The 51,610-nt window shown below is 65.6% G+C and carries 48 protein-coding genes and 1 tRNA gene; 24 read left to right on the forward strand and 25 right to left on the reverse strand.

What is annotated here, in order from left to right; all coding sequences use genetic code 11:
* The 12 genes from KF785_15535 to maf all read left to right on the forward strand — a co-directional run.
* Positions 1-545, forward strand: a 545-nt coding sequence (locus KF785_15535) for an HD-GYP domain-containing protein (protein MBX3148175.1), incomplete at its 5' end; no start/stop codon positions are given.
* 39 nt (positions 546-584) lie between these two features.
* Positions 585-1,952: a phosphoglucosamine mutase gene (glmM, locus tag KF785_15540; GenBank protein MBX3148176.1), complete on the forward strand. Its 1,368-nt coding sequence runs from the start codon at positions 585-587 to the stop codon at positions 1,950-1,952.
* Between the two features lie 2 nt (positions 1,953-1,954).
* The gene (gene glmS / locus KF785_15545; protein MBX3148177.1) at positions 1,955-3,781 is read left to right on the forward strand and encodes a glutamine--fructose-6-phosphate transaminase (isomerizing); all 1,827 of its coding nucleotides are present in this window, start codon (positions 1,955-1,957) and stop codon (positions 3,779-3,781) included.
* Positions 3,782-3,934: 153 nt separating this feature from the next.
* Positions 3,935-4,507, forward strand: a complete 573-nt coding sequence (locus tag KF785_15550; GenBank protein MBX3148178.1) for a hypothetical protein — start codon at positions 3,935-3,937, stop codon at positions 4,505-4,507.
* 137 nt (positions 4,508-4,644) lie between these two features.
* The gene (locus KF785_15555) at positions 4,645-5,520 is read left to right on the forward strand and encodes a hypothetical protein (protein ID MBX3148179.1); all 876 of its coding nucleotides are present in this window, start codon (positions 4,645-4,647) and stop codon (positions 5,518-5,520) included.
* Complete coding sequence (locus KF785_15560; GenBank protein MBX3148180.1) at positions 5,507-6,415, forward strand: hypothetical protein; 909 nt, start codon at positions 5,507-5,509, stop codon at positions 6,413-6,415. Before KF785_15555 ends, KF785_15560 begins: the two co-directional genes overlap by 14 nt.
* A gap of 5 nt (positions 6,416-6,420) precedes the next feature.
* Positions 6,421-7,365, forward strand: coding sequence for a phosphodiester glycosidase family protein (locus KF785_15565; GenBank protein ID MBX3148181.1), 945 nt, complete (start codon positions 6,421-6,423; stop codon positions 7,363-7,365).
* A 61-nt stretch (positions 7,366-7,426) separates the two neighbouring features.
* The gene (locus tag KF785_15570; GenBank protein MBX3148182.1) at positions 7,427-7,894 is read left to right on the forward strand and encodes a winged helix-turn-helix transcriptional regulator; all 468 of its coding nucleotides are present in this window, start codon (positions 7,427-7,429) and stop codon (positions 7,892-7,894) included.
* 52 nt (positions 7,895-7,946) lie between these two features.
* The gene (locus tag KF785_15575) at positions 7,947-8,570 is read left to right on the forward strand and encodes a nitroreductase family protein (protein ID MBX3148183.1); all 624 of its coding nucleotides are present in this window, start codon (positions 7,947-7,949) and stop codon (positions 8,568-8,570) included.
* A 56-nt stretch (positions 8,571-8,626) separates the two neighbouring features.
* Positions 8,627-9,172 (forward strand): YceI family protein, encoded by a 546-nt coding sequence (locus tag KF785_15580; protein MBX3148184.1) that lies wholly within the window; start codon positions 8,627-8,629, stop codon positions 9,170-9,172.
* A 120-nt stretch (positions 9,173-9,292) separates the two neighbouring features.
* Positions 9,293-9,739 carry a D-tyrosyl-tRNA(Tyr) deacylase gene (gene dtd, locus KF785_15585; protein MBX3148185.1) on the forward strand — a complete coding sequence of 149 codons (447 nt, stop codon included), beginning with the start codon at positions 9,293-9,295 and terminating at the stop codon, positions 9,737-9,739.
* Complete coding sequence (maf, locus tag KF785_15590; protein MBX3148186.1) at positions 9,732-10,310, forward strand: septum formation protein Maf; 579 nt, start codon at positions 9,732-9,734, stop codon at positions 10,308-10,310. Before dtd ends, maf begins: the two co-directional genes overlap by 8 nt.
* Here maf and KF785_15595 read toward each other — a convergent pair.
* Positions 10,303-11,826 carry an FHA domain-containing protein gene (locus KF785_15595; protein MBX3148187.1) on the reverse strand — a complete coding sequence of 508 codons (1,524 nt, stop codon included), beginning with the start codon at positions 11,824-11,826 and terminating at the stop codon, positions 10,303-10,305. The genes maf and KF785_15595 overlap by 8 nt on opposite strands.
* Positions 11,826-12,569: a hypothetical protein gene (locus KF785_15600; GenBank protein MBX3148188.1), complete on the reverse strand. Its 744-nt coding sequence runs from the start codon at positions 12,567-12,569 to the stop codon at positions 11,826-11,828. Before KF785_15600 ends, KF785_15595 begins: the two co-directional genes overlap by 1 nt.
* A 24-nt stretch (positions 12,570-12,593) precedes the next feature.
* On the opposite strand from KF785_15600, the gene KF785_15605 reads away from it, so the two are divergent.
* Genes KF785_15605 through KF785_15615 form a run of 3 tightly spaced genes read left to right on the forward strand, consistent with a single transcriptional unit; the run spans position 12,594 to position 17,323 of the window.
* The gene (locus tag KF785_15605; protein MBX3148189.1) at positions 12,594-14,495 is read left to right on the forward strand and encodes a hypothetical protein; all 1,902 of its coding nucleotides are present in this window, start codon (positions 12,594-12,596) and stop codon (positions 14,493-14,495) included.
* Between the two features lie 57 nt (positions 14,496-14,552).
* Positions 14,553-16,835, forward strand: a complete 2,283-nt coding sequence (gene tadA / locus KF785_15610; protein MBX3148190.1) for a Flp pilus assembly complex ATPase component TadA — start codon at positions 14,553-14,555, stop codon at positions 16,833-16,835.
* Positions 16,832-17,323: an NUDIX domain-containing protein gene (locus KF785_15615; protein ID MBX3148191.1), complete on the forward strand. Its 492-nt coding sequence runs from the start codon at positions 16,832-16,834 to the stop codon at positions 17,321-17,323. Before tadA ends, KF785_15615 begins: the two co-directional genes overlap by 4 nt.
* 9 nt (positions 17,324-17,332) lie before the next feature.
* Here the strand turns inward: KF785_15615 and KF785_15620 are convergent, their stop codons facing one another.
* The 13 genes from KF785_15620 to KF785_15680 all read right to left on the reverse strand — a co-directional run bounded on the left by KF785_15620 (position 17,333) and on the right by KF785_15680 (position 30,421).
* Positions 17,333-17,941, reverse strand: coding sequence for a hypothetical protein (locus KF785_15620; protein ID MBX3148192.1), 609 nt, complete (start codon positions 17,939-17,941; stop codon positions 17,333-17,335).
* An 18-nt stretch (positions 17,942-17,959) separates the two neighbouring features.
* Positions 17,960-19,648: a fibronectin type III domain-containing protein gene (locus KF785_15625; protein ID MBX3148193.1), complete on the reverse strand. Its 1,689-nt coding sequence runs from the start codon at positions 19,646-19,648 to the stop codon at positions 17,960-17,962.
* A gap of 101 nt (positions 19,649-19,749) precedes the next feature.
* The gene (locus KF785_15630) at positions 19,750-22,542 is read right to left on the reverse strand and encodes a TonB-dependent receptor (GenBank protein MBX3148194.1); all 2,793 of its coding nucleotides are present in this window, start codon (positions 22,540-22,542) and stop codon (positions 19,750-19,752) included.
* 213 nt (positions 22,543-22,755) lie between these two features.
* The gene (locus tag KF785_15635) at positions 22,756-23,592 is read right to left on the reverse strand and encodes an acyltransferase (GenBank protein MBX3148195.1); all 837 of its coding nucleotides are present in this window, start codon (positions 23,590-23,592) and stop codon (positions 22,756-22,758) included.
* 64 nt (positions 23,593-23,656) lie between these two features.
* Complete coding sequence (locus KF785_15640; GenBank protein MBX3148196.1) at positions 23,657-24,394, reverse strand: sulfite exporter TauE/SafE family protein; 738 nt, start codon at positions 24,392-24,394, stop codon at positions 23,657-23,659.
* Between the two features lie 49 nt (positions 24,395-24,443).
* Entirely contained in the window at positions 24,444-25,064 is a 621-nt protein-coding gene (yihA, locus tag KF785_15645; GenBank protein MBX3148197.1) for a ribosome biogenesis GTP-binding protein YihA/YsxC, read from the reverse strand.
* Positions 25,065-25,080: 16 nt separating this feature from the next.
* Positions 25,081-26,334: an ATP-dependent Clp protease ATP-binding subunit ClpX gene (clpX, locus tag KF785_15650; protein ID MBX3148198.1), complete on the reverse strand. Its 1,254-nt coding sequence runs from the start codon at positions 26,332-26,334 to the stop codon at positions 25,081-25,083.
* A gap of 187 nt (positions 26,335-26,521) precedes the next feature.
* A complete protein-coding gene (locus KF785_15655; protein ID MBX3148199.1) occupies positions 26,522-27,442 on the reverse strand; it encodes a LysR family transcriptional regulator in 921 nt (306 codons plus the stop codon).
* 121 nt (positions 27,443-27,563) lie between these two features.
* Complete coding sequence (locus KF785_15660) at positions 27,564-28,169, reverse strand: ATP-dependent Clp protease proteolytic subunit (protein ID MBX3148200.1); 606 nt, start codon at positions 28,167-28,169, stop codon at positions 27,564-27,566.
* Between the two features lie 14 nt (positions 28,170-28,183).
* Positions 28,184-29,431, reverse strand: coding sequence for a trigger factor (tig, locus tag KF785_15665; GenBank protein MBX3148201.1), 1,248 nt, complete (start codon positions 29,429-29,431; stop codon positions 28,184-28,186).
* 81 nt (positions 29,432-29,512) lie between these two features.
* On the reverse strand, positions 29,513-29,797 hold the full coding sequence (locus KF785_15670) for a hypothetical protein (protein ID MBX3148202.1): 285 nt from the start codon (positions 29,795-29,797) through the stop codon (positions 29,513-29,515).
* Positions 29,798-29,869: 72 nt separating this feature from the next.
* Positions 29,870-29,951: transfer RNA gene (locus tag KF785_15675), tRNA-Leu, on the reverse strand.
* A 95-nt stretch (positions 29,952-30,046) separates the two neighbouring features.
* The gene (locus tag KF785_15680; protein ID MBX3148203.1) at positions 30,047-30,421 is read right to left on the reverse strand and encodes an Hpt domain-containing protein; all 375 of its coding nucleotides are present in this window, start codon (positions 30,419-30,421) and stop codon (positions 30,047-30,049) included.
* Positions 30,422-30,558: 137 nt separating this feature from the next.
* Between KF785_15680 and KF785_15685 the strand changes: the two genes are divergently transcribed.
* Positions 30,559-30,915 carry a hypothetical protein gene (locus KF785_15685; protein ID MBX3148204.1) on the forward strand — a complete coding sequence of 119 codons (357 nt, stop codon included), beginning with the start codon at positions 30,559-30,561 and terminating at the stop codon, positions 30,913-30,915.
* 72 nt (positions 30,916-30,987) lie between these two features.
* Here the strand turns inward: KF785_15685 and KF785_15690 are convergent, their stop codons facing one another.
* Complete coding sequence (locus KF785_15690) at positions 30,988-32,595, reverse strand: trypsin-like peptidase domain-containing protein (GenBank protein MBX3148205.1); 1,608 nt, start codon at positions 32,593-32,595, stop codon at positions 30,988-30,990.
* A 434-nt stretch (positions 32,596-33,029) separates the two neighbouring features.
* Between KF785_15690 and ilvD the strand changes: the two genes are divergently transcribed.
* Genes ilvD through ilvC form a run of 4 tightly spaced genes read left to right on the forward strand, consistent with a single transcriptional unit; the run spans position 33,030 to position 37,756 of the window.
* The gene (gene ilvD, locus KF785_15695) at positions 33,030-34,757 is read left to right on the forward strand and encodes a dihydroxy-acid dehydratase (protein MBX3148206.1); all 1,728 of its coding nucleotides are present in this window, start codon (positions 33,030-33,032) and stop codon (positions 34,755-34,757) included.
* Positions 34,739-36,463 (forward strand): biosynthetic-type acetolactate synthase large subunit, encoded by a 1,725-nt coding sequence (gene ilvB / locus KF785_15700; GenBank protein ID MBX3148207.1) that lies wholly within the window; start codon positions 34,739-34,741, stop codon positions 36,461-36,463. Before ilvD ends, ilvB begins: the two co-directional genes overlap by 19 nt.
* Complete coding sequence (locus tag KF785_15705) at positions 36,460-36,723, forward strand: hypothetical protein (protein ID MBX3148208.1); 264 nt, start codon at positions 36,460-36,462, stop codon at positions 36,721-36,723. Before ilvB ends, KF785_15705 begins: the two co-directional genes overlap by 4 nt.
* A complete protein-coding gene (ilvC, locus tag KF785_15710; GenBank protein ID MBX3148209.1) occupies positions 36,707-37,756 on the forward strand; it encodes a ketol-acid reductoisomerase in 1,050 nt (349 codons plus the stop codon). Before KF785_15705 ends, ilvC begins: the two co-directional genes overlap by 17 nt.
* Before the next feature lie 36 nt (positions 37,757-37,792).
* On the opposite strand, the gene KF785_15715 is transcribed toward ilvC, so the two are convergent.
* The 7 genes from KF785_15715 to KF785_15745 are packed head-to-tail and all read right to left on the reverse strand — an operon-like array spanning position 37,793 to position 44,318.
* On the reverse strand, positions 37,793-39,103 hold the full coding sequence (locus KF785_15715) for an MHS family MFS transporter (protein MBX3148210.1): 1,311 nt from the start codon (positions 39,101-39,103) through the stop codon (positions 37,793-37,795).
* 50 nt (positions 39,104-39,153) lie between these two features.
* Positions 39,154-39,693: a sigma-70 family RNA polymerase sigma factor gene (locus tag KF785_15720; GenBank protein ID MBX3148211.1), complete on the reverse strand. Its 540-nt coding sequence runs from the start codon at positions 39,691-39,693 to the stop codon at positions 39,154-39,156.
* A gap of 11 nt (positions 39,694-39,704) precedes the next feature.
* Positions 39,705-40,811: a 3-isopropylmalate dehydrogenase gene (gene leuB / locus KF785_15725; GenBank protein ID MBX3148212.1), complete on the reverse strand. Its 1,107-nt coding sequence runs from the start codon at positions 40,809-40,811 to the stop codon at positions 39,705-39,707.
* Entirely contained in the window at positions 40,808-41,395 is a 588-nt protein-coding gene (gene leuD, locus KF785_15730; GenBank protein ID MBX3148213.1) for a 3-isopropylmalate dehydratase small subunit, read from the reverse strand. The genes leuB and leuD overlap by 4 nt, the downstream gene beginning before the upstream one ends.
* Positions 41,392-42,846 carry a 3-isopropylmalate dehydratase large subunit gene (leuC, locus tag KF785_15735; protein MBX3148214.1) on the reverse strand — a complete coding sequence of 485 codons (1,455 nt, stop codon included), beginning with the start codon at positions 42,844-42,846 and terminating at the stop codon, positions 41,392-41,394. The genes leuD and leuC overlap by 4 nt, the downstream gene beginning before the upstream one ends.
* Entirely contained in the window at positions 42,836-44,041 is a 1,206-nt protein-coding gene (locus KF785_15740) for a 2-isopropylmalate synthase (protein ID MBX3148215.1), read from the reverse strand. The genes leuC and KF785_15740 overlap by 11 nt, the downstream gene beginning before the upstream one ends.
* Positions 44,031-44,318 (reverse strand): hypothetical protein, encoded by a 288-nt coding sequence (locus KF785_15745; GenBank protein MBX3148216.1) that lies wholly within the window; start codon positions 44,316-44,318, stop codon positions 44,031-44,033. The genes KF785_15740 and KF785_15745 overlap by 11 nt, the downstream gene beginning before the upstream one ends.
* A 435-nt stretch (positions 44,319-44,753) precedes the next feature.
* Here KF785_15745 and KF785_15750 point away from each other — a divergent pair, with 435 nt between their 5' ends.
* From KF785_15750 to KF785_15760, 3 genes are all read left to right on the forward strand, one after another.
* Entirely contained in the window at positions 44,754-45,137 is a 384-nt protein-coding gene (locus KF785_15750) for a cupin domain-containing protein (GenBank protein ID MBX3148217.1), read from the forward strand.
* Positions 45,138-46,181 (forward strand): CehA/McbA family metallohydrolase, encoded by a 1,044-nt coding sequence (locus KF785_15755; GenBank protein ID MBX3148218.1) that lies wholly within the window; start codon positions 45,138-45,140, stop codon positions 46,179-46,181. It abuts the gene before it with no gap.
* A gap of 106 nt (positions 46,182-46,287) precedes the next feature.
* Positions 46,288-46,824 (forward strand): SRPBCC family protein, encoded by a 537-nt coding sequence (locus KF785_15760; GenBank protein MBX3148219.1) that lies wholly within the window; start codon positions 46,288-46,290, stop codon positions 46,822-46,824.
* Positions 46,825-46,841: 17 nt separating this feature from the next.
* Here KF785_15760 and bstA read toward each other — a convergent pair whose 3' ends face one another.
* Positions 46,842-47,363: a bacillithiol transferase BstA gene (bstA, locus tag KF785_15765; protein ID MBX3148220.1), complete on the reverse strand. Its 522-nt coding sequence runs from the start codon at positions 47,361-47,363 to the stop codon at positions 46,842-46,844.
* 217 nt (positions 47,364-47,580) lie between these two features.
* Positions 47,581-49,497: a molecular chaperone DnaK gene (dnaK, locus tag KF785_15770; protein MBX3148221.1), complete on the reverse strand. Its 1,917-nt coding sequence runs from the start codon at positions 49,495-49,497 to the stop codon at positions 47,581-47,583.
* Positions 49,498-49,753: 256 nt separating this feature from the next.
* On the opposite strand from dnaK, the gene KF785_15775 reads away from it, so the two are divergent.
* Positions 49,754-51,610: amidohydrolase family protein (locus tag KF785_15775; GenBank protein MBX3148222.1), on the forward strand; the 1,857-nt coding region annotated here is incomplete at its 3' end.

Consider the following 51,610-nt stretch of genomic DNA (forward strand, 5'->3'; position numbering starts at 1 on the left):
TGCTGGAGAAGAAGGACGTCTATACCCGGGGCCATTCGCAGCGGGTCAGCTGGTACGCGGTCAAGACGGGCCTGGTGCTCGGGTACACCGGGGCGCTGCTCGATCAGATCCGCTTGGGGGGCGACCTGCATGACATCGGCAAGATCGGCACCCGCGACGCGGTGCTCCACAAGCCCGGGCCGCTCACGCCGGAAGAGTTTCTGGAAATCCAGAAGCACGTCATCGAGGGGGAGGAGATTCTGGAGCCGCTCCGACAGGATCATCCGGCGGTGCTGCAGATCGTGCGGTTCCATCACGAGCGGCTCGACGGTTCCGGCTTTCCGGATGGCCTCAAGGGCGATGCGATTCCCATGGTGGCCCGAATTGCCTGCGTGGTCGATGCCTTCGATGCCATGACGACCAATCGCGCCTACCGCACCTGTCGCGGTCCTGCGGAAGCGATGGAGGAGCTGCGCCGCTGCGCCGGGCGGCAGTTTGATCCCGAAGTCGTCCTGGCGTTCGAGCGTGCCTTTCCCGATCTGGACAAGTTGCTCCCCTCGTCCTGAGGCGGACCATTCCATTCTTCGACGTAAAGCAAAACACAGATGACCTCTTCGACCCTGATGATCTCGGTATCCGGCATGCGTGGCCTCGTCGGTTCGGACCTGACGCCCGAACTGGTGGCCCGCCACGCGGCTGCTCTTGGCAGCTGGGCACGATCGAGCGGTCGGCCGCTCGTCGTCCTGGGCCGCGATGCGCGAACCAGCGGGGAGATGTTCACCCATGCTGCCGTTGCCGGGCTGATGTCGGTGGGCGTGGACGTCGTCGACGTCGGCGTGGTCCCGACACCGACCGTGCAGCTGGCGGTGGAGCACCATCACGCGGGGGCGGGGCTGATCATCACGGCGAGCCACAATCCGATTGCCTGGAACGCCCTCAAGTTCGTTGGCCCTGACGGGATCTTTCTCGATGCCGCTGCGGGCACTGCGGTGCGTCGGCTGGCTGAGCAGGGCGTGCCGCGCGGCGGCTGGGACGGCATCGGATCGTTGCGCACCGACCCCGACGCGATTGCTCGCCATCTCGATGCGGTCCTGGCCTTGCCGCTGATCGACGCGCCGCTGATCCGGAGCCGCGGATTTCGAGTCGCGCTCGATTGCGTTCGAGGGGCTGGCGGGCGTGTGATTCCGGCGTTGCTCGAGCGTCTAGGCTGTGAGGTCATCGGCATCCATCTCGAGACCGACGGCCGGTTTCCCCACGAGCCGGAGCCGATTCCGGAAAACCTGGGCGACTTGAGCCGACTGGTGCGCGAGTCGGGAGCCGATATCGGGATGGCGGTCGACCCGGACGTCGACCGACTCGCCCTGGTCGACGAGCGCGGCGACCCGATCGGCGAGGACTATACGCTCGCCTTTGCGGTGCGGGCCGTCCTGGGTCACCCGTCGAGCCGCGGGGACGGCTCCATCCCGACCGTGGTCGCGAACCTGTCCACCTCGCTCGTCGTCGAAGACGCGGCACGGGAGTGCGGCGGCCGATTCGTGCGCGCGCCCGTCGGCGAGGCCAATGTTGCGGCCACGATCAAGGCGGAGAAGGCGCTGATCGGGGGCGAAGGTAACGGGGGCGTCATTCTTCCAGCGCTCCACATTGGTCGTGATGCGCCGTTAGGTGTGGCGCTGATCTTGCAGCATCTTGCGGTGACGGCGCAACGACCGAGTCAGATCGTTGCAGCGGCGCCACGGTACAAGATCGTCAAAGCCAAATCCCCACGGGGCATCGACTTAGACGTTCTGTACCCGGCGCTGCGCAGCCGGTTCCCGGACGCCGAGGCCGATATGAGGGATGGGCTTCGGCTCTCCTGGTCGGATCGGTGGGTGCATGTTCGTCCATCGGGAACCGAGCCGATCATCCGGTACATCGCCGAAGCGCCTACGGAGGCTTTGGCGCAGGAACTCATTGCAACCTGTCAGGGCCTGTAACTATGTGCGGAATTGTCGGATACGTAGGACCGCGGCAAGCGGGCAGCATCCTGCTCGATGGTCTCAAACGGATGGAATACCGGGGTTATGACTCGGCCGGTATTGCGGTCATCAACGGCGCCGGCGTCAAAGTCCGCAAGGCTGCGGGGAAACTGGGAGTGCTCACTGAGCAGCTCAAGTCCGGCCCGCCCGAAGGGACGGTCGGCATCGGCCATACCCGATGGGCGACTCACGGAGCGCCGACCACCCCCAATGCGCATCCCCATCTCGATCAGTCGGGCCGCATTGCCGTGATCCATAACGGCATCATCGAGAACGCGACCACGATTCGCAAAGCGCTCGAGATGCGCAACCACACCTTCCAGTCGGAAACCGACACCGAGGTGCTGGCGCATCTGATTGGCGAGTACTACACCGGCGATCTCGAAGAAGCCGTGGCCAGCGCCCTGTGGGACGTCGAAGGCGCCTACGGCATTGCGGTGATCTGCTCGGAGGAACCGGGCACTCTGGTTGCTGCGCGCAACGGCTCGCCGCTGCTGGTCGGTGTCGGCGACGGCGAGTACTTCGTCGCCTCAGACGCCTCGGCCATTCTGGAGCATACCAGGTCGGTCGTCTACCTCGACGACGGCGAAATGGCGGTGCTCAAGCGCGACGGCTACCGGGTGCGCAACCTGACCCAGACGCACGTGGCCAAGACGGTCAACCAGATCGAATGGGACCTCGCCACCATCGAGCGTGGCGGCTACCCCCACTTCATGCTCAAGGAAATCTTCGAACAGCCGGACAGCCTCCGGAATACACTGCGCGGACACCTGCTCGAAGAAGAGGGGACAGCGCGGCTGCGCGGTCTCAACCTGTCGGACGACGACCTCAAGCGTTTCGATCGTATCGTCATTACGGCCTGCGGCACCTCATGGCATGCCGGCTTGATCGGCGAGTACATGATCGAGGAACTGGCCCGCGTGCCGGTCGAGGTCGAGTACGCGTCCGAGTTCCGGTATCGCAATCCGGTGCTCGATGATCGTTGCCTGGTCATTGCCATTTCGCAGTCGGGCGAGACGGCCGACACGCTCGCGGCCATTCGAGAGGCCAAGCGGCGGGGCGCCCGGGTCATCGGTCTCGTCAACGTCGTCGGATCCACGATTGCGCGCGAAGTCGATGGCGGCCTCTACCTGCGCGCCGGTGCAGAGATCGGCGTTGCGAGTACCAAGGCATTCAACAGTCAGGTCGCTGCGCTGGCCATGGTGGCGCTTCGGTTGGCGCGCCTCAAGAACCTGAGCCTGCTGCAGGGTCGCGAGTTCATTTCGGCGCTGAACCGCCTGCCTGATCAGATTCGTCAGATCCTGGCGCGCGCGCCGGAAATCGAAGAGCTGGCCAAGCGATACCATCAGGCCACGAACTGCCTCTACCTGGGCCGCGGCGTCAACTTCCCGGTGGCGCTCGAGGGTGCGCTCAAGCTCAAGGAGATTTCCTACATCCACGCCGAGGGCTACCCGGCGGCCGAGATGAAGCACGGTCCGATCGCGCTGATCGACGAGAACATGCCCGTCGTAATCATTGCGCCCAAGGACGCCGTCTACTCGAAGATCGTGTCCAATGTCGAAGAGGTGAAAGCGCGGAAAGGGCGCGTCATTGCCCTCGTCACAGAGGGTGATGTCGAGATCGGCAAGCTGGCGGAGGAAACGTTCCCGCTGCCGGCCACGCACGACCTGCTGACACCGATTCTGGCGAGTGTCCCGCTGCAGCTGTTCTCGTACTATGTGGCGGTGCTGCGCGGATGCAACGTCGACCAACCCCGGAACCTCGCCAAGAGCGTTACGGTCGAGTAGCGATTTCCTGCTGAGTCGAATAGCGGCGCGTGCCTTCGGGCATGCGCCGCTTTTGCGTCGGGGCGAAATCCAGGCGTGCGTGTGGGGCGCGGTCGTTCGTCGTTCTATTCGATCGCATGTCGATGCGACCACGACGGTGCCCAGGAGGCAACAATGCGCAGCATCGCTCTCGCGATTCTGGTGTTGGTCGGAGGATCGGATCTCGGCCTGGCCCAAGATGATCCCCTGCTGACTGAAGCCGAAGCCAGCCGTGAAGTGCGGGTGATCAGGCGACTGGGCCCCGACGCGCGGGCTCGGATCGAAGCACTGCTGCAGCACGCCCGCGCCGCCGGCCTGCCCACACAACCGATCGTCGAGCGGATCGAAGCCGGTCAGAGTCGGCGCACTCCGGCGTCGCAGCTCGTTGCCACGGCGGAGGCCACGGTGGCTCGACTCGAATCGGCCAGCCGAGAGTTTCGGGATGCTGGTCGGCTCGCCGATCAGCGCGAAATCGTGCTCGCGGCGCTGGTGCTCGAGCGGGGCGGGAGTCTCGATCAGCTGGCGTATCTCCTTCGGTCTGTCTCGCCAGCACGGTCACTGCTCGTTCCGCTCGACGTCATGGCCCGCCTCGCGGCGCAGGGTACCGAGCCGGGACGAGCGGTCGAGCAGGTGGGGCGGCAGCTGGCCACCGGCGCCGACGACCAGGCCATCGCGATGTTGCTAACCTCAAACATTTCAAGACATTAGCGCTTTGACAGGAGCTCTGTAAGCAGTGGGCCTGTCATCGTAATAGGCCGCCGTTCGTTCTGATAAGCTTGTGGTAATCGCCCCCGCAGAGATTGGGCTTCGAGTGATGCGAACCCCAAATCTTTGCGGAGCTGTATATGCGCGTTGTTTCTCTTCTCGTACTGGTCGCCGCAGGCGCCGTACCCCTGTATCGGTCGTTCGAAACACGCCCCGCCGTCGCAGCCTCGGTGGATCGGCCGGACCTCGTCATCAAGGCGATGGACTATGCGTTCGAGATGCCGATTTCGATCCGTCCCGGCCAGTATCGGATCCGAATGGTCAACACCGGCAAGGAGTTACACCACGTCTGGGTGATGCGGCTCGAACAGGGCAAGACGGTGGCGGACCTGCTCGCATCCCTGCGGGCCGGCGTCCCGTTGCCATCCTGGGTGAAGAACCTGGGAGGTCCCAATGCGCCGGTGCCCGGCGGTGAGTCTGTCGCCGTCGTCGACTTTGCACCCGGCAGCTACGCAATTGTCTGTTACATCCCTTCGCCCGACGGGACGCTCCATATCATGAAGGGGATGGTCAAGCCGGTCGAGGTTGCCGGAGCGCCGCTGCCGCCGCTCGATCTTCCCGTTACGGCTCGTGCGTCGTTGACCGACTACGATTTCGTCTTTGCCGAGGCGCTCACACCGGGGCAGCACGTGATCGAGTTCTCGAATCGCGCCAGCCAGGTGCACGAGGCCTTTCTGGCCAAGCTGGCGCCCGGCAAGACGGCGGCCGACCTGCTGCACTGGATGGAGAAGTGGGAGGGGCCGCCCCCCGCCATGCCGGTCGGTGGCATCACCGGCATCGAGGCTGGGGCCAGTCAGAAGGTGGTCGTATCCCTCGAACCTGGTACCTACGCATGGTACTGCTTCGTGCCCGACGCCAAGGATGGACGTGAGCATGTCCATCACGGCATGGTGAAAGAGTTCACGGTTGGAGCGCCGCAGGCGCGCACGAAGGGGGCACACCATGGCGCGCACTGAAACCAGGCTGCGCCCGACCGTGCTGCTGGCATGTCGCTCGGCAGCGCTGGCGGCGGTATTGGTCGCGATGGCGGGGTCGGCTGCCGAGGCGCAGATCGGCGGGCTGCTCAAGAAAGCCAAGAAACAGGTCGAGGGGACGGTGGCCGGATCGCCCGCCGAGGCGGCGGTGCCTTTCGACGAGGTCATCCTCGAATTGACCGAGGCGCGCCTGGCACAGCTCATTGCCGGGTTTGAGGCGGGGCGGCGCGTCCTCGATGGAACGGAAGGCGGACCGAGTCTGGCTTCGCTCAGTGTGGATCGGGAGCGAGCCATCGAGGAGCGAGTTCGCCTGTACGAGGCGAACAGCGCGGAGATCGAGCGCTACGAGCGGAGCACGGTCCGCATCCGGGACTGCCGCGACGATGCCTTCGCTTCGCTCGAGCGGGCGCAGCGTGAACGGTACAACGAACGGGTCATGAGCGATCCGGCCCTGCAGCAGGTTGTCACCTCACTGGCCCAGGAACTCGCAGCGGCAACCCAGGCGGGTGACACCGCAGCGATGCAGCGGGTCCACCGACGGCTTCAGGAGGCGGCCAGGATCGCGGCATCACCCTCGGACTCGGCGGCGATCGACGGTCGGTGCGGACGGATGCCCGTGGCGCCTGCGGTGATTGCGAGGATTGAATCGCTCTCAGAGCGAGAACAGAGCGCTGCTCAGACGATTCGCGGCATGGAAGAGCGTGCCTCGCGCGAGGAGGCTCGTGTCAGTGAGTTGCAGCCACGCCAGCTTGGCATGGCGCGAGAACGGATCCTGCTGTATCTGTCAGCCCGGCCCGAACGTGCCTCGCGCGGCTTCAGCCCGGCGGAGCGCGCCAGTCTGAGCAGCCGCCGCACCGAACTGCAGCGCTACTTCTGATCCTCATGCAGGTTGCCCGCCTCGTTCCGCTGCTCGGCGTGACGCTGCTGGTTGCGTCGAGCGGCCCCGCCTTCCCGGGTGGTGACGAACCCGGCCTGCCCGTCTCCTCGCTGGCGCGCTGGCAGAATGGTCGCTGGCAGACATGGTGGCGCTCGGATCGTGCGCCTCAGGTGTGGTCCGAGGATCAGCACGTTCTCACTGCTGGCGTGGCCTGGGCCGCGACGGCACCGGCCATCGAGATGGCGCAGCTCAAACTGTCCGGCCGGCGAGGAGCCTGGCGAACCCGGCTCGTCGTTGTTCGGCTCGACCCCGCAAGGCTCAGGCTGAGCCTCGAAACAGGGTACGGAGCCGATGGTCAGCCTGCTTGGCAAGCGGATCGGGTCGGTACGGACGTCCTGTTTGCGGTCAACGCAGGTCAGTTTGTGCGCACCAGCCCCTGGGGTTGGTTGGTGCTCGACGGGGTCGAGCGGCTGCCGCCCGGCTCGGGCCCACTCTCGACGGCGCTGACGGTGGATCGGGAAGGGCAGGTTGGGTGGGTCGCCGGCGATTCGATCGCGGCCCGTCGAGGCCGCGGTGAAGTGCGGTTTGCTTTTCAGTCCTATCCGACCCTGCTCCGTGGCGGCCGGGTTCCTGAGCCGCTGCAGCGAGCCGGACGGGGTGTCGACCTGGCGCATCGAGACGCCCGGGCGGCGATCGGTGCTGACTCGGATGGCCGTTTGCTCGTTGCGATGACCCGTTTCGACGGACTCGGCGATCAGCTCGGGTTCGTGCCGTTAGGCTTGACGACGCCCGAGATGGCGGCGGTAATGGGGGCGTTAGGCGCCCGTGAAGCCGTGGCGCTCGATGGCGGCATTTCGGCGCAGATGCTGGTTCGGGATGCCGAGAAGGCGCTGGTGTGGTCCGGGCTTCGCAGGGTACCGCTGGCTCTGGTCGCGCGGGGTCGGTCGTGATGCGGGAGGCGTCGGTCGTACCCCTCTTGACAACAAGTGTTGCAACACTTATAATCTACCCATGCCAATAACGTTGCAGGAAGAGCTGCGCCAGAGCAAGCCGTTCCCTTCGCCGGAAGCCGAGGCGGCGGTGAGTCTTGCCCGAACGGCGGCCTGTCTCGACCATGCGACGGCCGAGATGCTCCGACCGTACGGCATCACGGGAACGCAGTACAACGTGCTCCGGATCCTTCGAGGGGCCGGGCCCCAGGGCCTCTGCCGCAACGAGGTCCGGGATCGGATGGTTGCTCCGGTGCCTGATGCCACCCGTTTGCTGGACCGGCTCGTGTTCCTTGGCTTGGTCACCCGGGATCGTGATACACCCGATCGGCGCTATGTGACCGCCCGGCTGACGGAGGCTGGGGCCACCTTGCTGGCAGAACTCGACCCGGTCGTTGCCGCCGGCAATCAGCGCCTGCTTGGTCACTTGGGCGAGGAGCGGTTGCGGCTGCTGATCGACCTGCTGGCCGAGGCGCGCAACCGGCCGTAAGCCTTTTTATTTCGCTAGATAGATGTTGTAACACTGGATGGAGGAACACATGATGAGTGACGTCTCGACAACCGAGATCCTGACCGTGGACGCTGCTGCCCGGGCCCGCCGGTCGATCCGTTCCTATCGGCCCGAACCGATACCGGCCAGCGAGTTGGCCACGATCCTGGAGGTGGTACGCCTGGCGCCGTCGGCCTTCAACCTCCAGCCCTGGCGCTTCGTCACGGTCGAGTCGCCCGAGGTCCGGGAAGCGCTCACCGCAGCTGCGCACAACCAGCGGCAGGTCCGTTCGGCGCCCCTGGTACTGGTGCTCTACACCGACATGCAGGACACCCTGGCAACCCTCGACCGCGTCGTCCACCCGAACATGCCGATCGAGCGGCAGGCCGAGGTGCAGGCGTACATCCGGAACGCCTTCGCCGGGAAGTCCGAGGCGGAACGTGAGGCGTGGGGCGCTGAGCAGGGCTTCATTGCGCTCGGCTACCTGCTGCTCACGGCCGAAGCGCATGGCTATCAGACCTCGCCGATGGCGGGGTTCGACGCGGAGAGTGTCAAGCGGTTGCTCGGCCTGCCGACTCATGTCCGCGTCGTTGCGCTCGTAGCCATCGGCCGAGGTGCGGAGTCTGGGTTTCCACACCATCGCATCCCGCTGGAGCAACTGATGCGAGTGGCATGAGGCCGGTGCGCGCCAACCCTTGCCAACAACATCAACCTTCTGAAGGAGATTCAATCATGTCCGCAGTTGACACTACCACGGTCTGGACCATCGATCCGATCCACACCGTCGTCGAGTTCGCAACCAAGCATCTGATGATCACGACGGTGAAGGGCCGATTCGGTGCGGTCTCAGGCACCATCGTCAAGAATGGCGCCGGCTCCAAGGTCGAGGTCGAGATCCAGGCTGCCTCGATCGACACGCGGGCTCAGCAGCGCGATGACCACCTGCGCTCCGCCGACTTCCTCGAAGTCGAGAAGTATCCGACCATTACCTTCGCGAGTCGTCGGATCGACGGGGCATTCGATACCCCCGGCGACGAGTTCACCGTGATTGGTGACCTGACCATTCACGGTACGACGCGGGAAGTCGCCCTGGCGGCGGTCTACGAAGGCCAGGGTCGTGATCCCTGGGGTGGGGAGCGGATCAGCTTCAGCGCGGCAGCCAAGATCGACCGCAGGGACTACGGGCTCACCTTCAATCAGACGCTCGAAACGGGGGGCGTCCTGGTTGGTAACGATCTCAAGGTGACCCTCGAGGTGCAGGCGACGAAGTCCAGCTGAGCGCAGTGCGGGAGCGGGCGGTTGTCCGCTCCCGGCATTCCCTTGTCAACCACGATCCGGCCAGCGACTTTCGTGACGTCGTGAGTCCATCGGTCTCTTCGTCGGTGCAAGGAATTCGGAATGCGAGTGCTGCTGCAGCGGGTCTCACGGGCGTCGGTCTCGGTCGATGGAGAGGTCGTCGGGCAGGTCGATCGCGGCTTCTGTCTTCTGGTCGGCTTTACTCACTCCGATACGCCTGACGAAGTCACCTGGATGGTCGACAAGGTTCTGGGCCTCCGGCTTTTTTCCGATGCGGAGGGCAAGATGAACCTCGGACTGGCCGATGTCGGCGGGGGGCTGCTCGTCGTCTCTCAGTTCACGCTCTATGGCGATGCGGCGAAAGGGCGACGCCCCTCGTTCCTCGATGCGGCCCGCCCGGAGCAGGCGATTCCCCTCTACCAATCGTTCTGTGCGCAGCTCGAGGCCCGAGGGCTTCGGGTCGGCACCGGACAGTTCGGCGCCGAGATGGTGGTCGAAATCCACAACGACGGACCGGTGACACTGATGCTCGAGCGCGAGCATGTCTGATCGCCCGATCGTGCTGGCGTCCCGGTCACCGCGCCGCAAGCAGTTGCTCGAGATGCTGGGTTTGCCGGTCATCGTTTCCGCGGCTGACGTGCAGGAAATTCCTCTGCCGAGAGAGCGTCCGGGCGCGTACTCCGCCCGGCTGGCGCGCGACAAAGCTCGGGCGGTGCCGGGGCAGTACGTGCTTGGTGCGGACACCATCGTCGTGATCGACGAGGCCATTCTCGAGAAGCCTGCTGACGCCGATGATGCGGTCCGGATGCTGGAACGGCTCCAGGGCCGCCGGCACGAGGTGATCACCTCGGTCTGCCTGATTGCCGATGGAGTCGAGTTTCAGGCGCAGGATGTGACGGCGGTGTTCTTTCGTCCGGCCACGACCGAGTGGCTTCAGTCGTATGTCGCCACCGGTGAGCCGATGGACAAGGCCGGCAGCTACGGGATCCAGGGTTATGGCGCGGCTCTGGTCGACCGGATCGAGGGTGACTTCTTCGGCGTGATGGGGTTGCCGGTCCGGCTGGTGATCGACCTCCTGGCCCAGGCGGGGCGACCCTATCGATTTGCACCGGTCAGCTGAGGCGATAGACCGGCACGGTATTTCGTTTGCCGCGCAACTCGAGACTGGTGACCTGTTCGAGCGGGGGTGGTGTGCGGAGCTGCTTGATCACGGTTTCCGCGACCCGAATCTCGCCGGGCGCCGCGGCGTCGGCCAGGCGTGACGCGACGTTGACGGTATCGCCGATCACGCTGTATTCGAGGCGCCGCTCACTGCCCAGGTAGCCGGCAAAGACCTCACCGTGATTGATACCGATGCCGATTGCGAGCGTGGGTCGTCCGATGGCTGCGGAGCGCTGATTGAACGTCTCGAGCCGCGCCTGCATGGCGCGGGCCGCCCCGATGGCCTGCGCCGCGTCGTCCGGCGTCCCGATCGGAACGCCCCAGACTGCCAGGATGGCGTCGCCGATGAACTTGTCGAGCGTGCCGCCCCACTCGAACACCACGTCGACCATTTCGGTGAAGTACTCGGTCAGCAGGCGACTGAGCGCATCTGGCGCCATGGTCTCCGCAATCGCGGTAAAGCCGCGAATATCGCTGAAGAGTACCGTGGCGGGACGGCGATCGCCGGTGAGCTGGATGGCGGTCGGCTCGCGGGCAATGCGTGCGGCGACTTCGGGCGCGAAGAAACGCTCGAAGTTGCTGCGGATCTGTGCTTCACGCCGATGCTCTTCGGCGTAGGCCAGCTTGCCCAGGCTTACCGCTGCCAGTCCTCCAAAGGCAAAGAGCATGGCCGCCTCCTCGTCTTCGAAGGGACGGGTGGCGGTCAGGGTGTCGACATAGAGAACGCCGAGCACCCGCTCGCGCGAGGCGAGGAGCGGAGTCGAGATCGCCGCGCGAACTCGTTGCAGGATGACGGAGCCGCTGTTGAATCGCTCGTCGGCCTCGGCGTTCTCGGTCAGGATCGGCGCTCGATCGGTCACGGCGCGCTGTGCAATCGAGCGAGGAACCCGCATCGAGGCTTCGTCCCCCAGGCGGCTCTTCTGTCGGGCCGGAACGAGCTGGCCTGAGGCGTCATCGAGCAGCAGCAGCGAGACTCGATCGACGGGCAGCAGGTCGAACGAAAGATCGACGATCGCCTCGATCAGTTTGTCGGTTTCGAACTCGCCTGACAGCTTGGTGGCAACCTCGAGAATGCGGGCGAGGCGTTGCGCCGGAAGGCTGGCATCGAGATGGGCCGCCGCAGGAAGGGAGCGCACCACCGTGCCCTCCGGGGCCTGGTCCGCAGCCAGCGGATCTGGCCCGTCGGCAGGCTGGTCGAACCGAAAGGCGACTTTACCGAAGAGGACCGCATCACCGGGGAACAGTTCGCCGGTCGAGACCCGGACGCCGTTGATCGTGGTGCCGTTGGAGCTGCCGAGGTCTCGAACGACCAGGCTGTGCGGCGTTGCGGTCAGCTCTGCATGCCGCCGTGAGACGGTTGGATCCGGGATTACTGCGTCGCAGTCGGGCGACCGGCCGAGCATGACGGGATGGCCTGGCAAGACGACGATGCGCTCGCCGTGCCCGACCCCGATCAGCGTGTGCGCGGCGGTCATTACTGCGGCGCCGCGACGACGTAACGTCCCGGACCCGGGACGCGCGCCGCCAGGAGGTCGGACCCCGGGCGCGAAGTCGGCAGGTAGACGACGCGACCATCGGGTTCGAGCCGGGCAAGGAAGAGGGCCGCTTCGTACCCGAGGTCGCCGCCGTACCGTTCGCGGGCACCGGCTGGCGCGACGAAGTCGAGCGCGTAGCTCATCGCAACGGTGACGAGCGAGGCGAGCTGCCCGCCCTCGATTTCGAGGTCGACGCCGTAGCGGCCGGGCAGGGAACGGACGCTGATGCGAACCGAATCCGTCGTCGGCACAGCAAGCGAGGTGTCGGCTCGGCGGGGCGGTGCTGTCACGTCGGCCAGCGAGCTCAGGGTCGAGTCGGCAATTATGACGACGGCAAAAAGGCTGTTGTCGGGCGGGCCGCGCCGCACGCTGATGACGCGCCGCTGGCCGCCGGGGATGATGACTGTCGTGTCGTCCGGGGGAATCCCGGCGGATTCGAGAATGAAAGCGGTCGCCAGGGTGCCGGGAAGCGGCGGGGGAATGACCTCCGGGCCGCGCGTGGGCCTGGGCGGAGCCGGGGAGGGAATGCCGCAGGCGCCGACCGCTGCCAGCAGGGCGAACAGGATCGGTATATTGCGCCGGTGATGGCCAGGGCGTCGATGCTGATCGGGCTGCTCGGTGCGGTTGCGCCGCTCGGAGCCCAGGGATGGAATGAGCCGGCCGCCCTGCGTCTGGCCGAGCATGCCATTGGCAGTCGGATGGCGTTGGTGGCGGACTCCACTCTCCTGGCGTACTCGGCGCAGGCGCACGGCGTGGTGACCTTTCTGGCGGCGCTCGGCCTCGAGGGGCTGACGCCGCGCCTCATCAGGGCAGATGAACTTGCGGTCGAAGTGTATTGGGAGAGGCCGGACCGGAGCAAGCAACTGATCCGTTCCTGGCGCGATACCACGCTGGCGCCGACACCGCTCGACTATCATCGCGATCATCTGGGCATCATTCCCGACGAGTTCGGGGCCACGATCTGGATCGGGCAGGGCGACGAGGTCGCCGGTGTGATCCATCCGCTCTCGCCGGCGGGGCTCGGGTTCTATGAGTATCGTCTGCGGGACTCGATCCGCATCACCCTGCCTGCCGAGCAGATCACCGTAATGGCGCTCGAAGTGCGGCCTCGGGTGCCGTCCGCTCCTGCGGCGGTCGGGACCTTCTACATCGATCGGGACCGCGGATCGGCGGTGCGAACCGAGCTGTCCTTTACCGCCGCAGCCTACCGCGACCGTGCCATCGAGGACATCACGATCCGGTTCGAGCGGACCCTGGTGGATGGCCGCTATTGGCTGCCCCTCCGGCAGGATATCGAGATCCGGCGCGGGTCGGCCGTGATGGACTTTCCGTTTCGCGGCATCATTCGGGGGCAGTGGGACATCGATGCGCACCGCCTCAACGGGGCCGCCATGCCAGTCGCGGCTATCCCGGGCACGGTGGGTGGGCTGCTCCGTCCGGGCGGCCCCCCGTTGCCGGGTTCCTTGCTTGCTGCGCTCGATTCGGGCCTGGTCCGACGTGCCGAGACGGGCTTCGACGCCTTGCGGGCGCAGGCCGCTCGGATGGTTCGTGCCCGCGCGCTCGTCGGTTTGCCGCGTGGCCGGCTGGCGGCGTCACGGGTGAGCGACCTGATTCGGGTCAATCGGGTCGAGGGCCTTCGCCTGGGAGCGGGCGCGAGTGTTCGTGCTGGCCCGGTCGACCGGCTCAGCCTTGCGGCGGGGTTTGGAACTGCGGACCGGCGGTTCACGGGGCGGGTCGATGCGGCCCGGACGACGGGCGGGGTCCGGTGGACCGTCTTTGCCCAGCGTGCAGTGGCGGACATCGGCGATGTGGCTGCGGCCAGCGGGGTGATCAATTCGATTGCTGCGCAAGAGGGCGGTCGCGATCTCGGTGACTATGTGCTGCTCGAACGGGTCGGGGCCGGCGCCCGGGTCTCTCCGGGGAGCGGGACCACGATCGGGTTCGAGCTGGCGCGCGAGCGGGCCGAGTCGGTCGAGACCGAGGCGGAACCGGCGCGGAACAGCTACCGTCCCAATCCGGCGCTTGGGGGCGGGGCCGACTGGGTTGGGCGCGTCGAGCTCGAGAGCGCAGCGGACCGCCCGTCCGGGCGCCGCGGGCGAGTGACCCTGCGGGCCGAGGCCGGGGCGGGCGGAGTGATGTATGGGCGGGTGGTTGGCATCGCGAGCGGTGCCCTGCCATGGGCTGGCGGTGAACTCGGGGGCCGGATCATGGCGGGCGCCGGAACTGCGGAGCTGCCGCATCACCGAGCTTTTGTGTTCGGCGGGTCCGGGTCGTTGCCGGGCGAACCGTTTCGTGCCTATGGGGGAAGACTGGCGAGTTGGGGTGCCGCCGAGTGGTTGTATCCTGTTCCGGGGCCCTCGGTGCGTCTCGGTGCTTTGGGGCGGACCGGATCTCGGCTCTGGGTCGGCCCGGTCCTCGGGGCCGGCATTGCTGGTGCGGAGATGGCCGGGATGCCCTGGCGGGCCTCGTCCGGGATTCGGCCCGTGGCCGGGGTCGCGATCGAGGCCTTCGATCGAATCGTGCGTCTCGAAGTGGGGTGGGGCCTTCGGGGGGCTGGAGGCCTGACCCTGTCGGTCGATGCGACTCGGGCCTGGTGGCCAATTCTGTAGCGGTGCTCTTCCGCCTATTTTGGGACAGTTCCCAACGCATTACGACAGGTCCTGCCGATGCAATTTGCGGATGAATGGCTCGTTCCCGCCCTGACGTCGCTCGTGCCCGAGTCGACGCTGGACGATCTCCGCCGACAAGCCTCGGGGCCGACTCCATCGGTGTGGCAGATGATAATCGACCGGCGCATCCTGACGGACGATCAGGTGCTCCGGGCGGTTTCGGAACGATTCCGGATGCCGGTTGCCGATCTGGGGCAAGTAGACCGACGGGTCATCGAGCAGGTTCCTGAGCAGGTTGTCCGCAAGTACGGCGTCTTCCCGATCCGCGCGACCAACAGCTGGGTCGAAATTGCCACGGCCAATCCGTTCGACATCGACGCCGAGAAGATGCTGGCGTTTGCGACCGGGCTCGAGGTGCGTCTGCTGCTGGCGTCGCCGGCCAAGATTCGGGACAAGATCGAAGAGGTGTACCGCCCGGATGATCTGGTCGAGAAGCTGCTCGACGGAATCGCCGACAACGCGGACGTGCAGCAGCTGGCGGACGAGCCGGATGACCTGACAGCCACTGCCGACGAAGCGCGGGCTCGCCCGATCATCAAGCTGGTCGACACGCTGCTTGCCGACGGCATTACCAGCCGGGCCAGCGACGTGCACGTCGAGCCGACCGAAGGTGGCGTGATCGTTCGCTACCGGATCGACGGCGTGCTGCGGGAAGTCATGAAGATTCCGCGCTCGGCGGGCATCCCGCTCATTTCCCGGATCAAGATCATGTCCGGGATGGACATTGCCGATCGGCTCCGGCCCCAGGACGGCCGCTGCCGGGTCGCGGTCAACGGTCAGCCGGTCGACCTCCGTGTGTCGACTCTGCCGGCGTCACTGGGCGAGAAGGTCGTAATCCGAATTCTCAACGCCAAGGCTACCGTCCTTGATCTCGAGTCCTTGGGATACGATCAGGAGGAGCAGGACGTCATCCTCGGCCTGCTTCAGAACAAGGAAGGGATCCTGCTGGTGACCGGGCCGACCGGGTCCGGCAAGACCACCACCCTCTATGCGGCGCTGCGCACGGTCCAGAATACCGGCGTCAATATCGTGACGGTCGAGGATCCGGTCGAGTATCGGCTGGGCCAGAATATCGTGCAGGTGCAGATCAACGAGCGCGCCGGTCTGACATTTCCATCGGCGCTGCGTTCGATCCTCCGGCAGGACCCGGACGTCGTGCTGATCGGAGAGATCCGCGATCGGGAAACCGCGCAGATTGCGGTGCAGGCGTCGCTGACGGGCCATCTGGTACTGTCGACGCTGCACACCAATGATGCGCCGAATACGATTACCCGGCTGCTCGACATTGGGATGGAGGCGTACAAGATCGGGTCGGCGCTCCGGGGTATCGTGGCGCAGCGGTTGATGCGTAAGTTGTGTCCTGCCTGCCGCGCACCCGACAGCGATCCCATACCGAGCAAGATCCGAACGTATATCGCGGCCGATGCGCCCCGCTTCAAGGCGGTCGGGTGTTCGGAGTGCTCGCAGACCGGTTACCGCGGGCGCTTTGCGATCGTCGAAGTACTGGTGATGACGGAGACGCTCGAGCGGCTGATTGCCTCAGGCGCAACGGCCGATCAGATCGCAAGCGCCGCGCGCGCTGATGGCATGCGATCGTTGTTCGAGAGCGCCCTGCGCCATGTGCTGCTGGGCACGACCTCGGTCGAAGAAGTGCTGCGGGTCACGGACCCCCCGCGTGAGCCGCTGCCCGACCCTGCCCCGGCCCGTTCCACTCCACGGGCACTGACTGCGCTTTCGGCCATGCCTGAGCCGGCCCCATCCCGCGAGCGAAGCACGCCGGCGCCGCGAGACCGGCTGACGCCGTCACCCTCGGATCGTCGCGGGACCCCGGATCCGCTCGACGGCTTCGAGCTCGTCGATGACGTCGATCTGCCGCCCGCCAAGTTCGAGGTGACCCGTCGCGGTGCGGTGGTGCTGCTCGTCGACGACGAAGACCAGCTCCGGCGCGTCATGCGCGACTTGCTCGAACGCCAGGGGTACACCGTTCTCGAAGCGCGAGACGGAGCGGAAGCGCTGGCCGAGATCGATCGGACCAATCCGGACCTGATGCTGCTCGACCTGAATCTCCCGGGGGTCGACGGGTACACCGTGCTGTCGCAGGTGCGCTCCCGCGAAGCAACTCGCAACCTGCCCATCGTGGTCCTGACTGCCAAGGGCGACGAAGACAACGAAGTGCGAGTGCTCGAGCTGGGCGCCGATGATTTCCTGACGAAGCCTTTCCGGGCCCGCGCCCTTGCGGCGCGGTTGCAGACGGCGCTGGCGCGGTCGCGCGGTCATTGACCGGCACCGCGGTCAGGTTCGTCGATGTGTATCCGATCCGGATCGGCAGCTCCGGACTGGAAGCACTGATTCTCCGTCGGGCCGCGGGAGTTCGCTGTGCAGGTGCGTGGGAAGCAGTGCATGGGAGGATCGAGGCAGCTGAGACGCCGGTTGCTGCGGCATTGCGCGAGCTGCAGGAAGAAACCGGGCTGGTACCCCAGCGCTACTACAACCTGAGTCGAGTCGAGTCGTTCTACCTCCACCTGACCGATGAAGTCGCCCTGATTCCGAGTTTTGCCGCTGTCATCGATTCAGTCGAAGCGCCCGTTCTGTCCCACGAACACGATCGCTGGAGCTGGTTGCCGCTCGAGCAGGCTATCGGGCAGGTGGCCTGGCCCAGGGAGCGACGTGCCTTGGCGGATATCGGAGTGCTGCTGCGGGACGGAACGGCCGGACCCCTCGAAGACGTGCTGCGCCTGCCTCTCGACTCCGCTCCCGACTCCCGGTAGCGGTCAGTCTCAGTACTCTGAGGTGTAGGTCAGGAACTTCGCCCGCTGATTGCGTTCGATAATTGCTCCGAAGAGTCGGCGTTCGATCGGGGCGCCGTCGCGGGTGCCGAGCAGCACGCAGTCGCGCCAGATCCGATTCTCGCCCTCGATCAGCGGTTCCTCCGGGCACCGATAGCCGCGGATGCCAAGCGGCCGACCGCCGTCTCGGGTCAGGACGCGGCGGAGACCGCGCTCGCTGTTGTTGACCATCATGAACCACACCAGGCTGGGGTCCTGCTGGTAGGGGCGGTTCATGTAGATGCTGCTGGGGAAGTAGAGGTAGGCAAATTCGGCCCGTGAGATCAGCAGCCGATTGAGTGCGGGAATGTCGTTCTGTTCGAGGGCGTCGAGGAACCCGGCAACCAGGGCGTCGCGGCTGGAGGCTCCGTCCAGGTCAACCGGCGCCGGTTCCGGGATGGTCTCCCGGAACCGGCTCACGGCGATCTCGATCGGGACGGCGCTGTCGATGACCGTGGCAGGCTGTGGCTCGGCTTCAGTCGTGACGGCTCTCACCATCAGTACAGCTGCGGTGATGACCGCCACCACTCCGAGTCCGATCCACTGCCTGCGCATGGTCACGATACAATCCTCTGCCGCTTACTGCTCTGCGTAGTTGGTCCAGCCCTGCCACCACTTGGCGCCGTTGGGATCGGCCGCGCCACGGTAGCTGGTGCCGGTGATGAAGGTGCCGGCCTTGGTTGCCAGCTGGCCGGTGAACGTCGTCAGGCCGCCGGTGCGTGCTGCTGAGGTGGCGCTGGGCGTCCAGTCGAAGGCTGCCGCATTGGCTGGCGCGCCGGTCGGGAACGCGGTGAACAGTGAGGCGGTCGTGGCCCCGACAGCTTCGATGGCGTTGGCGGCGACATCGACCGTGCCCTGAACCGTCGTGCCCGAGGGTGCCTGGAAGGTCACGCCATTCTGGGCGAGGAGCAGGTTCTTGAGCGTCAGGTCACCTGCGGCGATCCGGTCGAGGGTGGGCTGATCTCGCAAGCTGATCGCGGCGCGAGCGTAGCGGGCCACGATGCCGTTGACGTAGTGGCCGCCCGTGCCTCGGCGCAGCATCATGCCAACGTTGCCGCTGCCTTGAGTCATGACTCCGTCGGGCGGACCAACGATCGTGAAGTTGGCGACCACCGGAATCGTGTACGGCAGCGAGGTCTGACCCGCGTTGCAGTTGGCGCCGGCGCACCCGTCGTTCTCGATGCCCTGCGGGTCACTGGCGATGTTGCCGGCCTGCGGGCGCGGAATGACCTGAACGTTCTGGTACGCAATCACGAACTGCAGGCGCCCAACGTACCCTTCCGACATGTCGAAGTGATCGTCGCCCGAGTTGTACGACACCAGGTACTTGCCGTCGACGGCGCCGCCGAACCACTCGAACGAATCGTCCAAACCGTGCATGGCCTGGAGGTACTCGAGCGTGGTGCCGCTGCCCACTGCGGCAAACGTAAAGGTGTTGAGCTCCGCGTCCGGCGCGGTTGCATAGCCGGCGAACTCGACGCGGACGTATCGAAGGGTTCCGCTGTTGTCGGCATTGTTGGTGCCGCCAGCGTAGTTGACGGCCGGATTGTTGGCGCCGGTTCCGGTGCCCTCGAGAATGACGGGGTCGCCCCGGTTGATGATGCCGTTGCCGATCAGGATCAGACCGCCCCAGTCGCCGGCGCGGCGCTGCCCGACCGGACGCGAGGAGGTGAAGACGATCGGCGCATTGGCGGTTCCGTTCGCGACGATCCGTGCGCCGCGCAGCACGAAGAGCGACGACCCGACGACGTCGTAGTCACCTTCGATCACGGTGCCGGCCTCGATGGTCAGGGTGGCGCCGTTCTGCACGTGGATGAACCCGGAGAGCCGATAGCGGTTGCTGGCGCTCCACGTCGTATTGGTCGTGATGTCCTGGTTGATGACGACCAGCGGCTTGTCGGGCATCGTCAGCGATACTTCGCTGCTCGCATCCGAGCGGCGCGTACCCGACACGGTAATCACGCGGTACCGATAGACGTTGAGGGGAGTCAGGCCGGTGTCGTCGAACGGCGGGGCCGTCGGCGTGCCGACCTGGGTAAAGGTGCCGCCAGACGCACCCGGAGCGCGCTCCACGACATAGCCGGTAGCTCCGGAAACGGCGGAGAATGAAACCCGGGCAGCCACGGATGACACGGCAGTGACGGTGACGCCAGTCGGGGGATTGATGGTTGGATTGTCTGGCGGACCGGTCGGCTCGTCGCTGCAAGCCGAGGTGATCAGGGCCGCGGCGGTGAGCGCCAGCAGGCGCGATCGGAACTCATTCGACATGTCGTGACATCCTCATCTTTGAATCGGATTGGGTGGAACGAACTGGGGTAAGAAATACCCCGAGTTCGTCCCTGCCTCGCGTCGATTGAGTCACGTCTGGGTCACAGCGTCGGCTGCCACGACAGGCCGAAGCTGACCACGCGTCCGGAGCGGTAGTACTCACGCACGACGGTGCCCTGCTCGATCTGGTAGGGCGAGTCCAGAATGTTCTTGAAGTCCATCTTGCCCTTGATGCCCGCAATGACCGGGAATCGCAGCGACAGGTCGAGCGCGTGACGGGCCTGCTCGTACACGTCGGGCAACGGCGCCTCGGCGGCGTTGACGATTCGGCGACCGACGATGTTGTAGAGCGCCGTGGCCGAGAAGCGGCCCGAGCCCGAGGTGTAGGTGAGTCCGCTGTTGAAGACGTACGGCGCCTGGCCGACCATGGCGCGCTCGTCATTGAGACGGCTGGCCAGACCCTCACCACCAATCCGGATCCGGCTGTGGATCACCGTGGCATTGGCGTGCGCCGAGAAATTGACGAGAGACGGTGAGACGAACCGGAGATTCTTTCGACCCTCGAGCTCGATCCCATAATTCTCAGCCGACTCGGCGTTCAGGAAACTGACCACCCGAGTGCCCGACGTCGCGAGGTAGACGCGCTCGATGGGGTCGGTGAACTGCTTGGCGAACAGCCCGACGCTGATGACCTCCATGGGGTTGGGATACCATTCCCAACGGGCGTCCAGATTCTTGATCAGCGAGCGCTTCAGCTCGGCGTTGCCGAGCAGGTTCTCGCCACCGATCACCTCGCGATACTGCACGGGGGACAGCTCACGGTACTCGGGGCGGGCCAGGGTCTGAGTCGCTGCGAAGCGAAGGGTCTGAGTCTCCGACAGGCGGACGTTGACCCCGAGTGAGGGGAGCACATCAGTGTACTCTGGCGCGGTGATGACCGTGCTGCCGACGGTCGGCTCGGTGGTCACGCGCACCGTCGATCGCTCGACCCGTGCACCGGCGAGAATTTCGATCCGCGGGGTCAGGAAGTACTGGCCCATGACGTAGCCGGCGACGAGGCGGTCGCTGGCAGCGTAGCTGCCGCCTGCTGAAAGCGGCGTGACACGGAAGTAGGCCTGATCCCCGCTCGAGAAGCGACCGTCGAAGATCTCTTCCGGCTTGAGGGTCCGGGCGCTCGACGGCAGCGACGACGCGATGCTGTACGACGCGTTGTTCGCATTGCGGGTGGTCGACCGATAGAGGCCGCCGATTCGGATCTGGTGCGGACGATCGCGGGAGCCGAGCTGCAGCCCGTAGTTGCCGGCCGCCTCGGAGCTGGACTCATCGAGCGCTGCAAAGGTCCGAACCGCGCCCTCGTTCGACGCGCTGAACCAGGCTGGGGTCTGCCGCTGGCCTGAGGCGTCGGTTCCGACGAAGTAGACCATCTCGGAGCGATCGGGCTCGTCCCGAGTCACCCGTGAGCGCGAGGCAGACCAGTCGAGCGAATGGCGGGCTCCGATCCGGTGCTCGCCCTGGAGCTGCATCGACAACACGGAGCGCTCGATATATCGGAGCCGGGTGACCTCCAGTTCGCTGCCGTGATTCTCGCTGAGTCCGGCTTCGAATCGGGCGTCGTTGTCGGCGGTCCGGTTGTATGAGGTGTTGAGCGAGAGTCGGGTCGACGCGCCGATCGAGGTGCTCAGCGAGGCAAGCGTGCCGAGCCCCACGGATGCGCGGCCGGTCGACCCTTCGAAGCGGTCAATCTCGGCGACCTCACCGGGGGTTGCGAGCGGCAGAGCGAAAGCACGCCGCTGATCTTGTTGGACTTCCTGGCTGTAGGAGTAGGTGGCTGAGAGCAGGTAGCCGATCGACTGACCGAAGATCGGATCGCTGCCGCCCAGCGACAATGCCAGTGACGAGCTCGGCAGGCCTGAACGACTTGGCGCGCTCCAGGCGTTCCGGAACGACTCGACCATGCGGTTGACGTCGGTCTGTGACGGGGGCGGATCGAAGACGCCGGCATCCCGAACGAGCCCAGGCAGGCCGCGCTTGTTGGCTCCGAACGCGAGCCACTCGAGCCCGGCATTCGGAGCGCGCAGCATGGCCGTTCCGGTTGCGCGAGTGTTGTAACCGGTCGAGGTCGACACGGTGAACTGCCGGGTGGCCGGGAACTCGCGGGTCCGGATGTTGACCTGAGCACCGCTGAAATCGCCTGGCAGGTCCGGAGTAAAAGTCTTTGCCGTTGTGATGGCCTGGATCAACCCGGACGGGAAGAGGTCGAGCGGCACCACCTTGCGCTCGGGTTCAGGACTCGGGATCCGGGCACCGTTGAGCGATGTCGTGGTGTATCGCTCGCCCAGGCCGCGCACGAAGACATATTTGCCTTCCTGGACCGTGACACCGCTGACCCGCTGTACCGCGGCTGCCGCGTCACCATCGGGGCTCCGGCTGATTTCTTCCGCTGTGACGGCGTTGACCACGCCCACGGAGTTGCGCTGTTCGTTGAGAGCGTCGGCTACGGTGCCGCGTTCGGCTGCGGCGGTGACGTTGAGCTCCTCGAGCTGGACCGTCTCCGCATTGAGGGAGACATCCTGCGTGGCAACGCCATTGACCGGGACCCGAACGCCGGTGACCAGTTTGGGACCGAACCCGATCATCCGCACTCGGATGCCGACTTCGCCGGCTGGCACTGTCAGGAAGGTGTAACGCCCGTCCAAAGACGTCGAGGTGCGGTGCGGTGTCGAGGTGCCAACCAGCTCGACGATGGCACCGGCAATCGGCGCTCCCTGCGCAGCATCGACAACCCGCCCGGTGACTCGACCGGTCGGCTCCTGTGCAACTACCGTGTTCGGCAGGCTCGACAGCAGGGCCAGATTGGCCAGCGCCAGCAACCATCTCGTGAAACGCGTCATCATCTCGACCGGTCGTTGAAGAATTCGGTCGAGGGCCGTCCGACATGGACCCCTCGACGCGATCAAACCTGCCGGTCGTGCGTCTCTGATCTGGGACGAAGTTGCAACGATTGTGTCACGGCCGCCCCGTCCGGCGACGATTTGGCGACGAACGGGTCACGAGCCCGGGCGGATCGGGGTCTGGCGAGGCACCGCGAACGGTGCCGGAGGGAGGGGCTACTCGCCCCGGCGAGCCACTCGTTCGGTGACGTAGGTTTCGCGTGGAGCGTTGGGCTTGACCCGAACCGATTTCGCCGGAATACCGACGTTGACGTGGTACGATTTGACGTCTTTCGTCGCGAGGGCCATGGCACCCACCATACCGTTGCTCGCAACCCGGGTTCCGGCCAGCACGGTCGCGTGGTAGGTAATCCGGACATCGTCTTCGAGCGTGGTGACCGCGTTGGTCACATCCCGCTGGTCGACGATGCTGTGGGTATGGCTGTAGATGTTGGCGTAGTCCGAGATGCTGACCCGATTGCCCAGGACCAGTCCGCCTCGATCGTCGAGCAGGACATGGCGATGGACCACCACGTCGTCACCCACCTCCATATTGTAGCCGAACGAAAACTCGGTGTGCTGGAAGCATTTGAAGTTGGCGCCGCAGCGCCTGAAGATCCTGGCCGCCAGGAGGCGCCGGAGTTCGACGCCGAGCTGGACGTTCTGCCCGCCGAGAGGGGTGCGATCGAACGAATACCAGAGCCAGAGCAGCGGTTTGACCCTGGCAAACGCGGCTGCGTCGCAGTCGGCGTAGTACTCGGGTTCGAGGGTGATGTTGGCCGGATCCAGGGCATCGACGGCCAGCCGACCACCCGGCAGGCTCGCGGCCCGCTCCAGGGCCTCATCGTAGGTTCCCTGACCCGGGTACCAGAGGGGAAAGAGCGTTTCCCGGCAGACTCGGCCCCAGTCCTGTTCAGGACCCGAAAGGCGCCCGTCCAGGTCGGCCAGCCAATGGTCGATGTGCTGCCGCGCAGCACCGGGCAGCGCGAGTTTCCGGAGAGGCAGGAGGGGCATCAGAGACCTCGATATCGGGGACCGGTCGGCAATCTAGGTGCGCCCGACGCCCCTCCCAACCCCGCTAGCCCCCGAAGGCGAGCTTCGCACCGGCAATGGCCAGCACGACCGCCAGCGTGAGCCGGATGACTTTGACCGGGAAGCGCCGACTGCCGAAATAGCCGCCAAGTCCGCCGGCAAGGATGACGACCAGCGCCAGGGTCAGGACGAAGCCTGACTCTGGCAGGTTGCCGCCGCCGACCCGGAACCCCGCCAGCCCGGCGATGGAGTTGAGCAGAATGAAGGGGGCCGATACTGCAGCGGTTTCCTTGGTACGGGCCCAGGCCAGGTGCAACATCAGCGGCGTGAGGAAGATCCCCCCACCGGTCCCGGTCAGCCCCGACAGCAGGCCGAGCGCGGCACCGACCGTGAGGGCGACCCAGAGCCGCGGAAATCGAGTTGCAGGCGGATCCTCGGACTTCATCACGAACCGGGCGGCGGAGAAGAGCAGTACCACGCCAATCAGGAGTTTGAAGATCTCGGTTGGGACGTGGATGAAACCACCCAGAAAGGAGGCGGGAAGCGCAGCAACCGCAAAGGGCAGGAACCGGTGCCAGGCAAAGTACCCGGCCCGGACGAACTGAAAGGTCGTCAGCCCGGCCACCAGAATATTGAGGATCAGCGCAGTTGGTCGGACCACCTCCGACGCCATCCCCGCCAGCGTCAACACCGCGATGTACCCCGAGGCACCGGCATGTCCTACCGATGCGTACAGGAACGCAATGACGCCAAGGGCGAGGTAGAGGATGATCGAGTCGTCCATCACTGGACTCCGTCGGCGGATGAGAACGTCTGGAGGGTCGAGTGGCCCTTCAACGGGCTCCGCGGCCCAGATTCGGATCCCGGGTGGCCTCGTCGAGGTGCCGGGCAAGCTCGGCAATGCCGAATCCTTTGGCGCTGCTGGTCAGCAGCAGGTCGTCGGAGTCGAGGCCGAGGTCGTCGGCGCGGGCCCTGGTCGCAGCGTGCCGCTGGGCCTGGGACAGCTTGTCACCCTTGGTGAGCACGATGACCGTCTCGCGACCCGCATCAGCGAGCAGGTCGGCCATGGCCAGGTCGTCCTCGGAGGGCGGGTGCCGGATGTCGAGCAGCCAGACCACGGCGCCGTGCCCGCTTCTGGTTGCGATGACATCCTTGACCAGTTTGCGGAGCCGGCCCCGCTCGGTCCTCGCAAGCTTGGCATAGCCGTAGCCGGGCAGATCGATCAGATAGAAACCGGGAAAGCGGAATGCGTTCAGGAATTGGGTTTTGCCCGGAGTGCCACTCGTCTTGGCAATCCGGCGTCCGGCCAGGGCATTGATGAGACTCGACTTCCCCACGTTAGACCGACCGAGAAAGATCAGCTCGGGCAGCGGAGGTACCAGCGGATGGCGGGGGTCGGGGAAGCTGCCGATGAACTCAACCGGCAGATCCGAAAATACGGTGGTTACGGCCACGGAGGGGTTGCCGCGCTCACGCCTCTTTGACCTGGCGCCGCTGCTCCGTAATGATGAGAGGTTGCTTCTGCTCGTTGATACACTCGGGCGTAATGACCACCTCGCGCACGTCGTCCCGGTTGGGGAGTTCGTACATGGTATCGGTCATCACCGTTTCGAGGATGGCTCGGAGCCCGCGAGCGCCGGTGCCACGTTTGAGCGCCTTTCGGGCCACGGCACGAAGCGCCTCGTGATCGAACGTCAGGCCGACGTTTTCGAGGTCGAAGAGTTTCTGATACTGCTTGGTGATCGAGTTCTTGGGTTCGAGCAGGATGCGCACCAGCGCTTCTTCGTTGAGCGATTCGAGCGAGACGATGACGGGCAGGCGCCCGACCAGTTCCGGAATCAGGCCAAAGCGGAGCAGGTCATCCGGCTCGGCCAGCGCGAAGGGATTCTGCTTGTCGATCGCCTGCGGGTGCCCGTCGTCGGTTTCCACGGTGCCGAAGCCGATTTGCTGTTTGCCCAGGCGGCTTTGGAGAATCTTGTCGAGTCCGTCGAACGCGCCGCCGCAGATGAAGAGAATATCCTTGGTGTTGATCTGGATATACTCCTGCTGCGGATGCTTGCGGCCTCCCTGCGGAGGTACCGAGGCGACGGTGCCTTCGAGGATCTTGAGCAGGGCCTGCTGGACCCCTTCGCCCGAGACATCGCGGGTGATGCTCGGATTCTCCGACTTGCGGGCAATCTTGTCGATCTCGTCGATATAGACGATGCCGCGCTCGCACTCGGCCACGTTGAACTCGCCGGCCTGGAGCAGTCGGACCAGAATGTTTTCGACGTCCTCCCCGACGTAGCCTGCTTCGGTCAGGGTCGTTGCATCGGCAATGGTGAAGGGAACGTCGAGGATGCGCGCGAGCGTCTGCGCCAGCAATGTCTTGCCGACGCCGGTTGGTCCAAGCAGCAGGATGTTCGACTTGTCGAGCTCGACCTGGTTGTCCCGGCCCGCCGAGGCGTTGATTCGCTTGTAGTGATTGTAGACGGCAACGGAGAGGGCCCGCTTGGCACGTTCCTGACCGATGACGTACTGGTCGAGAACCGTTTTGATCTCGCTCGGAGTCGGGACGTGCGTGATGTTATCGACGACTTCCCGCTCTTCGTCCTCTGCCAGAATCTCGTTGCAGAGGGTAATGCACTCATTGCAGATGTACACCGACGGGCCCGAAATGAACTTTCGGACCGAATCCTTCGACTTGCCGCAGAACGAGCACCGCAGATGCTTGTCGTTGGACATACCCAAAGTCGGTGACGGTGATGGTTTCGCGAGCGGGGCCGACCTGGCACGCCCCGGTCGTCCTGCGATGTTGCTAAAAGTGCGCCGGACCGCGGTCGAGAGTCAAGGTTTTGTTTCGAGTTGCGTCGGCGGGCTGTTTCGGTAACTGATTGAATACCAACAAGGTACGGTCTGGACCTTGGGCTCCTCAGATTGGTTGCCGGTACCACGTCGTCAGGGGCACAGATGACATCATGGCCTGGAAGGCCCGAGCCACCCGGAGGCGTTCGGGGTCGCGCCGTGCCAGAATCCCGACGGTCCGCCCCGGCTCGGGCGGTCGGAACCGGAGGTAGCGTATCGGGCTGGGTCCGGTGTCGGCGAGCGCTGCCAGCGCCGGGAACACGGCGCACCCCACGCCCGCCCCTACCATGCCTCTCAGGGTCTCGAGGCCGGTGGCGTGGAAGGGAACCACGTCGAGCTCGCCTCGCCCGCAGAGGGCGATGGTTTGGTCGCGCAGGCAGTGGCCGTTCTCCATCAGAATCAGCTCGGTGCGGGCAACGTCGGTCAGGGCCAGCGCCTCCCGCCCGGCCAGGGGATGCCCATCCGGGACGGCCAGCACCAGTTCCTCTTCGAAGAGCGGGAGCTCGACCAGTCCATCCGACTCGATTGGGAAGGACAGGATGGCGCAGTCCAGTTTCCCCTCACGCACCATGGTAACCAGGGCGGCCGTTTGCTCTTCGTGGAAGAACGGCCTGGCCTCGGGGAATGCCTTCCTGACCGGGCCGAGCAGGTGCGGGATCAGGTATGGGCCGAGAGTCGGAATGAAGCCGAGTCGTAGCGGGCCCTCGATCACGGTGGCGCCAGCGGGGATAGTCAGGCCGTCGAGATCTTTGAGCATCCGGTCGAACGTCTCGACCACGACCACGCCGGCTTCGCTGATATCGCAGCGCCGGGAGGTCCGGTGAAAAAGCGTCTTGCCCAGGGCAGACTCGACCCGTCGGACCAGGGCAGACAGCGAGGGCTGAGTTATCCCCGCCTCCCTGGCCGCTCGTCCGAAGTGCCGGTGTCGCGCCAGGAGGGTAATGGCGTACAGGTCCCGGAGGGCGAGATCACGGAGATTGATCGACATGGTCTATGTAATGTAGCCTGGCGATAGTCAATTGTGATGGAAGGTGGCTTGGCTACGCGCATAGAAAAGAGGCGGAACCACCGGGCTCCGCCTCTCTCTGATCCGACCCCCGGAGATAGGCTTATTTGGCGTCCGGGGTCGAGCCGGCGCGGGGTTCGAAAATCTGATCGATAATGCCGTACGCCTTGGCTTCCTCGGCCGACATGTAGCGGTCCCGGTCCGAGTCCCGTTCGATGGCCTCGATTGGCTGACCGGTATGCTTCGCGAACAGCCGGTTCATCGTGTGCCGCGTATGCAGAATCTCGCGGGCGGCAATCTCGATGTCGGCGGCGGTACCCTGCGAGCCACCTGACGGCTGGTGGATCATGATCCGGGCGTGGGGCAGGGCAGCGCGCTTGCCCTTGGTGCCCGTTGCGAGGAGGAAGGCGCCCATCGAGGCTGCCATACCCATGCAGATCGTGTTGACCGGCGCCCGCAGGTGCTGCATCGTGTCGTAGATCGCGATGCCGCTGTGGACGTGGCCGCCCGGCGAGTTGATGTACATGTAGATGTCTTTCTCGGGATTGTCTGCGTCGAGAAAGAGCAGCTGCGCAATGATGATGTTGGCCACGTCATCATTGATTGGCGCGCCGAGAAAGACGATCCGGTCCATCAGCAGGCGCGAGAAAATGTCGTAGCTCCGCTCGCCGCGCGGTGACCGCTCGATGATGTACGGGGGATACAGCATGGTCGTGCTCATGCTCAACCCTTGTCGATGGTGGATTGGCCGATCAGAAAGGCAAAGACTTTGTCTTCCGTGATGCTGCGCTCGAGCTCGCCCAGACGCTTGGCCTTCTCGAGCTGTCCGTAGACTTCGCCGAACGAGACACCCCGCGCGTCGGCCAGCGCCTTGATCCGCTCGTCCATCTCGGTTTCGTTGGCGAACAGATTGTTGGCCTCTGCGATGGCGCCCAGAGCCAGTTCACGCCGGACCTGACGTTCAGCCACCGGGCGGAACTCGCCGTAAAAGCGGTCCTGCTGCTCGTGCGGAATGTTGTACGCGTGCAGGTAGGCGTGCAGGGTGCGTTCAACCATCGAACGCGGCGCTTCGATGTTGTTACGGCTGATGACCTGCTCGATCAGCGCTTCGCGGACGCCCTGGTCGGCTTCGCGCTCGGCGGAGCGTTCGAGGTCGGCCCGCACGCCCGCGGTCAGGGCCGCGACATCGTCGAAGTCGCCGACCGATTTGGCAAACGCGTCGTCGAGTTGCGGGAGTTCCTGGCGCTTGACCTCGTGCACTGTGATATGCACGCTGCGCGCCTGGCCGCGGCGGGATTCATCCGGATGGTCGTCGGGGAAGCGGATCTCGGTCTCGGCCGACTCGCCCGGCTTGAGCTTGAGAATCTGCTCCTCGAGGGCGGGCAGCGCCTGGCCTTGGCCGATGACGATGGTGTAGGGCTGTGCGGGCTTCCGCTCGCCATCCTCGATGGCGGCAACTTCGACCCGAACCATGTTGCCCTCGACTGGGGCAGCATCGTCGACCGGCAGCCAGGCCGCTTTGCTTTCGCGCAGCTGATCGAGCTGCTCGGTGACCATCTCGTCGGTGACCGGCGGCACGGTGCGTTGGACCGAGAGGCCGCTCACCTGATCGACCTTGATCTCGGGCCGGACCTCGACCTGCAACTCGAATTCGACCGCCTGGCCGTCTTCGAACTTCAGGTTGCGAACGCTCGGATCGGCAATCGGCTTGAGGTCTTCCGCGGTTCGGGCCTGCTCCCAGCTCTCGCGGAGCACCTCCTCGACGACGTACTGCTTGATGGCGTCGCCGAACCGCTTCCGGACGACGGCAACCGGAGCCTTGCCCTGGCGGAAGCCGGGAAGCCGGACCTGCCGGCTGTACTGAGCGACAGCCCGGTCTTCGGCGGCTTTGACCCGCTCGACCGGTACCGTGACTTGAAATGCTTTGGAGGCCGCGTCTTCGGCCGTCTTGACGATCGTGATGTCGGACATAGCCCGGAAACATAATGGTACGGGGCCCGGGCCGGGGGGCCACCTCGTGCAGGCTCCTGGCGGCGTGCCGGGAGGGGCGGCTCAGGGGTCGACGGCCTGCCTGGTCATCGCGGGGTTGGGCTGGGTGCTGCTGACCGCTTCGACGACCAGCTTGAGGGTGAACGTCACCGCCGGCGTACCGAGCCCGACCCCCAGGAGCAGCAGATTGGCGGCGAGAATCCGTCCGGTCCAGCGATTGACCAGCTCCCGGTTGCGGGTCAGGAGCACGGCTGCGATCGCGGCGCCGTTGAGCAGCAGGAACGCAAGAGCCGCGAGCCGAAAGACCGTGCTTCCGAATGCCCCGATGCCGTCAGCAAACGCTTCCAAGGGCCACCTCCAAGCGAGGGGATGGTGCTCCGCCGAGTTGTATTTCGTTGCGCGGCGAGTAGGGCCGGCGGATGCGAACGGCGGGAGTTGAACCCGCACCCCGTATGGGACAGGATCCTAAGTCCTGCGCGTCTGCCAGTTTCGCCACGTTCGCGAGATGTGCTATGTAAACAGTACAAGCTTTGGGATGCGTCCGCGAGAGGTTGTTTCGCCCTGCAACCTCAATCCACCTCGAGGGCTGGACTGCCGTCAGGGGCGCCGATGTTTCAGCAGAGCGATGCGGCAGCGTGCGCCCTCGGCATCGACTTCGTCGAGGAGTTCGGAGGCGGGTGCGACTGACCCCGCCCTCGCTGTGGACTCGATGTAGTCGCACATCCCGGCCAGGGCCGTCGCCCCCAGTGTAGCGGCAGCGCCCTTGAGCGCATGGGCCGCGCGTCGGGTTGCGGCGACGTCGCCTGCCTCGACCGTCTGGCGCAGCATGGCGATCCGCGACGGTAGGTCGGCAAGAAACATGTCGATCAGCTCAGTGACGATGTCCGGCTCGTTCTCGCCCTGGAGGGCCCGATAGCCGTCGAGAACGTTCAAGTCGATCGTCGTGCATGTGCCGTGAATCTGCAGAGCCATACCCATCTCGCGCCGGGGTGAGGGAAACGCGCAGTCTCCTCAAGGATCGGCTCGGACTAGAAAAGCTTGAGGGCTGTGTTAGATTCATCGCCCTGTAAGTGGTTGTTCGACTTCGACTTCCAACGTTGGAAATGGTGATGCGCATCACAGCCCGGGGTTCCGTTCGAGCGCTGGTCGTGGCGGCGGTAGTGCTGATAGTGGGGTGCGAGCGGGGGGACCGCCGCCTGAATTCCCTGACTGTCGGTATTTCCAAGGACAGCGCCTCGGCTGTCATGGGCGGGGTCGCCCCGAAGCGCACCGACCCTTATCTCTATCAGGGGCAGTACATCGAGACGATGTTTTACCCCCGGCTTGGCAAGACCAATCCGGAGGATCTCGAGGATCGCCGGATGTCGCCGCTGGTGGTCATCAACGGCACTTTGGTTGGCTGGGGCTGGAACTTCTGGGATTCCGTCGCCTCGGCCAACGGAATTCCGGTTGCCAAGCCGAAATAACTAAGGGTCGCGAAAGGCGAGAGGGCAGCCCGGCGTCGCCGAGCTGCCCTCTTTTGCTGCCCTTTGGGCGGCCTATTTCAGCCGGACCCGAACGATCCGCGTGGTGGGTCGTTCGTCGCCTCTGGCGTACTGCAGCACGTTGAGCGACACCACGGTTCCTGGCGGGTAGGAACGGAGCACCGCGCTCAGTTCCGCTTCGTTGCCGACGGGTTTGTCTTCCACCGCCGTGATGATGTTGATCAGCCCGCCGCTGATCAGCAGGCCATCCGCAGGACCGTACGGATCGACCGACTCGACGACAACGCCCTTGGCCGTAGCGGGAAGCCGCAGCTGCTGAGCCATCTCGCTGGAGAGAGCCGAACCGTTGATGCCGAGCCGCTCGCGCAGCGCGGAAGATGCATCGGTGCCTGGTGCGGCCGCGCCGCCCGCCACCTGGGTTTCGGGAGACGTCGCGTCTTGTCCGATGAGGCGGACGTCAAAGGTACGTCGGGTGCCACCTTTGCGTGCCACTTCGACCTTGACGGATTCGCCCGCCCGCCGGAAGCCCACGAGCTGCTGCAGCTGGGCAACGTACTCGACCCGCTGCCCGTCGACGCCGATCACGATGTCGCCCTGCTGCAATCCTGCGTTCCTCGCGGGCGAGTTGGCCGGGAAATCGTTGATCTTGGCGCCGTAGACGCCGTCGAGACCGGCCCATTCGGCATCCTCGGGCGAGGCGTCGGTGACCTGAACGCCGAGGGCCGCGCGCTCCACTTTGCCCTTGGAGATCAGCTGGTCCATCACCTGCCGGGCCAGGTCGATCGGAATGGCAAAGGCATAGCCTGCGCTGACGCCCGTCGGACTGAAGATCGCGGAGTTGATTCCGATCACCTCGCCTCGGACGTTAAGCAGCGGACCGCCGCTGTTGCCGCGGTTGATTGCCGCATCGGTCTGGATGAAGTCCTGGATCGACCGCTCCGAAAACCCCGGGAGGGGCAGCTGACCGCGGCCCTTGGCGCTGATGATGCCGGAGGTGACGGTGAAGCTCAGGTTCTCCGACAGCGGGTTACCGACAGCCAGCACCCATTCGCCGACCCGGGACCGAGTGCTCGAGCCGAGTTGAACCGGTCGAAGCGTGGTGCCGCGGGCCGCTTCAATCTTGATGACGGCAACGTCGGTGGTTGGGTCGGTCCCGATGACCTTTGCGGGGTACTCGCGACGGTCGAGCATCCGCACCATGACCTGATCGGCGCCGTCGACGACGTGGTTGTTGGTCAGGATGTAGCCGTCTTTCGAAACCACGAATCCGGACCCTGAGCCGGTCTCGACCTGAGGCTCGTTGCGACCGCGGTTCCTGGGTCCGAAGAACTCCTCGAAGCCCTGGGGTACCCGCCGCTGATCGACGACCCGTTCGGTCCGTCGGGAGCGGATGTACACCACACTCGGCCGGACGGTCTCGGCGACATCGGCAAAGGCATCCGAGAGACTGATCAGCGAAGCGGCCGCCGACCCGGTGGGGGCGGTGGCCCGCTCTTCGGTTTGCGGGTTCAACGCCGGAATCACTGCGCCCGTGACTGATTTTCGTTCCTGGGCGAGGCTGGTGGATGGAACATCGAGGAGGCTGGCGAACAGCAGGCCAATCACAAACGCAAAGGCCACCAAGCCACCGAATTTGAGCCAGTTCAACGAGCGTACGGACATAGGCGTTCCACGTCCCTGATAGTGCGCCGACCGAGTTGCTGGGCCGATCGGGGCTGCGGCGCGTCACTCTGGAGAACCCCCGACCCCCTAAGTATATCAAGCAATGGATGCGCCACTAGGGACAGAGGTCGCAGCCTGGGCAGCGGTGATTCGGCGTCGGCGGGCTGTTCGGGGCCCTTCGATGGGGGGGAGCTTCGCTCCAGTCGTCTAGTGGATATGAACGCCCTTCGCACCCGGCTTGGTGCCGTCATCATTCTCGTCGTCGGACTCGTCGTTGGCCTTGGCCAATGGGGAGCGGACGCGAGCTTGTGCTAACGTAGCGAGCCAGTCCCCTCCCCGGTTCTCGGGAGGGGTGAGCAGCCGAAGCGGCCCCTCTCGATGATCCGGAGGGGCCGTTCGCGTTTCCGGGAGCAGCTGCTCTCCGAGGTTCTTTCATGTTGTCCGACCGTATCAAGCGAGGCGCATCCCGGGCGCCGCACCGCAGTCTGCTGCGCGCCACTGGCGCGATCCGGAGCGAGGCGGATTTCGACCGCCCCTTCATCGCGGTCTGTAACTCCTATGTCGAGATCGTCCCGGGGCACACCCACCTCCAGGAGTTCGGCCGGCTGGTCAAAGACGCGATTCGCGCTGCCGGCGGGATTCCGTTCGAGTTCAATACCATCGGGGTCGACGACGGGATCGTGATGGGACACGAGGGCATGCGCTACTCGCTGCCGTCGCGCGAACTGATTGCCGACGCGGTCGAGACCATGGTGGCTGCGCATTGCTTCGACGGCCTGATCTGTCTGCCCAACTGCGACAAGATCGTACCCGGGATGCTGATGGGCGCGGCCCGGGTCGACCTGCCGACCGTATTCGTCTCGGGTGGCCCCATGAAGGCGGGCCGAAGCCGAACCGGTCAGGCCATCGATCTCGTTTCGGTCTTCGAAGGCGTTGGTGCGCATGCCGCCGGGCGGATCGATGATGCGGACTTGCTGGACCTCGAACGCTCCGCCTGCCCTACCTGCGGCAGTTGCAGCGGCATGTTCACTGCCAACTCGATGAACTGCATCGTCGAGGCGCTGGGCCTGGGCTTGTCAGGGAGCGGCACCGCGCTCGCGATCTCCGACGAGCGACGAGCCCTGCTCACGGCCTCGGCGGAGGCGCTGCTGGCGGCCGTGCGTGAAGGACGGCGCTTTCGGGACGTGGTAACGGCGGTGTCGCTCGACAACGCCGTGGCGCTCGATTCCGCCCTTGGCGGTTCGTCGAACACCGTACTGCATCTGCTGGCGCTGGCGCGAGAGGCGGAAGTGCCGTACTCGATTGCTCGCTTCGACGCGGTCGCACGGCGGACGCCCCATCTTGCCAAGCTGGCGCCCGCCTGGGATGGCAATCGGCAGTGGCACATCGAGGACCTTCATCTGGCCGGCGGGGTTGGGGCCGTGCTTGCTGAGCTGTCCCGTTCGCCTGATCTGGTCGATCCAGCCGCCGTGACGGTCGAGGGCGGCCCGCTGCGAGGCCGATTCCGATCCGGCGCCCGCGCCGAGGGTGGGGCGGTTCGCTCGATCGACGACGCCCACTCGCCCACGGGGGGCCTGGAGGTCCTCTTCGGGGATCTCGCGCCGGATGGGGCGGTCATCAAGACCGGTGCGCTGGAGCCGGGATGCCGAGGCTTTACCGGGCCGGCCCGCGTCTTCGAAAGCGAAGAAGAGGCGCTCGATGGGGCGCGCACCGGGGTGATTCAGCCTGGTGACGTTGTGGTGGTGCGTTTCGAAGGCCCCCGGGGCGGCCCCGGAATGCGGGAGATGCTCGCACTGACGAGCTTCCTCAAGGGGTCACCGTTGTCGTCGTCGGTGGCGCTGATTACCGATGGCCGCTTCTCGGGTGGCACTCGGGGCCTCTGTGTCGGCCACGTCAGTCCTGAAGCTGCGGCAGGCGGGCCGATCGGTCGTCTCGTCGACGGCGATCCCATCCGGATCGATCTCGCCGCGGGCCGACTCGATGTCGACGGCGGTGAGGATCGGCTGGCGGCGCGGACGCTGGCCCGCTCGAACCGGGCCATGCCGCAGCGCGGCTGGCTGGCGCGCTATGCGGCCCTGGTCGGCAGCGCGAGCGACGGCGCCGTACTGGGGCTTGAGGCCATACCCCTGCGCCTGGAGGATGCGTGCCTGGCGACACGGTAACCGGCGCTGAGCTGCTGTGTCGGGCGCTCCGTGCGCACGGGGTCGAGACCGTCTTCGGAATTCCCGGGGGCGCGATCATGCCGTTCTACCACGCCCTCGGTGCGCCTGAAACCGGGGTTCGCCACGTCCTCTGTCGGCACGAGCAGGGGGCTGGGCACGCGGCGCAGGGATACGCCCGAGCCAGCGGCCGGATCGGCGTCTGCGTAGCGACCAGCGGGCCGGGCGCTACTAATCTGGTGACCCCGATTGCCGACGCCTGGATGGACGGAACGCCGCTCCTGGCGATTACCGGCCAGGTCGCCAGCCACCTGCTTGGTACGGATGCGTTTCAGGAAATTGACATCATCGGCATCACGCTTCCCATCGTCAAGCACAGTCGGCTGGTATGCTCGGCCGACGACATCGAGGAGGCCGTGGCGGAGGCGATCCGGATTGCCACAGAGGGGCGACCGGGGCCGGTGCTGCTCGACATTACCAAAGATGCGCAACAGGGCCGCGCGCTCCCGACGCCTTCCCGACGGGTCACGCATATGGCCGCGGCCGAGCAGGTTCGGGCGCCGCTGCCGCTCGCCCGGCAGCTCGACGCCGCACTGGCTCTTCTGGTCGAGGCCAGGCGGCCGCTGATCCTTGCCGGTCATGGGGTGATTCAGTCAGGGGCTGCGGACCAGCTCCGGATGCTGGCGGAGCGGATGGACCTGCCAGTTGCCACGACCCTGCTTGGGCTCGGCGCAATTCCGCAAGGGCATCGTCTCTCGATCGGCTTGGCGGGCATGCACGGTTCCGTGGCGGTCAACCGCGCGCTACAGGCCTGCGACGTTCTCTTTTCCGTCGGTGCGCGCTTCGATGATCGGGTTACCGGACCCGCTGCCCGGTTTGCGCCGCGGGCCACGGTCGTGCATCTCGACATCGAGCCATCGCAGCTCAGCAAGACGATTCCGGCTGCTGTCGAGCTGATTGGTGATGCACGCGCCGTCCTCGAGGTGATGATGAGGCAGGCGCCGATCCGGCAGGGCGCTGACTGGCTGCGGGAGATCGAGGAGACGGCTGCCAGGCGCGGGCGGCAATCGGATGACGGTCTGGGGGGGTGCGGCACCCTGCCGCCTCGCGACGTCTACCGGGCGCTGGAGAGGGCATGGCGCGGCAACGGCCCCGTGCTGGTGGTTTCTGATGTTGGTCAGCACCAAATGTGGGCGGCGCAGTGGCTCTCGTGGGATGCGCCGGGTGCGCATGTGACCAGCGGTGGTGCGGGTACTATGGGATTCGCGGTACCGGCTGCCCTCGGCGCTGCCATTGCTCGGCCGGAGGCCACGGTCTGGGCCATCGTCGGTGATGGTGGATTCCAGATGACGAATCAGGAGCTGGCGACAGTGGTACAAGAGGGTGTTCGCAATCTTCGTATCGCCGTCATCAACAACGGGTACCTGGGCATGGTGCGGCAGTGGCAGCAGCTCTTCCACGACCGCCGCTACTCCGGCACGCCCCTCTCCGGTCCTGATTTTCCCGCCCTGGCCCGTTCCTACGGACTCCAGGCCGTTGCTGTCGAGCACACCGATGATCTGGCGGCAGTGCTCGACCGCGTCAGCCGCGCGCCTGACGCGGTACTGATCGACTTCCGGGTCGAGCGCGAAGCCAACGTCTTCCCGATGGTTCCTCCCGGGGCGGCCATCGATGCCATGATCGCGACCGCGACGGAGGCGGTGCAATGAGATCCCTGTCCAAACGGACCTACTTGGTCAGCGTAGGTGGCGGGCTGCTCGGGCTCGAGCGCGTCATCGGTCTGTTGCGGCGCCGTCGGGTTGCCGTCGATGCGCTGGCTGTTCACCCGGCTGAGCGGCTCGAGCGCAGTCGTCTCATGCTCACGATTACCAGTGCCAATCACGATCAGGTCCGGCGCCAGCTGGCTCGGCTGATCGACGTCCATTCTCAAACGGATATCGAGGAGACCATCCATGACGAAGCCGCGTGAAGTATCGGCGCCAACCCTGTTCTATGATCGTGATGCCGATCTGGCTCGCCTGCGTGGTCGGCGGGTCGCCGTGATCGGCTTTGGAAGCCAGGGCCATGCCCATGCCCAGAATCTGGCCGACAGTGGTGTCGAGGTCGTCGTCGGATTGCGGCCGGGATCGCCACGCTGGGACCTGGCCCGGTCCGCCGGGCTCGAGGTGGCTACCACCGCCGACGCGACGCGATCCGCGTCGATCATCATGGTACTCGTGCCTGATCCTGATCAGCGGGCGCTCTATGAACGGGAAATCGAGCCCCACCTTCGCCCCGGACAGACGCTGATGTTTGCGCACGGCTTCAGCATTCGGTTCGGCGAGATCCAGATTCCGGAGGGCGTCGATGTCAGCCTGGTCGCCCCGAAGTGTCCCGGGCATCGGCTCCGCGAGCTGTTCGTCAGCGACGAGGGCGTTCCGGCGCTGGTGGCGGTGGAGGCCGATGCCTCGGGTCGCGCGCTCGACGACGCGCTGGCCTATGCCAAGGCCATCGGGTGCACCCGAGCGGGCGTGCTACTGACAACCTTTGCCGAGGAAGCGGAGACGGATCTGTTTGGTGAGCAGGCGGTGCTGTGCGGCGGCGTCACGGCGCTGGTCCAGGCCGGCTTCGACACGCTGGTGGAGGCTGGTTACCAGCCGGAGGTCGCGTACTTCGAGTGCCTCCACGAGCTCAAGCTCATCGTCGACCTGATGTACCGGGGCGGCCTGGGCCTGATGCGGTACTCCGTCTCGGATACGGCGGAGTATGGCGACTACGTGGCAGGCCCGCGGATCGTCGACGAGCGCACTCGCGAAACGATGCGTGCGATTCTGGCCGAAGTGCAGAGCGGGCAGTTCAGCCGCGAGTGGCTGGCCGAGCACCGGTCAGGCCGGGCTCGGTTGCTGGCGGAACGGCGGCGTCAGGGTGACCATCAGATCGAAGCTGTCGGTGCGCGGCTGCGTCAGATGATGCGTTTCCTGGCCGCGAATCCGACCGCCCAGTCAGCTGGCGCGGTGGCCTGACGCCGCCGGCGGCGGACTCGCGGCAGGGAATCAGGCTCAGTCGGCCTTGTCGAGTCGGACGGTCGTTGTCTCCGGGATGAATCGAGTTGCGGCCAGTCCGACGCCGATGGCGACGGCCATATAGGCCGAGATTGCGAGGGAGGTACCGGTAAGCTCGAACAGCGCCACCGAGATCATCGGAACGAAGGCGCCACCCACCAGGGAGCCGAACTGATATGCCAGGGAGGTGCCGGTGTATCGAATCCTGGTGGGGAACAGCTCGGACAGCAGAGCGGCGATCGGTGCGTATGAGGCCGCGACAGGTACCGCCAGCACTGCGAGTCCCAGGCCCATCAGGACCGGTTCGCGGGTATCGAGCAGCCAGAACAACGGAAACGCCCATAGCAGGCCGCCCACCAGACCCCAGATGCAGACACGGCGGCGTCCCCAGCGGTCAGACCATGCCGCAAACAGCAGGCAGGTTGCGAACCAGACGCTGGCGGCAATCAGCACCAGAGTAATCATAGTGCTGCGCGGCATGCCCAGCTTGCTGACGCCGTACGACAACACATAGGCGATCAGGACATACCCCATCATGGTGTTGCTGGAGAGCACCAGTCCGCCTGTCACCACCTGACGCCAGTGACTTCGGATCGTCTCGACCAGGGGGAGTCGCTCGCGCGGCGGGGCTTTGGCGCGCGCCTCGAGGAACACTGGTGTCTCCTCGAGGCGGAATCGAATCACCAGCCCGATGATCACGAGCAGCGCGCTGAGCAGGAACGGGATGCGCCAACCCCAGCGAAGAAACTCTGCTTCGGGCACCCATGCCACGGCGGCGAGAAACGCGAGGTTGGCAAGGATCAGACCCGCCGGAACGCCGATCTGCACGAAGCCGCCATAGAACCCGCGCCGATGGGGCGGGGCGTACTCGACCACCATCAGGACCGCGCCACCCCACTCGCCGCCTACGCCGATGCCTTGCATGACGCGGAGCAGGACGAGGAGGATGGGCGCCCAGATACCGATCTGAGCGTAGGTCGGAAGCAGGCCGATCAGGACTGTGGCGACACCCATGGTGACCAGGCACACGACCAGCATCTGCTTGCGCCCGATCCGGTCGCCATAGTGCCCGATGATGATGCCGCCGAGTGGTCGGGCCAGGAAGCCGACCGCGAAGGTCGAGAACGATGCCAGGGTGCCGGCGAACTCGGAAACGTTCGGGAAGAAGAGCGGGCCGAACGCAAGCGCTGCCGCCGATGCATAGATGAAGAAGTCGTACCACTCGAAGGTGGTGCCGATAAAACTTGCTGCGACGACGTGTCGCGCCTGACGGGCGCGATCGGCTGCCGCCGTGGAGTCGGATAGCATGGGATCCCGGGTCGGGGAGACCCACTAAGATCACCCGCCGGCCGCCTTCGTCAATCGGAGCGGAGGGGGCCTAGCATTGCACGCAGCGTCTTGAGCCCGCGGCTGATCTGGTTCTCGACCGTTTTGGCGCTCAGGTCCAGACGCGAGGCGATCTCCGCGTAGCTGAGTCCGTCGCGCCAGCGGAGCAGCATGATCTCCCGACGCCGCTCCGGCAGCTGATCGAGAGCCTGCATCAGCTGGGTACCACGATCCGGATTGGGGGAATCGCTCACGCTTCCAGCGATCCGTTCGACCTCGGCGCGTTCCCTTTCCATGACCTCTCGTTCGAGCCAGCGATACTCGAGCCGCAGCCGCTTTTGGCGGTCGAGGGCACGATTGCGGACGGCTCTGGCCAGATAGCCGCCCAGATGGTCGCGAATCTCGATGGTTTCGCGATCGCGCCAAAGTCGAAAGAACACGTCCTGGACCACCTCGGCCGCCGTATCGGGGCACCCGACCACACGGTGGGCCACCGCGCGCAGGCGGGTGTCGTGGCTTCGCACGATCTCGTCGAAGGCGGTCCGGTCAGAGTCCTGTAAACGCTGTAACAAGCTGTCCTCACTCACCTGGTTGCTGTTGCGGGCATGGCGGCGTCAGTCAGAAGCGCCGCAACCGCTGCGCCGATGGCCTCGGTTCCGTACGGTGTGGTCGATGCGTCCGCCAGGTCGGCAGGCAGGAGCCCTGCGCTCCAGGCCTGTTCGACGACCTGCTCGACCGCGTCTGCCTCCGTACCCAGCGACAGCCCCTGTCGGAGCAGCATGGCGGCGGACAGAATGGCGCCGTACGGGTTGGCGAGATCACGGCCGGCAATCGTGGGAGCGGAGCCGTGGATGGGCTCGAATAGCCCAGGCGTTCCCGGCGCACCGAGCGACGCGGACGGCAGCAGCCCGATCGATCCGGCCAGCATGGCGGCCTCGTCGGTCAGGATGTCGCCGAACAGGTTCTCGGTGAGGATGACGTCGAACGCCCCCGGATTGCGAATCAGGTGCATGGCGCAGGCATCGACAAGCACATGCTCGACCGTCAGGTCCGCAAACTCCTCGGCCATGACGCGGGTCACAGTTTCTCGCCACAGCCTGGAGGTTTCGAGCACGTTGGCCTTGTCCACCGACGCGAGCCGTCCGCGGCGACCTCGGGCAAGCTGACCGGCCCGGCGGGCCACCCGCTCGATCTCGGCTGTGGAGTAGCGGCAGACGTCGATGGCCTCTTCGCCACCCTCGCCGGGGCCGCGCGACTTGTCGCCGAAGTACATCCCACCGGTCAGTTCGCGCACAACGACGAGGTCGACGCCGCGGACCACCTCAGGCCGCAGGGTCGATCGATCGGCCAGGCAGTCCGGGACACGCACCGGCCGCAGGTTTGCGTAGACGCCCAGCCCCTTTCTGAGTGCCAGCAAGCCCTGCTCCGGCCGGACGGTCGCCTCAGCCCCATCCCATTGAGGTCCGCCAACTGCGCCGAGCAGGACGGCGCTGGCTGACCGGCAGGCGTGGAGCGTCGAGTCGGGGAGGGCGGATCCCGTTGCATCGATGGCTGCCCCACCGATTGGTGCGCTCTCGAACTGGAAGCGGTGGCCGAACAGGTCCGCGACGGCGGTCAGGATTCGAACGGCCTGAGCCGTCACTTCGGGACCGATGCCGTCGCCGGGAAGGGTTACGATGTTCGCGTTCATCCGTGCTGTTCCTCGAATGCCTGGATGGCGCCTGCCTGCTGCAGCAGGTAGCCAAGTTCGTCGACGCCTTCGATCAGGCAGAATCGGGCGAAGGGATCGATCGGAAATGAGGTCGACCAGGTGCCGATCCGAAGCTGCCGAGCTGGCAGGTCGACAGTCAGACCGATTTCCGGTACCTGTTCGAGCGTCCGGACCAGGGCGGTCCAGCTGTCGCTGTCCACCGCAATCGGGAGGAGGCCGTTCTTGAGAGCGTTCGAGCGGAAGATGTCGCCGAACGACGGGGCGACGATGGCGCGGATGCCGAAATCGACGAGCGCCCAGGCTGCATGCTCACGTGACGAGCCGCAGCCGAAGTTGCGTCCCGCCACCAGGATTGGTCGGCCCGCCGCACCAGGGTCATTCAGGGGAAAGTCGGGTTTCGGAGTCCCGTCAGCCTGGTTCCGCCAGTCGGCAAACAGGTGCGCGCCGAGTCCTTCGCGTGTGGTCGCCTTAAGGTAGCGCGCGGGAATGATCTGGTCCGTGTCGACATCATCCGCGGCCAGCAGAGTGGCCTGGCCGGTCCACGGGGCAGCCCAGTGGGTCATGCGGGCCTCCCGTCGATGAGGGTGCGCGGATCGGTCACCCGCCCGGTGACGGCGGCGGCCGCTGCGGTGGCAGGGCTGGCGAGGAAGGTCCGGCTGCCACGGCCCTGACGGCCCTCGAAGTTTCGGTTGCTGGTGCTGACGGCGTACTGCCCGGGCTCCAGCATGTCGCCGTTCATGGCGATGCACATCGAGCAGCCGGGCTCCCGCCACTCGGCGCCGGCGCCGAGGAAGGTGTGATGGAGCCCTTCGGCCTCTGCGGCACGTTTTACTTCCTGCGAACCTGGTACGACCAGCATCCGAACGCCGTCGGCAACCGAGCGCCCGCGCACCAGGCGGGCGGCATCGCGCAGGTCGTCGAGACGCGAGTTGGTGCAGCTGCCGACGAAAACGACATCGACCGGATGGCCGATCAGCGGTCGGCCTGGCTCGAGAGCCATGTAGCGGAGCGCCTGGGACACTGCCTGCCGGTCGGCCTGATTCGGCAGTTGCGCGGGCTCGGGAATCGGCCGGTCGATCGGCATGGCCATGGCCGGCGTCGTGCCGTATGTGATCATGGGGGCAAGACGGCTCGCCTCGAGCGTCACCGACCGGTCCCAGCGCGCACCCTCGTCGCTGGGCAGATCGCGCCACCGCGTCAGCGCGGCTTCCCAGGCGGCGCCTTGGGGCGCTTCCGGTCGTCCGCTCAGGTACTCGAAGGTGACATCATCCGGGGCGACGAGCCCCGCACGGGCGCCGGCTTCGATCGACATGTTACAGAGCGTCAGCCGCTGGTCGATCGTCAGGGCCTCGACGGCCCGACCCCGGTACTCGAAGACGTGGCCGGCGCCACCGGCGACGCCGACCTGGGCAATCACGGCAAGGATCACGTCTTTCGCGGACACCCCGTTCGGGAGGGTGCCGTCGATACGGACCTCCATGAAACGCGGCTTGCGCTGGAGCAGGCACTGGGTGGCCAGCACGTGTGACACTTCAGAGGTGCCGATGCCGAACGCGAGCGCACCAAGGGCGCCGTGCGTACTGGTGTGACTGTCGCCGCAGACGATGGTCATGCCCGGCTGCGTCAGGCCAAGCTCGGGGCCAATGACGTGAACGATGCCCTGATAGTCGTGGCCCTGTCCGTAGAGCCGGATGCCATACTCGCGGCAGTTGGCGCTGAGGCGGTCGAGCTGTGCGCGGGCAGCGGCGTCGGTAATCGGGAGCCTGCCCTCGTGGGTTCCGGGCAGGGTCGGGATCGAGTGGTCCGCGGTGGCGATGGTGCGGTCGGGGCGTCGGACGTGCAAGCCGCGGGCGGCCAGCGCGGCAAACGCCTGGGGCGAGGTGACTTCGTGGATCAAGTGCAGATCCGCATACAGCACGGCCGGCGTGTCGCTCTGCTCCGGGCTGACGACATGCTCGTCCCAGATCTTCTCGACCAGGGTACGGGGCCTCTTCGAAGACGGCTTAGCGCCCATGGGTGGCCACCTCCCCGGCAGGCTCGATGCTGGCGGCAGCAAGCAGGTCGCGCAGGTCGCGGTCCGAGACGGTGCGCTTGGTGTCGGCGACCGCCTTGAAGCGGGGAAAGACCCCGTCGAGCGTCTGTTCGTCGAGGACGATTCCCAGGCGTTCGAGCCTCGCCCTGAGGGCGTGGCGGCCCGAGTGCTTACCAAGTACGATCGACTCACGGTCGAACCCAACGCTTTCGCGTGTCATGATTTCATAGGTTGCCCGGTGGCGGAGCACGCCGGCCTGGTGAATCCCTGACTGGTGCGCAAAAGCGTTCCGCCCGACGACTGCCTTGTTGGGCGGCACCTGAATCCGGGTGCGTCGTTCGACCAGTCGTGAGGCCCGGACCAGTTCGCGCGCCTCGATTCTGGTGTCGAGGCGGAGACGATCCTGCCGCGTTCGCAGGGCCATGACGACCTCCTCGAGCGCGGCATTGCCGGCCCGCTCTCCGATGCCGTTGATGGTACACTCGGCTTGTCGTGCCCCGGCTCGGATGCCGGCGATGGTGTTGGCCACCGCGAGCCCCAAGTCATCGTGACAATGCACTGAGACCGTGATGCCCGCCGAGGCGTAGCGCGCCACCACGGCACCGATCAGGTTGCCGTACTCGTCTGGTGTCGCGTACCCGACGGTGTCAGGGATGTTGAGGATCGTTGCTCCTGCGGTGACCGCACAGTCGAGCACGGCGAACATGAACTCCCGGTCGGATCGGGTGGCATCCTCGGGTGAGAACTGGACCTCCGGCACCTGATTGCGGGCGTAGCGCACAATCGAGGCGACTCGTTCGAGTGCGGCGGATCGGGTTATGCGGAGCTTGTGCTCGAGATGGATGTCGGAGGTTGCCAGGAAGGTGTGGATTCTCGGCCGAGCCGCGGGATGCAGGGCCGAGGCTGCGCGGTCGACATCGGATTCCATGGCGCGGGCCATACCGCACACGGTCGGCCCCTCGGACCCGAAAGAACTCGCGATCGTCCTGATGGCCTGCCACTCCGCCTCGGAGGCGGCCGGGAAGCCGGCTTCGACGATGTCCACACCCAAGCGAGCCAGTTGGCGCGCAACAGCGATCTTGGACTCGGGCTGCAGGGTGCAACCCGGTGCCTGTTCGCCATCGCGCAGCGTGGTATCGAAGATCTGGACGACCGGGACCGGAGGCTCAGTCGACATGATCGTCTCCCGCGCCGTCGGCCTGCCAATGGTACGGAGCTGACCCCGGGTCCGAGCGCATCGCACCGTCCCGCTCCAGGCGTCCGCGGACAGCCTCGGCAAACCGATCGACGGCCGCGGTCGCGGCGTTAGGCGCGAAGGTCGCCGTCAGGCGGGCGGGGCGGCCCGGCGTGAGGGTCAGGTGCTCGAGTCGAAGCGGGCTCTCGCCAAGGAAATCGGCGGTCCGCCGGAGGGCGGCGGGCAACTCTTCCACGAGCAGATTGACGGTGTAGCGCATGACCCTTTTCAGCCTCACGACGCGAGCAATGAAAAAAGGCCCCTTCCATCGGAAGGAGCCTCGCGTCGTGTTGCGTTGCCCCTGTCCGGATCATCTCGGAGGGGCAGGGGTTTGATGGTGCGCTAAACCCGGCCCGTCCCGATAACGACGAGAAGAATGACCGCAAGGAGAAGCCCTGCGGCCAGTCCGACGACGCTAATAAGTCGGGGGGAGCGAGTAAGCGTGTTCACCATATCAGTATACTAGACGATCGAACCGGCCGGCTACCCCCACTCGCTCCCTGCCGGCGGTCTCGGGCGGTCGCGCTGGGGTCGGTTGGGGCCCCGACGGAGCCCGGCAGTGGGGCTGTCGTCACACGGAGAGCGGGGAGATCTTCTACTGTGCCGCGTGGCCGATTGTGGCTCCGGGGCGACGCTCCCAAACCAAGGACCCGCTATGTCTGCCGGATGCACCCTGTCCCGCTGGTCGGATATTCCCCTCGAGAAGGTGACCGATCAGATCGACCGCAAGCTGATTACCGGTGATCGGATCATGCTGGCGCAAGTATTCCTCAAGCAGGGCAGCGTCGTGCCCAAGCATCAGCACGAGAACGAGCAGTTCACCTACATCGTGAGCGGAGCCCTGCGCTTCTTCCTGGGCGAGGACGGCGCCGAAACGGTCGTCGTCGGCGCCGGAGAGGTCCTCCACATCCCGTCGATGGTCTGGCATCGCGCCGAGGCGCTGGAAGACACCCTCGACATGGACATCTTCTCGCCGCCTCGGCAGGACTGGCTCAACCACACCGACAGCTACTTCCACGCCGAGTCTGGGAAGCGCTGAATGGCCAGGATGTTCTGGCTCCTCGCTCTGACGCTGATGGTACCTCCCCTCGCGGCTCAGACCACAGCCTCGGGGCGCTGGTACCGTGGCAACACCCACGCGCATACCCTCAACACCGATGGCGACAGTCCACCGGATGCGGTGGTGCGCTGGTACCGGGAACACGGCTACCACTTCACCTTCATAACCGACCACGAGTTCATCACCGACGTGGCGCCGCTCGAGGCGCTCTTCGGTGCAGCCGAACGCTTTCTTGTCATCTCGGGGCAGGAAATAACCCAGCGGGTGGCCGACTCGACCCATCCGGACAAGTGGCGCCAGGCGCACGTCAATGCGTTGGGGACGACGCACGTCATCCGCCCCCTGGGTGAGCGAAACATTGCCGTTGGCAGCACGGTTGCGGCCACCTACCGACACCACCTGCACGCGATACAGGAGGCGGGCGGCGTGGCCCAGATCAACCATCCGAACTTTCGATGGTCCGTTCCCCTCGGCGAGATGCTTGGCCTGCCCGACTCGACCTTGCTGGAGATCTGGAACGGCCATCCCCTGGTCCATAACCTGGGCGGGAGTGATGGGTCGGGGCGGGCGATGCCGTCGGTGGAGGCACTCTGGGACTCGCTGCTGACGCGCGGCATGCGGATCTGGGGCGTGGCCGACGACGACAGTCACAGCTTCCGGCCGGAACATGCCGAAAATGCCGACCTGGCGCGCCCGGGGCGCGGGTGGGTCATGGTCCGCGCCGACACCTTGACGGTACCGGCCATTCTGCGTGCCTTGCGTCGCGGTGACTTCTACAGCTCGACGGGCGTGACGCTGCGCGACTATCAGGTTGCGGGAGACGAGATTCGCATCGAGGTGCTGCAGGCGGCCGATCGCCGTTACCGGACCGAGTTCATCGGCTCCGAAGGCCGGCTCCTTGCTGCGGTCGACGGTTTGACCGCGGCGTATCGGATCGGCGGCGGTGAGGGATACGTTCGCGCGCGGGTGACCGATTCGAGCGGCCGCCGCGCCTGGACGCAGCCGGTTCGGCTCCGGCACTGAGGGTCACGAGGCTTGGGGCTGCTCCGGGTCGCGCCCTCTGAGAGGCGGGGCCTGCACACCGGAAGGTCCGCTTGGCGGAGCGGGAAGGTGAAGCCATCTTCCGGCCATGAGCTCTCCTCCTCCGGACAGGGTCGATGTTCCGAGTCTCGGGTCAGCAACGGACGGTCGTGATCCGTTGGGCTACCAGTTGCGCCGGGCCCAGGTTGTGGGCGGCACGCTCGCCGACGTCTTTGCGTTCTTCAAGGATCCCGCCAATCTCGAGCGGCTGACGCCTCCCTGGCTTGCCTTTCGCGTGCTCGACAGTTCGACGCCAACAGTGCAGCGCGACACGAGGATCCGGTACCGTCTCCGCCTGCATGGTGTGCCGCTCCGATGGGAATCCCGCATCACAGAGTTCGAGGAGAATCAGCTCTTTGCCGACGAGCAACTCGTCGGGCCGTACCGCCGGTGGTACCACCGGCATCTGTTCCGCTCGGTGCCTGGCGGCGTCCATGTGGAAGACATCGTCGATTACCGGCTGCCATTCGGGCCGCTCGGTCGGATGGTTCACGCGCTTGCGGTCGCCCGACAGCTGCGCGCGATATTCGACTATCGCGCCGTGGTGATGCGTGAGTTGTTCCCGCCCGAGTCCGCCGAGGGATAGCAGACGCAGGGGCGTGTCTACCAGCCGTGTCGCGTCACCGTCCTGGTGATGTGCGCGAGGTGGTGTCGCCCGTGCCAGGCATACGAACCAAGCGCACGGGTCAGGTCCGTGGGGCCTGAATCCGGGTGAATGAATCGCCGGTGCCAATCCGCCTCTGACATCGACCGCAGCAGCGCGGTCCAGCGGGCGTGGATCGCTTCCAGCAGCGCGAGGCTCCCGGCAATCGGCTCCCAGGCATCGGGCAGTTCTGCCCAGCTGGCCTCATCATAGGGCTTGATGATCGGTTCGTTCTCCGTCAGCGCCAGTTTGAACCGGACATAACTGTTGACGTGACTGTCGGGGACGTGGTGGACGACCTGGCGCAGAGTCCAGCCCCCGGGTCGATAGGGTGTGTCGAGTTGTCCGTCGTCGAGGCGCTCGACCGCTTGGCGCATGGCAGCCGGAAGCGCAGCCACTTCGTCGATCCAGGCGGCGCGCTCCTGGCTGGAGGCTTGGCCAGGGTAGTCGAAGCGGCCGATGGGATAGCGCGGGTCGTTCAAGGGTTTCCTGCCTTTCAGCCGCGGCAATCAGCGGCGTCATCATCACGAGCCTGGTACTGATCGGGTGAATCACCGCACGAGCAACGTCGGACGGGACGGCGGCTGCCAGCCCGAACGGAGAATCTAGGGACTCGCCTGATGGTTGGCGAACCCATGGAAACCGAACAGGCCTTCCGCCGTCGGGCGAAAGGCCTGTCGCTACCTGCGAAAGGAGCGGTTACTCCTTCTTGGTATTGTCGTCCACGATCTCGTAGTCCGCCTCGACCACGTCTTCCTGGCCGGGTGCCGCACCCGGCTGCTGCGCCTGATCGCCGGCCGTCTCGGTGGTCTGACTGGCGCTCTGATAGAGCGATGCACCTGCCGCAGCGTAGGCGCTGTTGAGTGCGTCCAGCGCCGTCTTGATGCCAGCGGCGTCGCCGGTCTTGAGCGCGGCCTTGCCGGCCTCGAGGCTCTGGTCGAGCGAACTCTTGACCTCGGGGCTCAGGCGATCGACCCATTCCTTCGAATCCTTCTCGACTTTGTAGACCAGGCCGTCGAGCTGGTTCCGGGATTCGATGGCTTCGCGCCGCTCCTTGTCGGCGGCAGCGTTGGCCTCCGCCATCTTGACCATCTTGTCGATTTCGGCGTCGCTCAGGCCACTCGACGCCTCGATCCGGATCTTCTGCTCTTTGCCGGTCGTCTTGTCCTTGGCCGAGACGTTGAGAATGCCGTTGGCGTCGATGTCGAAGGTGACTTCGATCTGCGGCATGCCGCGCGGTGCCGGCGGAATACCCGTCAGCTGGAACTTGCCGATGGTGCGGTTGTCGCTCGCCATCTGCCGCTCGCCCTGCAGCACGTGGATCTCGACTGTCGTCTGGGTATCTTCGGCCGTCGAGAACACCTCCGACTTCTTGGTCGGAATCGTGGTGTTGCGCGGAATCAGAACCGTGGTGACGCCGCCCAGCGTTTCGATGCCCAGCGAGAGCGGGGTCACGTCGAGGAGCAGAACGTCCTTGACCTCTCCGCCCAGCACGCCACCCTGGATTGCCGCACCGATACCGACGACCTCGTCGGGGTTGACGGAGCGGTTGGGCTCCTTGCCGAAGAAGTCTTTGACGATCTGCTGGATCTTGGGAATCCGAGTCGAGCCGCCGACGAGGAGCACCTCGTCGATGTCCTTTGGGTCGAGTCCGGCATCTTTGAGGGCCTGCTGCATCGGCGGAATGGTCCGCTGAATCAAGCTGTCCACCAACTGCTCGAACTTGGCCCGGGTCAGGCTCATGTTGAGATGTTTGGGGCCCGACTGATCTGCCGTGATGAAGGGCAGGTTGATGTCGGTCTGCTGGGTGCTCGACAACTCCATCTTGGCCTTCTCCGCCGCTTCTTTGAGCCGCTGGAGCGCCATGGCGTCCTTGGAGAGGTCGATGCCCTGATCCTTCTTGAACTCGGTGACGAGCCAATCGATCAGCACCTGGTCGAAGTCGTCGCCGCCAAGGTGGGTGTCGCCGTTGGTGCTTTTGACTTCGAAGACGCCGTCGGCCAACTCGAGGATGGAGATGTCGTAGGTGCCGCCGCCCAGGTCAAAGACGGCAACCTTCTCGTCTTTCTTCTTCTCGGTACCATACGCGAGGGCCGCCGCCGTCGGCTCGTTGATGATGCGGAGCACTTCGAGGCCCGCGATCTTGCCGGCGTCTTTCGTCGCCTGCCGCTGCGCGTCGTTGAAGTAGGCCGGCACCGTAATCACGGCCTTGTCGACCGAGTGACCCAGATAATCCTCGGCCGTCTGCTTCATCTTCTGAAGGATCATGGCCGAGATTTCGGGCGGGGTGTAGGTCTTGCCCGCGATCTCGACGGCAGCCAATCCGTTGGCCCCCGGGCTGATCTTGTAGGGAACTCGCTTCGATTCCGCCTCGACCTCCGCAATCCGGCGACCCATGAACCGCTTGATCGAGAAGATGGTCTGCTTGGGGTTGGTGACGGCCTGCCGCTTTGCCACCTGGCCGACCAGCCGTTCCCCGTCCTTCGTGAAGGCAACGACTGACGGTGTGGTACGCCCACCCTCGGCGTTGGGGATGACGACCGGATCGCCGCCTTCCAGGACGGAGACGACTGAGTTGGTCGTGCCGAGGTCGATGCCAATGATTTTTGAGGCCATTCTCGTTCTCTTTCAAAGGGTCAAAGGAGTCATCGGACTCCGGCTCAACCGGTCCGACTACGCTCATGGGCAATCATCGTACCTGCCAAATGCGCCAAAATGGCAGGTTTGAGCGTCAGGGGAAGTCAGCCTGCGGTACGGTCCAAATAAATGACAGGAGACGAAGGGGTTCACGACCGGGCCTGTGGCATTATTCTCAAGGTTTCCGGCTGCGTTTCGCGCCGAATGTTCCTGCTCATCGTCTGAGAGAATCGCAATGACACTGGTACGCTCTGGTCTCACGGCCGCGGCGGCGCTGTTGCTGGTCATGCCCGCTGAACAGCAGCCGCAGTACGACGTCATCCTTCGCGGGGGTCTGATCATCGATGGGACCGGGGCGTCCCGTTTCACCGGAGATGTGGCGGTGCAGGGGGGCCGGATCGTCCGGGTCGGGCGGATCGGCTCGGCTCGCGGTGTGACCGAACTGGATGTGCGTGGCCTGGTGGTGGCTCCGGGATTCGTCAACGTTCACAGCCATGCGCAGCCATCGGCCCTCCCGACGGCCGTCAACATGCTGACTCAGGGGGTCACGACCGAGCTGATCAATGCCGACGGTGGAGGGCCGACCAATCTGGACGTTCAGTTCGCGGCGATCGAACCGAACGGGCTTGCGGTCAACGTCGCGGCCAGCATCGGCTTCAATTCGATCTGGCGCGAGGTGGTCGGTCTGTCGGACCGGCGGCCCGGCAGTGCGGAAATCGAGGCAATGCGTGGTCTCGTGGCTGCGAATCTGGCCCGAGGCGCATTCGGGGTCTCGTCCGGCCTCGACTACAAGCCGGCTTACTATGCCACCACCGATGAAGTGGTGGCCGTGCTGGAGCCGGCGCGGCAGTGGCGCACCTTCTTCCCGAACCATGACCGGGTCATTCCGGAGACGGGTTTCAGCGCGCGTGCCGGCGTCGAGGAGACCCGGGACATCGGCTTCCGGGCCGGCATCGTACCGACCTTCACCCACATGAAGGTGCAGGGTCATGAGCAGGGCAGCGGTGACATCGTGCTCGGCATGATGAATCGATCATCGGCCGAAGGGCGCTGGATCGCGGCCGATGTCTATCCGTACCTGTCGGGCCAGACCGGGCTCGGTGCGCTGATCATTCCGGGATGGGCGGCCGATGGCGGTACCGATTCGATGCGGGCCCGATTCCGGGACCCCGCGCTGCGCGCCAGGATCATCGCCGAGTCGAACGAGGCGATCAAAGCGCGGTTCAATGGCCCGGAGACGATTTTGGTGCTGGGCACCCGCAAGCTGTCCGATATCATGCAGGAGCGCGGTATTGCGACACCCGGCGAAGCGGTCGTGACGATCCTGGAGACCGAAATGCCCTGGGCCATTCTGGGCTTCGGGGTCGAATCGGATCTGGTCAAGCTGCTGCAGTATCACTCGATGGCCGTGGCCTGCGATTGCGGAGCCAGCACGAGCGACCGGGGGCACCCGCGCGGCTACGGCACCTATCCTCGGGTGTTGGGTCGCTATGTCCGTGAGCAGCGCGTCATGACGTGGGAAGATGCCATTCGCAAGATGAGCGGTTTTCCCGCTGCACTGATGGGCCTCGTCGACCGGGGTCTGATCGCTCCCGGCATGGCGGCGGACATCGTGGTGTTCGATTCCGCCACGGTCATCGACCATGCCACCTTCGAGCAGCCCACCTTGTTGTCCGATGGAATCCGCCATGTGCTGGTGAACGGGGTTGTCGCGCTTCGTGACGGGAAAGCCACGGGGGATAAGGGAGGCCGAATCCTGCGGCGGACCGGTGCGATGCCCAGCCGCCCGCTGGACCTCGACCTGGCCATGCGGGTGGAGGCGACCGGAACCTTGACCGACCTCGACGGATCCGGGTCCGGGCGGGTGGCCATTGCGCTCCGCCAAGCGCGCGGCAGTCAACGCGCCACCGGGACCTTCCGGGTCACGATGCCCGATGGGGCGCCGTACCAGGCGTCGCTGCTTGGTGCGCTGCAGACGATCAACGGTTGGGCCTCGATTACCGGGGTGGTGCGCAAGCAGGGAGAAACGGCCGAACGAGCCTTTACGCTCGTGGTGGACGGGGCAGATCCGTTTGCCGATGGCAGATCGACC

Source organism: Gemmatimonadales bacterium (assembly GCA_019637315.1).
GTDB lineage: Bacteria > Gemmatimonadota > Gemmatimonadetes > Gemmatimonadales > GWC2-71-9 > SHZU01.

Bases quoted from the DNA above. Each gene is read 5' to 3' on its own strand.
- leuB (MBX3148212.1), bottom strand. From the start codon at position 40,811: ATGAACGCGAACATCGTAACCCTTCCCGGCGACGGCATCGGTCCCGAA.
- ilvC (MBX3148209.1), top strand. From the start codon at position 36,707: ATGACGAAGCCGCGTGAAGTATCGGCGCCAACCCTGTTCTATGATCGT.
- maf (MBX3148186.1), top strand. From the start codon at position 9,732: ATGTCTGATCGCCCGATCGTGCTGGCGTCCCGGTCACCGCGCCGCAAG.
- KF785_15600 (MBX3148188.1), bottom strand. From the start codon at position 12,569: ATGCTCGGCCAGACGCAGGGCGGCCGGCTCATTCCATCCCTGGGCTCC.
- KF785_15685 (MBX3148204.1), top strand. From the start codon at position 30,559: ATGCGCATCACAGCCCGGGGTTCCGTTCGAGCGCTGGTCGTGGCGGCG.
- KF785_15750 (MBX3148217.1), top strand. From the start codon at position 44,754: ATGTCTGCCGGATGCACCCTGTCCCGCTGGTCGGATATTCCCCTCGAG.
- KF785_15555 (MBX3148179.1), top strand. From the start codon at position 4,645: ATGCGCGTTGTTTCTCTTCTCGTACTGGTCGCCGCAGGCGCCGTACCC.
- KF785_15740 (MBX3148215.1), bottom strand. From the start codon at position 44,041: ATGTCGACTGAGCCTCCGGTCCCGGTCGTCCAGATCTTCGATACCACG.
- KF785_15565 (MBX3148181.1), top strand. From the start codon at position 6,421: ATGCAGGTTGCCCGCCTCGTTCCGCTGCTCGGCGTGACGCTGCTGGTT.
- ilvD (MBX3148206.1), top strand. From the start codon at position 33,030: ATGTTGTCCGACCGTATCAAGCGAGGCGCATCCCGGGCGCCGCACCGC.
- leuD (MBX3148213.1), bottom strand. From the start codon at position 41,395: ATGACCCACTGGGCTGCCCCGTGGACCGGCCAGGCCACTCTGCTGGCC.
- KF785_15690 (MBX3148205.1), bottom strand. From the start codon at position 32,595: ATGTCCGTACGCTCGTTGAACTGGCTCAAATTCGGTGGCTTGGTGGCC.
- glmM (MBX3148176.1), top strand. From the start codon at position 585: ATGACCTCTTCGACCCTGATGATCTCGGTATCCGGCATGCGTGGCCTC.
- tadA (MBX3148190.1), top strand. From the start codon at position 14,553: ATGCAATTTGCGGATGAATGGCTCGTTCCCGCCCTGACGTCGCTCGTG.
- KF785_15680 (MBX3148203.1), bottom strand. From the start codon at position 30,421: ATGGCTCTGCAGATTCACGGCACATGCACGACGATCGACTTGAACGTT.
- KF785_15595 (MBX3148187.1), bottom strand. From the start codon at position 11,826: ATGACCGCCGCGCACACGCTGATCGGGGTCGGGCACGGCGAGCGCATC.
- KF785_15705 (MBX3148208.1), top strand. From the start codon at position 36,460: ATGAGATCCCTGTCCAAACGGACCTACTTGGTCAGCGTAGGTGGCGGG.
- KF785_15625 (MBX3148193.1), bottom strand. From the start codon at position 19,648: ATGTCGAATGAGTTCCGATCGCGCCTGCTGGCGCTCACCGCCGCGGCC.
- KF785_15745 (MBX3148216.1), bottom strand. From the start codon at position 44,318: ATGCGCTACACCGTCAATCTGCTCGTGGAAGAGTTGCCCGCCGCCCTC.
- leuC (MBX3148214.1), bottom strand. From the start codon at position 42,846: ATGGGCGCTAAGCCGTCTTCGAAGAGGCCCCGTACCCTGGTCGAGAAG.
- dtd (MBX3148185.1), top strand. From the start codon at position 9,293: ATGCGAGTGCTGCTGCAGCGGGTCTCACGGGCGTCGGTCTCGGTCGAT.
- KF785_15550 (MBX3148178.1), top strand. From the start codon at position 3,935: ATGCGCAGCATCGCTCTCGCGATTCTGGTGTTGGTCGGAGGATCGGAT.
- KF785_15640 (MBX3148196.1), bottom strand. From the start codon at position 24,394: ATGGACGACTCGATCATCCTCTACCTCGCCCTTGGCGTCATTGCGTTC.
- KF785_15755 (MBX3148218.1), top strand. From the start codon at position 45,138: ATGGCCAGGATGTTCTGGCTCCTCGCTCTGACGCTGATGGTACCTCCC.
- KF785_15575 (MBX3148183.1), top strand. From the start codon at position 7,947: ATGAGTGACGTCTCGACAACCGAGATCCTGACCGTGGACGCTGCTGCC.
- tig (MBX3148201.1), bottom strand. From the start codon at position 29,431: ATGTCCGACATCACGATCGTCAAGACGGCCGAAGACGCGGCCTCCAAA.
- KF785_15715 (MBX3148210.1), bottom strand. From the start codon at position 39,103: ATGCTATCCGACTCCACGGCGGCAGCCGATCGCGCCCGTCAGGCGCGA.
- KF785_15560 (MBX3148180.1), top strand. From the start codon at position 5,507: ATGGCGCGCACTGAAACCAGGCTGCGCCCGACCGTGCTGCTGGCATGT.
- KF785_15635 (MBX3148195.1), bottom strand. From the start codon at position 23,592: ATGCCCCTCCTGCCTCTCCGGAAACTCGCGCTGCCCGGTGCTGCGCGG.
- clpX (MBX3148198.1), bottom strand. From the start codon at position 26,334: ATGTCCAACGACAAGCATCTGCGGTGCTCGTTCTGCGGCAAGTCGAAG.
- KF785_15630 (MBX3148194.1), bottom strand. From the start codon at position 22,542: ATGATGACGCGTTTCACGAGATGGTTGCTGGCGCTGGCCAATCTGGCC.
- KF785_15570 (MBX3148182.1), top strand. From the start codon at position 7,427: ATGCCAATAACGTTGCAGGAAGAGCTGCGCCAGAGCAAGCCGTTCCCT.
- KF785_15660 (MBX3148200.1), bottom strand. From the start codon at position 28,169: ATGCTGTATCCCCCGTACATCATCGAGCGGTCACCGCGCGGCGAGCGG.
- dnaK (MBX3148221.1), bottom strand. From the start codon at position 49,497: ATGGCCTCAAAAATCATTGGCATCGACCTCGGCACGACCAACTCAGTC.
- glmS (MBX3148177.1), top strand. From the start codon at position 1,955: ATGTGCGGAATTGTCGGATACGTAGGACCGCGGCAAGCGGGCAGCATC.
- KF785_15580 (MBX3148184.1), top strand. From the start codon at position 8,627: ATGTCCGCAGTTGACACTACCACGGTCTGGACCATCGATCCGATCCAC.
- KF785_15760 (MBX3148219.1), top strand. From the start codon at position 46,288: ATGAGCTCTCCTCCTCCGGACAGGGTCGATGTTCCGAGTCTCGGGTCA.
- KF785_15655 (MBX3148199.1), bottom strand. From the start codon at position 27,442: ATGTCGATCAATCTCCGTGATCTCGCCCTCCGGGACCTGTACGCCATT.